This window comes from Paracidovorax valerianellae, assembly GCF_900102625.1.
In the GTDB taxonomy this organism is placed as follows: Bacteria; Pseudomonadota; Gammaproteobacteria; order Burkholderiales; family Burkholderiaceae_C; genus Paracidovorax; species Paracidovorax valerianellae.
Genome location: NZ_FMZC01000009.1, coordinates 56,464 through 113,659, shown reverse-complemented (window position 1 = coordinate 113,659; position 57,196 = coordinate 56,464). Strand labels below are relative to the sequence as shown.

Genomic DNA, 57,196 nt, shown 5'->3' with positions numbered 1-57,196 from the left:
GGAACATCGCCATGGCGTAGCCGCCCAGGCCGAAGAACACGCCCTGCCCCAGGCTCAGCACACCGCCGTAGCCCCACACCATGACCAGGCCGATGGCCACGAAGGCGTAGGTGAGGTACTTGCCCACGAGGTTCAGGCGAAAGATGTCGAGCGCCAGCGGCAGCACCACGGCCAACAACACCGTGAGCAGCACCAGGCTGGCAAGCTGGTAGCGCCGTATCCAGGCTTTCAGGGCGTTCATGGAAGGACTCCGATCTTCTGGGCGCAAGCGGGGGCGGGACGTGGGTTGCTGCGGGCGGTCATCGGCGCACCTTGCTGGCGAACAGGCCCTGCGGCCGCACCATCAGGATCAGCACGATCAGCGACAGCGTGATCACCTTGGCCATCGAGCCCGCCAGGAAGAATTCGGTGATCGACTGCGTCTGGGCGATGCCGAAGGCCGACACCACGGTGCCCAGCAGGCTGGCGGCGCCGCCGAAGGTCACGACGAGGAACGCATCCACGATGTAGAGCGACCCCGAGGTCGGCCCTGTGGAGCCGATGGTGGTGAAAGCCGCCCCAGCCACCCCCGCGATGCCGCAGCCGATGGCGAAGGTGAGGCGGTCGGTCTTCTTCGTGTCGATGCCGATGGCGTTGGCCATCACGCGGTTGCTCACCGTGGCGCGCACCCGCAGGCCCCATCGGCTTCGGTGCAGCGCAAGCAGCACACCGGCCGTTACCACCAGCGTGAGGGCCAGCACGAAAAGGCCGTTGATGGGAATGTCCAGCCCCTCGGCGGGTGCCCACGAACCCAGCAGCCAATCGGGCAGGGTCGGGCTCACTTCCTTCGGCCCGATGAAGGTGCGAAAGCACTGCTGCAGCCCCAGGCTGATGCCCCAGGTGGCCAGCAGCGTGTCCAGCGGGCGTTTGTACAGGTGGCGGATCAGTCCCCACTCCACCAGCCACCCCGCGATGAACGCGAAGCCGAAGGCCGCGACGATGGCCAGCGGAAAATAGAACGGCACCCATTGCGGCGCGTGCGTGGAAGCCAGCGTGGAGCCCAGGTAGATGGTGTAGGCGCCAATGGTCATGAACTCGCCATGCGCCATGTTGATCACGCCCATCTGCCCGAAGATGATGGCCAGCCCCAGGCCCATGAGCAGCAGCACGGCGAACAGGCTCAGGCCGGCGAAGCCCTGCATGAGGCCGATGTTGAGCATTTCGGAAAAAGTCATGGTGCAGCTCCTGCGTGCAAGCCCATCAAGGAAAAAATACCGATGCGACAGTGCCATCCTCGCGACAGTCCGCACCAGGCGCGGGACTGACGACCGGCGCGGCCTCATGCCGGGGACGCCGAGGAAGGGCCGCCCCGCACCGAGGGTGTCGTCCCCCTCCCGCGCAGCGAGAGAGGGGGAAGGCGCGAAGCGCCTCAGGGGGTGGTCACTGGTACCCCTTGGGGAAGGGATCGGGCTTGATGAGTTCGGGCGATTCCGCCACCACCTTGAACGTGGCGTCCGGCAGCCCCTGCGCGATGCGCGACTTGCTCCACAGGTGGTGGTTGGCGTCGAGCTTCACGTAGCCCTCGGGCGCGGTTTTCAGTTCGATGCCCGGCGATGCGGCCACCACCTTGTCCACGTCGAAGCTCTTGGCTTTTTCGACTGCGGCCTTCCACAGCCAGGGGCCGAGGTAGCCCGCCTGCGTGACGTCGCCGATCACCGCAGTGGGGCCGTACTTGGCCTTGAACGCGGCCACGAACTTCTTGTTGTTCTCGTTGTCCAGCGACTGGAAGTACTTCATCGACGAATAGAAGCCCGCGAAGTTCTCACCGCCCACGCCGGTCATCTCGTCCTCGGTGACCGACAGGGTCACCAGCAGCTGCTTGTCGCCCGTGATGCCCGCCGCCTTGAGCGCCTTGTAGAACGCCACGTTGGAGCCGCCCACCACGGCGACGAAGAGGCAGTCGGGCTTTTGCACCTTGATCTTGTTCATCAGCGAGCCGAAGTTGGTGCTGCCCAGCGGGTAGTACTCTTCGCCAACGATCTTGCCCTTCTGGAAGTTCTCGACGTGCTTGCGCGCAATCTTCATCGAGGTGCGGGGCCAGATGTAATCCGAGCCGATCAGGAAGAACGTCTTGGCCTTCTTCTCGGTCTTGGCCCACTCCAGGCTGTACAGGATCTGCTGCGTGGCTTCCTGCCCGGTATAGATCACGTTCTTGGACTGCTCCAGGCCCTCGTAGAACGTGGGGTAATACAGCAGGCCGTTCTCTTTCTCGAACACCGGCAGCACGGCCTTGCGCGAGGCGCTGGTCCAGCAGCCGAACACCGCGGCGCAGTGGTCGTTGATGAGCAGCTTCTTCGATTTTTCGGCAAACGTGGGCCAGTCGGAGGCGCCGTCTTCCTTGATGACCTTGATCTTGCGGCCCAGCACGCCGCCCATGGCGTTGATCTGGTCGATGGCGAGCTGCTCGGCCTGGATGGAGCCCGTCTCCGAGATGGCCATGGTGCCGGTGGCCGAGTGCAGTTGGCCCACGGTGACTTCGGTGTCGGTCACGGCCAGCTTGGTGGTGTTGACCTGCGCGGTGGGCTGCGCGAAGGACCATGCCGGCAGTCCGGCCACCGACGCGGCGCCCATGGCCTGCAGCAGGCGGCGGCGGCCCGCGTCCGCGGCGGGAAGGCTGGAGACATTCGGATCGAGGGGGTGCTTCATGGGGAGCGCTCCTTGCAACAGGCAGAAGGGGTAAGGGGGCGACAGGGGTTGTCGGCAGTGCGTCGGTGGTTCCGCGCTGGGGCCAAGATTAGGGACAACCCTGCTGCGCGCCCATACGTCAATTGACGTAGCCCGCCCGTGCGCGCCCTCGCCCGGCACGGACAAGAACGTTTCTTGCATGCAGGCCGGCATGGCCCCGCCCGACACGCCCACCCCGCAGACCGCACCGCAGACGATCTTTCGGTTCCGCCGCGAATACAACGCCTGGGTGGCCGACGAAACGATGGAGGACTACGCGCTGCGCTACACGCCCAAGAGCTTTCGGCGCTGGAGCGAATGGCGCGTGGCCAACACCGCCTTCGGCTCGCTGTCGTTCCTGGCGCTGGAGGCCATCGGCGGCGCCATCGCGCTGAACTACGGCTTCGCCAACGCGATGTGGGCCATCCTGGCGGTGGGCGTGCTGATCTTTCTCACCGGCCTGCCCATCGCCTACTGCGCGGCGCGCTACGGCCTGGACATGGACCTGCTCACCCGCGGTGCGGGCTTCGGCTACCTGGGCTCGACCATCACCTCGCTGATCTACGCGGTGTTCACCTTCATCTTCTTCGCGCTGGAGGCGGCCATCATGGCGCTGGCGCTGCAGATGGTGGTGGACTGGCCGCTGCAGTGGTGCTACATGCTGTCGTCGCTGGTGATATTGCCCATGGCGATGCGCGGCATCACGCTGATCTCGAAGCTGCAGGCGTGGACGCAGCCGCTGTGGCTCTTCCTGCTGCTGTTGCCTTTCGTGTGGATCGCGCTGGCGCAGCCGCAGCTGTACCGCGACTTCGCGGGACTGTCGGGCCTCAAGAGCGGCAGCAGCCAGTTCGATCCGCTGATGTTCGGCGCCGCGGCGGCAGTGATCTTTTCGCTGGTGGTGCAGATCGGCGAGCAGGTGGACTTCCTGCGGTTCCTGCCCGAACGCACGGCCGCCAACCGCTGGCGCTGGTGGGGTGCCGTATTGGTCGCCGGGCCGGGCTGGATCGTGACGGGCATGCTCAAGATGGCAGGCGGCGCGTTCCTCGCCTTCGCGGCGCTGCAGTTCGAAGTGGGCACGCACCGCGCGGCCGAGCCCACGCAGATGTTCCTGGCCGGCTTCACGCAGGTCACCCAATCCCTCGGGCTGCCGGGGCTGGCCGTGGCGCTCACGGTGGTGTTCGTGGTGGTCTCGCAGATCAAGATCAACCTCACCAACGCCTACGCCGGCTCGCTGGCCTGGTCCAACTTCTTCGCCCGCATCACGCGCAGTCACCCGGGCCGCGTGGTGTGGCTGGTGTTCAACGTGGGCATCGCCACGCTGCTGATGGCGCTGGGCGTGTTCGGCGCGCTGGAGAAAGTGCTGGCCGTGTACAGCAACGTGGCCATCGCCTGGGTCGGCGCGCTGGTGGCCGACCTCGTCATCAACAAGCCCCTGGGGCTGTCGCCGCCCGGCATCGAGTTCCGCCGCGCGCATCTGTACGACTTCAACCCCGTGGGACTGGGCGCCATGGTGCTCGCGGCCGCCGTGGCCTGCTGCGCCTACGCCGGCCTGCTGGGCGACCATGCTGCGGCGTTTTCGCCCTTCATCGCGCTGGCCCTGTCGATGGCACTGTCGCCGCTGCTGGCCTGGGCGACCGGCGGGCGCTACTACCTGGCACGCACGCCGGACACCGGCTGGCAGCCTGGCGAGGCCGTGCGCTGCGCGGTGTGCGAGAACCAGTTCGAATCCGAAGACATGGCGCGCTGCCCCGCCTATGGCGCGCCGATCTGCTCGCTGTGCTGCTCGCTCGAATCGCGCTGCCACGACCGCTGCAAGACCGGCTCGCGCGCGGCCGACCAGCTGCGTGCCGTGGCCGCGCTGCTGCTACCCCGCACCTGGGCCGCGCGCGTGAACTTCCGCCTGGGCCAGTACCTGATGGTGCTGGTGTCGCTGTGCGCGGTGATGGCCTTCCTGGTGGGCGTGGTGTACGTGCAGGAAGGGCTGGAGACGCCGGCGCAGTTTCTGCGCACCCCGTTCCTGAAGGTGTTCGCGCTGCTCGCCTTGCTCGCGGCCGTGTGCGCCTGGTGGGTGGTGCTCAGCACCGACAGCCGGCGCATGGCGCAGGACGAGTCCGAGCGGCAGACGCAACTGCTGCTGCAGGAGATCGAGGCCCACAAGCGCACCGATGCCGAGCTGCAGGCCGCCAAGGACCGCGCGGAATCCGCCAGCCTGGCCAAGACCCGCTACGTGGCGGGCATGACGCACGAACTGCGCTCGCCGCTCAACAGCATCCTCGGCTACACGCAGATCCTGCTCAAGAACCCCGACACCGGCGGCTGGATGCGCGAGACGCTCTCCACCATGCAGCACAGCGGCCAGCACATGCACGCGCTGATCGACGGTTCGCTGGAGCTGGCCCGTATCGAAGCGGGCCGGCTGCGGCTGGACCTGGCTCCGCTGCCCCTGGCCGAGCTGATCCGCAACGTCGAAGGCATGCTGCGCCCGCAGGCCGAGGCGCGGGGCCTGGCCTTCGTGGTCGAAACGCTGGGCACCATGCCCGGATGGATACGCGCCGACGCCAAGCGGCTGCGGCAGATCCTGATCAACCTGCTGTCCAACGCCGTGCGTTTCACCCAGCAGGGCGAAGTGCGCCTGCGGCTGGACTTTCGCCCGCACGTCTCGCGCATCGAAGTGATCGACACCGGCATCGGCATCGAACCGCAGGACCTGGAGCGCATCTTCCTGCCGTTCGAGCGCGGCAGCGCCGGCCGGCGCGCGAGCGAGGCCGGCACGGGTTTGGGCCTGACCATCACGCACCTGCTCACCGAACTCATGGGTGGGCAGCTCACCGTGGCCAGCCGGCACGGCCAGGGCAGCACCTTCACCGTGCGGCTGTACCTGCCCGGCATTTCCCCCGACCCGGCATGGCGGCCCACCCATGCCGTCGCCCTGCGGCCCGTGATCGGCTACATCGCGCCGCGCCGCACGCTGCTGGTGGTGGACGACCAGCCCCTGCAGCGCCAGTTGCTGGCCGGGCTGCTGGTGCCGCTGGGGTTCACGGTGCGCGAGGCCGCCAGCGGGCGCGAATGCCTGGAGATCGTGCGCCACGACCCGCCCGACCTCGTGCTGCTGGACATCACCATGGACGACCTCGACGGCTGGCAGACCGCCGCGCTGCTGCGGGGCCTGCGGCCCCCGTCCGGGCTACCGATCGTCTTCGTCTCGGCCAACCAGTTCGACAACGAACCCGCACGGCTGGCCGCGGCCCAGTGCCAGGGATTCGTGGGCAAGCCGGTCATCGAATCGGAACTGCTGCAGGCCCTGCAGGGCGCGCTGCGGCTCGAATGGGTGCACGACAACACGCCGCCCAAGGCCCCTGCCACGCAGGGTTCGCCACCCGCCAGCCCCGCGCCGCCGCCCCACACCCTGCCCGCCGACCTGCGCGAAGACCTGAACCGCCTGGCGCGGCAGGGCCAGGCCGCCGCCGTGCGCGAGCGGCTGCGCGGCGCACGCGACGGCCTGCCCGGCCACGCCGCCGCGCTGGCGCAGCTGCAGGCCTGCGCGGACCGCTTCGACTTCGATGCACTGGCCCACCTTCTGCGAGAACCCGAACATGACGAACTCCCCTGACAGCGTGCAGGCCGCCGCCCCGCGCCGTGTCATCCTGGTGGTGGACGATGCGCTGGACACCCTGCGCATGCTGTGCGATGCGCTGGCATGCGAAGGCTATGCCGTGCTGGCCGCGCGCGATGCCGACGAGGCCATCGAGCGCTTCGAGGTGACCGTGCCCGACGGCGTGCTGCTTGATGCGGTGATGCCCGGCACCGACGGCTTCGCGCTGTGCCGCCGCATCAAGGCCACGCCGCCGTGGGCGCACGTGCCCATCGTCTTCATGACCGGGCTGTCGGAGACCGAGCAGATCCTGCGCGGCTTTGCCAGCGGCGGCGTGGACTATGTGGTCAAGCCCCTGCGCATTCCCGAGGTGATGGCCCGCCTGGCCACGCACGTGGCCAACGCGCAGGCGGCCCGGCTGGCGCGCGAGGCCGTGGACGTGGCGGGCCTGGGCGTGGTCGTGCTCGACGGCCAGGACCGCATCGCCTGGCGTTCGCCGCAGGCCACGCGCTGGCTGGAGGCCGCCTTCGGCGGGCACGGCGACGCTCCCGCGGGCGACCCCTCGCGCTGGCTGGCGCAGGCCCAGCGGCAGGGCGAAGCCGGCACGCCCCTGCCCGGCGGCCTCCAGCTGCAGGCCCGCCACCTGGGCGCGAGCGGCCTGGCCGAGTCGATGCTGCTGCTCAGCCAGGGCCCGGCCGCAGGCACCGCCGCGCCGCGGTTGCCGCCCGTTGCGCTGACCCCTCGCGAGACCGAGGTGCTGTCGTGGCTCGCCAAGGGCAAGACCAACCGCGATATCGCTGATATTTTGGGCATGAGCCCGCGCACGGTGAACAAGCACCTGGAGCACATCTTCGAAAAGCTCGGCGTAGAAACGCGCACCGCCGCGGCGGCGCTGGCGGGGCAGCTGCTGCAGGACTAGGTTCGGGCCCACGGCGCCCTTCGACATCGCGCGCCTCCGCCCCCTGCGTGGCCGAGGCCAGTTCCTTGTTGACCGGTCAGCGCGTCATCGGGACCGTTCTCCGGCCTGATGAGCGCAAGCGTTCTGCCGGCACGAAAGCTATAGTTTGCACGGCGCAACGGAGCCCTGCTTCGCAAAACTTTCTTGCGGTGAATCCGAAACCTGGGTGCCGTCAAAACATGGCTGATCGAACGAGAAACTGAATGAGACTGCGCTTTCCTCGCTGGCGTGACGGCCAAAGACCGATCACCTTGTTTGCAGTTATGACCATGGCGTTCTTCTATGCCATTGTTGTTCTGCGAAGTGAATGGGGACCTGCCACTGCAGGCTGTGGCGTGGTTGTTTTCGCGGTCTCGGCCTTGCTGTCGTGGAGAAGCTGGCTTGTGGCCCAAGAGGAGGTTGAGATCACCACCAACAGAACGCTGGTCATTCACAGGCGGGGTTGGTCTGGAAAATCAACAAAGTCGACGTACGCGCTCGATGACTTTGGCGCAATTCGTTCCTACCTGACAGCGGGTGCTCGCCGCATCAACCGGCTCGAGCTCGTGACGCTTTCAGGCCGTGAAGCCCTTCTGCTTGCCTCGCGCATACCTGCGGCCGAGGCAGGCTTTTGGCGTGTTAACGCGGAAAATTTGGAGAATCCCGAACTACTGAAGCTTCGAACCGAACTGGGAAGCAGATGGGGCTTCGTGGACCATGGATTTCAAGGACCGAAGTGGGTGGGAGCCATCATCAAAGGAAGCGAATAGCGTTCGCTCCACCTGCCCGAAATCACGCGTCGCGTCACGCCTGCTTCATATCTCGCCCAAAAACTGCCTCAGCAAGTCCGTGACGGCATTGGGGCACTCCAGGGACGGCAGATGCGCCACGCCGTGCAACGCGATCCCCTCCGCATTCGGCATCTGTTCTGCGGCCATCTGGGCGCGCTGCTGAACGTGGGGAAAATCCAGGTCACCCCAGACCACCCAGGCAGGCAACCGGATCTCCGAGAGCCGGCCGTACACCGGCACGTTGTTTGTCTCCCCGCCCCGGAGCCTGTTCGCGATGGCGATCGCATTCATCGCCAGGAACAGCTTTCGCGCGTCACCCCCCACCCTGAGTTCGGGCGACAGGGGGCCGTCCAGCCAGAGGCGTGCCTTGATGTGGTTCAGTGCCTCCCAGTCCCGCGCCTGCTCCGCGAGTTGCTGCGCTCGCAGCAGGCTTTCGATCTCGGGGGGATACGCCGGCGCCGGGGCGCCGCTGAGCGAGGGGGCGATCAGAAAGAGGCCCCGCACCCTGGACGGATGCGCCAGCGCCATCTCCAGCGCGATGCGGCCGCCCTGGGAACAGGCCACCACGACAGCCGGTTCCGTCACGCCCAGGCCCTCCAGAACGGCCAGCCCATCCGCCATCGATGACGAATCGGCCGTGCGCAGGGGCGAGTCACCGAATCCGGGGCGGTCATAGGCCATCACCCGGCAGGTGCCGGCCAATGCGCCCATCTGGGCGGCCCACATGCGCCGGTCGCAAACCGCCGCATGGAGGAATACAACGGGCAGGCCTTGTCCCGCGGTCTGCACCGACAGCAGCGACCCTTGGGACGGGACGGTCCTCGTTTCTGTCATCGTGCCCTTCCAGGGGGTCGCATTGCGTTGGATGGACTGACTTGGTTGCCGGGATTGCCGGCAACGGCTGTTCGCATTGTCCCTGGCGCGGGAACGGTCACTGGCGTCAGGGCGGCGATGGCGCTCCTCCCAACCGCTCCGCCAGAAAATCGATGAAGCTGCGCAGCTTGAGCGGCATCTGCCGCCGGCTGGCATAGACGGCATGCAGCGTGCCTTCGAAGTCGGCATTGCCCGGCAGCTTCACCAGCCGGCCACTGGCCAGGTCCTGCTCCACCAGCCATTCGGGCAGAAACGCCGCCCCCATGCCGGCTACCACGGCGTGGTAGCTCAGCGTGGTGTCGCTCGACTTCATCACCGCATCCATGCGCCAGCGCGTGCCCTCGTTCAGGCCGTGCTTGAGCCGCTCCAGCTGCAAATAGTTGGGCACCACCATCGGCACCGGCTGCGACGCGGTGCCTTCCACGGGCACCGGCATCGCGCCGGGCGCCACAACCAAGTGGAAAGCGATAGGGCACAGGGGCCGCGCGATCAGCTGGGGCGCAGGCTCGGCGGTCATGCGCAGCGCGACGTCGAAGCCTTCCGAGACGATGTCGACCATGCGGTTGTCCAGGTGCAGGTCCAGCCGCACTTCGGGAAAAGCCTGCCGGTACTCGGCCAGAAGCCCGGCGAACCGCGGGGTGGCGCACCACACGGGCGCGCTGATGCGCAACTCGCCGCGTGGCCGGCTCTGGCCCTGGCCCACGGAAGCCACCGCCGTGTCGAGCAGCTCCAGCGCCTGCCGGCCCTGCTCGTAGAAGGCGGTGCCCGCCTCGGTCAGGCTCATGCTGCGGCTGGTGCGGTGCAGCAGGCGTGCGCCCAGCGTGCGCTCCAGCCGGGCGATGTGCTTGCTGACCATGGGCGGCGCCATGCCGAGGCGGTCGGCCGCCGCACTGAAGCTGCCGGCTTCGACGATGGCCTGGAACACGCGCAGGCCGGTCAGTTCAAGGCTGGGAAGGATCATGGTTGCCCGATCAGGAAATGATTCGATGACTTTAACGCCATCGATTTCCTGGATGGGAAACTTTAAATTCCATTCAGTCCCGCTCTTTTCCACCCAACCGCCGCAGTTCCTTGCGGCACCTTCGGAGACCCGACATGGCCACCACTCCTTTTCCATCCCTTGCCTCCACCCCGCCTGCGGGCAAACCGCTGCGCGTCGGCCTCTGGGTCGCGCAAATTCTGGTGGCGGTGGTGTTCTGCGGCGCAGGCTTCGTGAAGCTGACCACGCCCATCCCCGAACTGAGCGCGATGATGCCGTGGACCGGGCAGTACCCGGCCGCCTTCGTGCGCGCCATCGGCCTGATCGACATCGCGGGCGGGCTGGGCATCTTGCTGCCGTCGCTGACGCGCATCCTGCCCCGGCTGACGGTGCTGGCCGCACTGTGCTGCGTGGTGCTGCAGGTGCTGGCGATCGCCTTTCACCTGAGCCGGGGCGAGGCCATGGCGTTGCCGCTGAACTTCGTGCTGCTTCCCCTGTGCGCCTTCGTGCTGTGGGGCCGCGCCCGGCGCGCGCCGGTCCGCCCGCGCGGTTCGGCTTGAAACCCCGCATGCCTTAGCCTTGGCAGACCTGCCTGTGCGCCCTCTGCCCGATCCGTGCCACCCTTTTCACAAGGCCAGACCATGAGTTCCTTGCCCACCTATTTCCTGTCCCACGGCGGCGGCCCCTGGCCCTACGTGCCCGAGATGCGCCGCGCGATGCAGGCGCTGGAGCGGTCGCTCGAAGACATTCCGCGCCAGATCGAAACCCGCCCGCAAGCGGTGCTGGTGGTGTCCGGCCACTGGGAGGACGAGGCCTTCGCGGTGATGTCGAACCCCCAGCCGCCCATGGTGTACGACTACTCCGGCTTTCCGCCCCACACCTACGAGGTGCAGTACCGCGCCCCCGGCGCGCCGGCCCTGGCCGAGCGCATCGCCGGGCTCATCGAGGCCGCGGGGCTGCCCAGCCGGCTCGACGCCGAGCGGGGCTTCGACCACGGCACGTTCTCGCCGCTGGAGGTGATGTACCCGGCCGCCGACGTGCCGGTGCTGCAGGTGTCGCTGCAACGCGATCTGGACCCCGCCCAGCATCTGGCGCTCGGCCGTGCGCTGGCGCCGCTGCGCCATGAGAACGTGCTGATCGTCGGCAGCGGGCTGAGCTATCACAACCTGCGCCGCTTCGGCCAGGCCGGGCTGGCCCCGTCGATGGCCTTCGACCGCTGGCTGCAGGACACGCTGGCGTACTCCGACCCGGCCACGCGGGTCGAACGCCTGATCGCGTGGGAAGACGCGCCCTTCGCCCGGACCGCCCACCCGCGCGAAGACCACCTGATTCCGCTGATGGTGGCCGTGGGCGCCGCCGAGACCGAGCCCGCCCTGTGCGTGTACAACGAAGAGGGCGTGTACGGCGGGGTGACGGTATCGAGCTACCGGTTCGGCGCGGCGATGTGAGGCAGCGCAGGGGCGGCGTGGCCACGGCCCACGGCTTTCAGCCGCTTGGGGCATCATGGTTTCTCCTCCACTGCCTACCTGCCCCATGAAGCTGTCTCACCGTCCCGCGTTTCTGCCACCGCGCTCCCAGCGCTCCCCGCTGTCCCGGCTCTCGCTCTTCGTGGCGGCCACGCTGCTGGTGGGCGCCGGCGCCGCCACGGCGCAGGTCCCCGCTTCGCCTTCGCCGACGGTGCGCCTGCGCGGCACGGTCGAAGCGGCCACGGCCACCACGCTCACCGTGAAGGAACGCGGCGGTCAGACGGTGGCGCTGGCCCTGCCGCCCACACTGGTGGTGCAGGAGGTCTACCCGATCGCGTTGAAAGACATCCGGCCCGGCAGCTTCATCGGCACGGCCGCCCTGCCCCAGGCGGACGGCACGCAGCGCGCCATCGCGGTCACGGTGTTTCCCGAATCCGCCCGCGGCACCGGCGAGGGCCACCGCCCGTTCGACCTGCAGCCGCAAAGCACCATGACCAACGCCACGGTGGCCGATGTGGCGGACGTGACCGATGCAGCCGACGCCGGCAAGGGCCGCACGCTGCGGCTCAAGTACCAGGGGGGCGAAAAAACCGTCACCGTGCCGCCCGGCGCCCCGGTGGTGACCTTCCGCGCCGGCGACCGCAGCCTGCTGGTGCCCGGCGCCAGCGTGTCGCTCACCGCGCAGGAGGTGAACGGCCAGCCCACCGCGATGCGCATCAACGCCGGGCGCAACGGGTTCGCGCTGCCCTACTGACGCAACGGGCGAACGTTGCCGACCAACTGCCGACCAACGTTACCGAGCGGTCTGCGCCGCGTCGCCAGCCGCAGCCCCGCCCGCCTGGGCCGAGGCCGGCAGGCCGAAGATGCGGTCGAAGCCCCAGTTGAAGACGAAGGTGTAGCAAAGGAAGAACGCGATCAGCCCCAGGTCCATCACGAAGGCCTGCCACAGGCTCACTTCGAACCACCACGCGAACAGCGGCACCAGCGAGAAAACGAGGCCGCCCTCGAACCCGATGGCGTGGGCGATGCGGCGCCCCGTGCTGCGCCCGCGCACGGGCTGGCGGGCCTCCCAGCGCTCGAAGGCCCAGTTGAACACCAGGTTCCACACCACCGCGATGGCCGAGGCTGCCACGGCCACCACGCTGGAATGCCCCGATCCCTGCCCGGTGAGCCAGGCCAGCGCCACTGTGGCCGCCGCGATGGCGATGAGCTCGTACAGCGCGACGTACAGCACACGGCGCGCCACGCCTTGCAGCCCCGTGGGGCGGTGGGCGGAAGGAGCGGAGGCGGAAGAAGAACCGGCGATGGAAGCGTTGGGCAATGACATGGCCGCGACTTTATGTGCGCTGGGCTGATACATAAAGTCAGCTTGTTTCAGTTTTATTGATAGATACTGGGCCCCATGGCCTTTTCTTCCGACAGCGTGCAGGTCTTTCTGGCCGTGCTGGACCAGGGTTCCTTCTCGGCCGCGGCGCGGGCGCTGTCGCGCGTGCCATCGGCGGTGAGCATGACCATCGCCCATCTCGAAGCCGAGCTGGCCGTGTCGCTTTTCGACCGCACCGGGCGCGAGCCCCGGCCCACCGCCGCCGCCCGCGCGCTAGAGCCGCAGGCGCGGCTGCTGGCGGCGCAGCTCAAGCAGTTGAACGCGCAGGCGCTGGCCCTCACGCAGGGGTTGGAAGAGCGCCTCACCCTGGCCATTGCCCCCGAACTGCTGGCGGGCCACTGGCGCAGCCCGCTGGCCGCGCTGGCCGAAGAGCACCCGCTGCTGCAGGTCGAGGTGCTGGCCGCGCCGCAGGCCGATGCGCTGGCGCTGCTGCATGCCGGCCGCGCGCAGCTGGCGCTGGTGTTCGAGCGGCCCAGCATCGACGGGCGCGAGGGCTTTCAGGAAGTGGGCAACGAGACCCTGGTGGCGGTCATGGCGCCCGGCCACCCCGTGCTGGCGGCCGCGCAGGCGGCGGCCACGGCCCGCGGCGAACCCGCCGCCAGCGCCCTGCTGCGCGAGGAGCACCTGACCACCACGCGCCAGATCGTCGTCGCCAGCCGCGACCTGGCGCAGACCGATCCGCGCTTCGTGTTCGCGCGCCACCACTGGCGCACCGACAACCACCTGGCTGCGCTCGGGCTCATCGAAGCCGGCCTGGGCTGGGGCTGGCAGCCGCGTGCGCTGGTGCAGCCGCGCATCGCGGCGGGCTCGCTGGTGGAGATGCCGTTCGAAAACCTGAGCAACGGCGTCGCGCTGTGGGTGGATGTGGTGTGGTCCAAGGAGCGGCCGCTGGGCCTGGGCGCCCGCCGTTTCGTGGAACTGATCGCGCGGCAGGCAGTACGGACTTCAGGTCAAAACAGGCTCTAGCGCATATTCCACTAGGGTGGATAGCTATGTTTTTCATAGCATCCATCCCTTTCCCCTGAAAGCCTGCCGCACAGCAGGGACGCGACGGCGCCCGGCTACAGCTGCACGCTCGCGTTGCCGATGCCCTCGAACGCCACCTCCACCGCATCGCCCAGCCGGGCGTGCTGCAGCCCCGCCCAGGTGCCGGTGGTGACCACGGTGCCGGCCGGCAGCGTGCCGAAATGCTGCGTGGCATGGCGCAGCCACGCCGCCAGCAGCCAGGCGGGATCGCCCAGCGAATGGGTGCCCTGCCGCGCCACCGCGTCCTGCCCCGTGATGCGCACCGTGCAGCGCTGTTGCGCCCAGTCGGGCGGCGCGCTGGCGTCGAACGGAACCCAGTCGCCCAGCACCAGCGCGCCGTGCGACTGCTGGTCGGCCAGCTTGAGCAGCGCGGCCGGCTTGCTGCCCGGGGCCCAGCGGGTTTCCACGATTTCGATGGAAACGGCCATGGCGTCGATCAGGTGCGCGCCTTCGCCGTCGGCCAGTTGCGCGGCGGTGGCCGCGTCCACGGCCTGGCCCAGCCGCAGGGCGATCTCGGCCTCGATGCCGCGCAGCGACAGCGGCCAGGCGCCCGCGTGGGCGGGGTGCGTCCATACGCCGGCCTCGGGCAGCGGCGCATGGGTGAGCACAGCGCTGCGGTCCGGGCCGCCGGATTTCCAGTAGCGGGGCGCCCCGGTGGACCACCAGCCCAGCGCATGCGCCACGGCGTTCTGCACGGCATAGGCGGCGTCGGCATCGGGCAGGGCCGAGGCCAGCGGTTCGGGGTCGGCCGGGACGGCGCTGGCGCGGGCCTGCAGCAGGGCCTGGGCGACCGAATCCACGGCGGCGTCGGTGGCGCCGGCCTGGGCAGCCAGGTCGGCAGGGTCGGGGGTCTCGGCGGAAATCACGGCGCGGTCATCGGGCATGTCGGGGGCTTTCTCGGTGATGGCAAAGGCACGGGCGACGATTGTGCGGCGCGGATTCGCCGCACGGTCCGGGCCGGCCCGCGCGACACTAGGGCCTTCCCCACCCGACCAGGACACGTCCATGGCAATCCGCGCTCCCGCTCCCCTCACGCCCAACGAGATCGCCCAGCGCCTGGCGCAGTGGCAGCCGCCGGCGGCCGCCCCGGGCAAAGGCAAAGCTGCCAAGGAAGGCGCGAAGGCCGATGCAAAGTCCGATGCAAAGGCAGGCGCGAAGGCCGAAAAGGCCGGGAGCCAGGGCGATGGCCCGGCCGCGGTGGACCTGGCCCGGTTCGACCCTTCGGCCAAGCCGTTCTCGCAGGGGGACAAGGCGAGCGACAAGGCCCGGGTCGAGGCACTCGCGGTCGAGCTCGACACGCTGCAAGACCTGCTGTATGCCGACCGGCGCTACAAGCTGCTGGTCATCCTGCAGGGCACCGACACCTCGGGCAAGGACGGCACCGTGCGCGGCGTTTTTGGCCGCATGAGCGCGCTGGGCGTGCACGCCGTGGGCTGGAAAGCGCCTACCGACACCGAGCGCGCCCACGACTACCTCTGGCGCATCCACCAGCAGGTGCCCGGCGCGGGCGAACTGACGGTGTTCAACCGCAGCCACTACGAAGACGTGCTGGTGCCGGTGGTGAACAGCTGGATCACGCCCGAGCAGCACCGCCAGCGCCTAGCGCACATCAACGACTTCGAACGCCTTCTCACCGAAACGGGCACCGTGGTGGTGAAGTTCATGCTGCACATCAGCCGCGAGGAGCAGCGCCAGCGCCTGCAGGAGCGCCTGGACGACCCGGCCAAGCACTGGAAGTTCGACATGGGCGACATCGCCGCGCGCCAGCAGTGGGATGACTACCAGCGCGCCTACGGCACCCTGCTGGGCGCCACGCACACGCCCTGGGCGCCCTGGACCATCGTGCCGGCCGACTCCAAGACCCACCGCAACCTGATGATCGCCACCGTGCTGCGCGAAGTGCTGGGGCGCCTGGACCTGCGCTACCCCGAGGGCGACCCGGCGCTGTCGGGTTTCAAGGTGGAGTGACGCGGGAGACCTTTCATGCGGGCGCGTGCTCGAGCATCAGCGACGCGAAGGCCGAGAGAACGCTGACGATGCCTGCCATTAAAAATACCAACTGGTAGCCCGCAAGTTCGGCCACCTGGGGCAGTTGCCCGGTGGCCAATTGCGTCGCCATGACGGAATGGGCGACGGCCCCCAGCACTGCGATGCCCACGGCTCCACCCAGTTGGCGTGCCGTGTTCTGTAGTCCTGCTGCCAGACCCGAGTCTTTCCGCGGAACTCCTGCAAGCACTGCTTGCGTGGCACTCATCATCACCAACCCGTTGCCAGCGCCGACCAGCAATGTGGGCAGCAGAAATTCGCTGGCTTGCGATGGATGAACGGGCAACCAATGGAGCCAGATCAGTCCTGCGGCCGACACGAGGCTGCCGATAAAGGGCAACTTGCCAAAGCCAGCGTCCCGCAAATACCGAGATGCGATCGATGCGACGGCCAATGCCAAAGCCATTGGCAGCAAAGCCAGTCCGGTGTCGAGCGGACTGCGCCCGTCGATCCGCTGCAGAGCCTGCGACAGAAAGAACATCGACACAGTGAGAACTGCGCCGAGGCTCAACACCATCGCCATCCCGATCGTTACGTTTCGCAGGCGAAATATTTCAAAGTTGATCAGGGGCCGAGCCGAACGGCGTTCAGCGGCGATGAAGGCCACGAACATGGTCAGCGCGGTGGCCAGCGCACCGAGCACGGTACCGGACATCCAACCCGCATGCACCGATTCTGAGATCGCATAGAGAAACGAGGCCAGCGCCAGCGTGACCGTGGACGCGCCCAGAACATCCAGCTTCGCCCGGGCGTCGTCTGTGTGCTGAGGGCGCAGACAGCCGGCAACCACCGCGGCCAGGACGATTCCGACAGGTATGTTGATGAACATCACCCAGCGCCAGGTGGCCAGGCTCGTCAGCAAGCCGCCAATGACCACCCCGAAGGCAGAGCCCATCGCGGCGCAGGCCGCCCACAGGCCGATCGCTCGTTCCTGACCCGGGCCCTTGGAATGGGCCGCGACGATGACGGCCAGCGGTGAGGTCGCCAGCACCGACGCGCCCAAACCCTGCACTGCGCGCGAGGCCAGCAGCATGGTCCCGGACGTCGCAAAACCGCCGACCAGGCTGGCGCCAGTGAACAGCGCCAACCCCCACAGCAGAAGGCGCCGACGCCCATAGATGTCGCTGGCGCGGGCGGCGAGCAACATGAACCCTCCCAGCAACAGCAGGTAGATGTCGACGACCCACTGCAATTGGACGGGTGACAGACCGAGTTCATCGCGCATCGCGGGCAACGCTACGTTCACGATGGCACCGTCCACCACGACCATGAAGGCACAGACGCAGGCGACGAAGGTAGCAACCCAGGTCGACACGCCGCTGCGCAGGAGTGGCGGCGGCATCGCGGGTACGGAAGATAAAGACATTTTTGACCTCTCAGCACGATGGCGGCGGCGATTGCCGCCTAAAACTGTCGGCAGGCGTTGAGTGTGCTGAGCAGCCTGAAAAGTCATATAACGGCAAATGGACTCAAAATGGTGATAAATGGCCAACTTGAAACCTGCGCATGACCCACCGGACAACGACTTCAGCGAATGGGCCGAGGGTCCCCGTCTGATCGCGTTGTTGGGGAATGACGAGCAGGGCAGCGAATACCGCCTCGGAACACGCGAGTACGGTTGGCATCACCACCATCGGGGGCAGGTTTTCTGCGTAGAGGCCGGGCTGATTCATGTGCGAACAGCCCAAGGCTCCTGGCTGCTACCGCCGAACCGGGCCGGCTGGATACCGCCAGAGGTACCGCATCAAGTACGTGTCAGCGGTGCCCTTGCGGGCTGGAGCGTGTTCATCACCCCTCCATCGAGTGAGTGCTTGCCGAACAAGCCTTGCGTGATCGGCATCACGGAGGTGTTGCGCGCATTGGTGCGCCGAGCCGCAGAGTGGGACAAATCCGCTCCACTGGCGCCAGATCAAGAGCACATCGTCACCGTGATCCTCGACGAAATCCGTCGTGCGCCGCATGAGTCCTTGCACTTGCCCATGCCGAAAAATATTCGGCTGGAGCGCATCGCCCGGGCGATCCTGGAGGATCCAGGTTCGATTCGAACGCTGGAAGCCTGGGCAGACTGGGGCGCGATGTCGGCTCGAACGCTGCGCCGTCAGATGCTGGCTGAAACCGGCGTGAGCTTTGCCCAATGGCGCCAGCAGGCACAACTCACGCACGCCCTGGAAATGCTTGCGCGAGGGGAGCCGGTGACGCATGTGGCCGACACGCTGGGCTATGCCTCACCAAGCAACTTCATCGCCATGTTTCGCCGCTCCTTCGGCGACTCTCCGGCACGCTACTTCGCGGCGCGTGCTGTGGGTGGCGGTTGAAACATCCAGCGGCTGCTTCCATTCATCTGGATCGGGCAGGCACGCGGTCGGATGATGTGGCAGACGCCAAGGTGTCGCGCAACACGACCGGCTGCGCCTGGGGTTGCGCGGTACCGACTGCTGAGTCGGCATCGGGCTGGGGCGCAGTCCAGCGAAGTTCGGCGCTGGCGTCATGGCGAAATGAAAAACGGCGCTGATACCCGTTTCCCGAGTTATGCATTTGGCGCATAAACCTGTAACACTCCGGCCTTGGACAGCGGCCGGGGGCAGGCATAAGCTCCGTCGTCTGAACTGATCTCCTTCAAGGAAACACCTCATGTCGAACACCAACGACACCCGCATCCAGCACCAGCTGCCCTCCTACCTCCAGGCCGACGACCTCGGCCCGTGGGGCAACTACCTGCAGCAGGTGGATCGCGTCACCCCTTACCTGGGCAACCTGGCGCGCTGGGTGGAAACGCTCAAGCGCCCCAAGCGCATCCTGGTGGTGGATGTGCCGATCGAAATGGACAACGGCACCATCGCCCACTTCGAGGGCTATCGCGTTCAGCACAACCTGAGCCGCGGCCCCGGCAAGGGCGGCGTGCGGTTCCACCAAGACGTTACGCTGTCCGAAGTGATGGCCCTGTCGGCCTGGATGTCGGTCAAGAACGCGGCCGTGAACGTGCCCTACGGCGGTGCCAAGGGCGGCATCCGCGTCGATCCCAAGAAGCTGTCGCGCGGTGAACTGGAGCGCCTGACCCGCCGCTACACCAGCGAAATCGGCCTGCTCATCGGCCCTTCCAAGGACATTCCCGCTCCTGACGTGAACACCAACGGCCAGATCATGGCCTGGATGATGGACACGTACTCGATGAACACCGGCGCCACCTCCACCGGTGTCGTCACCGGCAAGCCCGTGGACCTGGGCGGCTCGCTCGGCCGCGTCGAGGCCACCGGCCGCGGCGTGTACACCGTGGGCGTGGAAGCCGCCAAGCTGACCGGCCTGCCGCTGGAAGGCGCACGCGTCGCCGTGCAGGGCTTCGGCAATGTGGGCGGCATCGCGGGCAAGCTGTTCGCCGAAGCCGGCGCCAAGGTCGTGGCCGTGCAGGACCACACCGGCACCATCTACCACCAGGGCGGCGTGGACGTGCCGGCCCTGCTGGAGCACGTCAAGAAGACAGGCGGCGTGGGCGGTTTCGCCGGTGCCGAGGCCATGGCCAAGGAAGACTTCTGGGGCGTGGACTGCGAGATCCTCATCCCCGCCGCGCTGGAAGGGCAGATCACCAAGCACAACGCCGGCCAGATCAAGGCCAAGCTCGTGATCGAGGGCGCCAACGGCCCCACGACCACCGAGGCCGACGACATCCTGCACGACAAGGGCGTGCTGGTGCTGCCCGACGTGATCGCCAACGCCGGCGGCGTGACGGTGAGCTACTTCGAATGGGTGCAGGATTTCTCCAGCTTCTTCTGGAGCGAAGACGAGATCAACGCCCGCCTGGTGCGCATCATGCAAGAGGCCTTCACCGGCATCTGGCACGTGGCCCAGGAACACAAGGTGAGCTTGCGCACCGCCACCTTCATCGTGGCCTGCCAGCGCATCCTGCACGCCCGCGAAATGCGCGGCCTGTACCCCTGATCGACAGGGCCCGGCCTGCAGTTCATCGGCATAGCGCCACTGGATTGCAGGCCCGGACCGGGTAGAACCGAAAAAACCGCCAGCGCCCGCCCGGGCCCTGGCGGTTTTTTTCATTCAGGCCGCGCTGGAGGAACCGCCGGGCGCATCGCCCACCGGCCGCACCGGGCCGGCCTCGAACACGCGCAGTGCCACGCAAAAAGGCTGCACGCACGGCGCGCGGCCGGCGTAAGGGCAACCGGTCGTGTCGCACGGCTCGCCGCGCCCGCTGTGCGTGGCCTCGTCGTCCTCGGGCCGCCAGCCGCTCGCCTGCAGCGCGGCCATCTGTAGCCAGGGATCGGATCGCTGCAGGGCCATCATGTCCCGCCCATACACCACGGAGGCCGCTTGGGCCAGCGGTGCGAGGTCCAGCGCCAGGAAGGCACTGGTGCGGCTGGCCGCAGCGCCCTCGCCCGACTGCAGCACCAGCGCGAACAGCCCCGACTGCAGCGCCTGCGGGCGGCCCGCGAACACCAGCGGCGGAGAGGCATCGCCGGGCAGGGCCGGCCCCGCTCCCGCGGATGCCGGCAACGGGCTGGCCGGGGCCGAGGCGGCGGCTGAGGGCGACAGGGGTTGCTGCTGCAGCCACGCGGCCGGCACCCGCAGCGTGAGGGCATAGCCCCGCGGGCCGTCGGCCGTCTCCACCGTGCCCTGGCGCGCCAGCCAGGTCTGCAGGGGCGGCAGATCGTCCGCCGCGCCCTGCGCCAGCGCGGCAGGCCAGGGCTGCGCCGCAACGACGTGCTGCGGCCGACCGGTCGGCGCCGTGAGTTGTTGCAGCAAGGCGCCGATCATCTGGCGCAGCGGCGCGCCGACCCCGCCCGTGGGCCAGGGCAGGCCCTGCACGCCATTCGCTCCCGGCGACGGGCCCAGTGCTGGCGCCCCTGTGAGCCCCGCTGCGGGCGCCAGTGCCGGCACAGCGCCCGGCGCCGCAACGGATCCGCGCCCAGTAGCCGCCGCGCCAGCAGGCCCGGGGGCCGCACCGTCCAGGCTCTGACGCGCCTGCGGCGAAAGGCTCACGCGGTCGGCCGGGGCGGGAACGGGCAGAGGCGGACGCTGCGCGGCCAGCGGAATCTGCCCCGGCAGCGCGCCGGGCGCCGTGGAGCCTCCGTCCGGTCCCGCCGCGCCCGGCGCGCCTGAGGCATCGACACCGAGCAGCGTGTTCTGCCGCTGCAGCGCCGCTTCGGCCAGCACCCGCGCCACCGGGGCCAGCGGAATGCGGGGCGGATCGATGGAAGCGGACATGGTTTGAAGAAGGTGAGGGATGCGAATGCGACGGTGCTTCGCGGACTTTGCACGCATTTGTCCCGTTCGCCAACCCGTGCCTGCGCGCCGCGCAGATCGCCAGACCGGCTCCCCGGCCGGCAGCGCTTTCAAAAGCAGCGCGTTGGTATAAGGCAGGCTACGAACCGATCACGGCAGTCCGCCTCTTTGATGCCTCACCCATCCCACATGCCCGGCCCCGCCCCTTTGCAGCTTCGCCCGCTGACGCCCGAAGACGCCGCACCCTTCGCCGCCCTGCGGCTGCGGGGCCTGCGCGAATGCCCCGAGGCTTTCTCGTCCAGCTACGACGAGGAAGCCGCCACCCCGCTGTCGGACTTCGAGCGCCGGCTCCAGCCCCAAGCCGGCCGGGCCGTGCTGGGTGCGCTGCAAGGCGGCACGCTCATCGGCACGGTGGGCATCAAGCGCGAGGACATGCGCCAGCTCTCGCACAAGGCGTTTCTCTGGGGTGTGTACGTCGCGCCCGAGGCGCGGCAGCAGGGTGTGGGCCGCGCCCTGCTGCGCTACGCCCTGCAATACGCCGCCGACCCGCTGGGCGTGCGACAGGTCAACCTGGGCGTGACCGCATCGAACACCGCGGCGGTGGAGCTGTACCGCGCGCTCGGCTTCGTCACCTACGGCGTCGAGCGCGACTATTTATGCGTGGACGGGCGGTACCACGACGAATACCAGATGGCGTGCCGGGTGCGCGCGGCCTGAGGCCCGGGGCGCAGCGGCGTGCCGCAGTGGCCTCCACGCCGACCCGAGCGCCTTTGACTTTCGCTGAACACATGCCGCGGCGCCACGGACAAACATCGACCGATCGATATTAATTCAATAGCAATACTCCTTAGTGGAATATGCGCTAGAGGCCAATTTCATGCAGATCCCTCCACCGTCCACCACGCGGGCAGCAGGCGCTGCACCTCGGCCCGCGCGAACCGGTCGTCGATGAGGTGCACCACGCCCTCGTCGCTGGGCGAGCGGATCACGCGGCCGGCGGCCTGCACGACCTTCTGCAGGCCGGGATAGAGGTAGGTGTAGTCGTAGCCTTCGCCGAAGAGGGCGTGCATGCGCTGGCGGATCTGCTCGTTCACCGGGTTCATCTGCGGCAGCCCCAGGGTGGACAGGAATGCGCCGATCAACCGCCGCCCCGGCAGGTCGATGCCCTCGGAGAACGCGCCGCCCAGCACCGCGAAGCCGATGCCTTGCCCGCCTTCGGTGAACCGCGCGAGGAATTCGCGCTGTTCGGCTTCCTGCATGCGGCGCGACTGGCACCAGTGCGGCACTTCGGGGTGGCGCAGCGCGAACGCCTCGGCCACCTGCTGCAGGTATTCGTAGCTGCTGAAGAAAGCCAGGTAGTTGCCCGGCCGCTCGGCGAACTGCCGCGCCATCAGTTCGGCGATGGGCTGCAGCGATGCGGCCCGGTGCGGGTAGCGCGTGGAGATGTGCCGGGCCACGGACACGCGCAGCTGCGCGGCCTGGAAGGGCGAGGCCACGTCCACGCCCGCATGGCTGGCCGGCAGGCCGAGCAGGTCGGCGTAGTAGCGCGCCGGCTGCAGCGTTGCGGAAAACAGCGTGCTGGTGTGCGCCGCCGCAAAGCGCGGCGCGAGGAACGGGGCCGGCACCACGTTGCGCAGGCAGACCACCGAACTGCCGGGCGCGCCGCCAGGGCTGCGGGCCACGTCCACCATCGAATGCGTGTCCAGGCAGTCGGCCAGCCGCTGGGTGTGCAGCAGCTCCAGGTAGAAGGCCTGCAGAGCCGGGTCCATCTGTTCGGGGTGTTCCGCGAAATGATCGGCCAGCGTGCTGCCGCACTGCTGCAAGGCGGCCAGCAGCGCGGCGGGAAAGGCGTCGTGCACGGCATAGGGCGCGGGTTGCGCCTTGTCGAGCGCCACCCAGGCGCGGCGCACCTTGTCGAGGGCTTTCTTCACCGCGGGCACGCGGGCCGCGGTGTCCGAATGACGCGCCTGGTAGAGCGAATCGGGCAGCAGTTCGGCGGTGTACATGCGGCGGCCGCGTTCGACGAGGTTGTGCGCCTCGTCCACCAGCACCGCCACGCGCCACTGGTTGGCCTGCGTGAGGCCGTGCAGCAGCGCGCCCGCGTCGAAGTAGTAGTGGTAGTCGCCCACCACCACATCGGCCCAGCGGGCGAGTTCCTGCCCGAGGTAGTAAGGGCAGATGCCATGGGCCAGCGCGGCATCGCGCACGTGGGACTGGTCCAGCAGTTGCCCGCCTGCACTGTCCGAAGGTGCCGGAGCCAGGGCCGCGGCGCGCGCGGCGGGCAGCCGGTCATAGAAGCCGCGCGCCAGCGGGCACGATTCGCCGTGGCAGGCCTGGCCGGGGTGCTCGCAGGCTTTTTCGCGGGCGATCAGTTCGAGCACGCGCAGCGGCAGGCCGGCAGGGCCGGGCGCGTTGGCTGCGCTCGAAGCGATTGAAACAGGGGCATCGGGCGATGCTGATGCCGGCACCGGCTGCGCCATCGCGATGCGGGCCAGCGCGTCCAGCGCCACCTGCCGGCCCGAGGTCTTGGCGGTGAGGAAGAACACCTTGTCCAGCCGCTCGCCCGGCGCCGCCTTGAGCAGCGGAAACAGCGTACCCACCGTCTTGCCGATGCCGGTGGGCGCCTGCGCGAGCAGGCAACGGCCGGCGGTGGCGCTGCGGTACACGGCCTCGGCCAGGGGCCGCTGGCCGGTGCGGAAACCGCCGAACGGAAACACCGCCGCGCGCAGCGCCGCATCGCGCACGGTGCGGTGAGCAGCCTCCTGCTCGGCCCAGCTCAGAAAGCGCTCGCATTGCGCCTCGAAGTGGGCACGCAGCGCATCGGCCGTGCAGGGCTCGACCAGCACTGTCTCTTGCTGGCTGCCGATGTCGAAGTACACCAGCGCCACGTCGATGCGCGCCAGCTGCCGCGCCTGGCACAGCAACCAGCCATACACCTTGGCCTGCGCCCAGTGCAGGGCGCGGTGGGAGGCGGGCTGGCGGTCCAGCCGGCCCTTGAAGGTCTTGACCTCGTCCAGCCGGCAGGCGGCGGGATCGAAGCCGTCCGCACGGCCCCGCACGCGCAGGTGGCGGTGCTGGCCCTCCAGGGCCACCTCGCTTTCATAGCCCGGCCCGGCACCAGCGCCCCGCCCCGCCATGCGCCGCTGCGCGACGGTGGCATGGCCGGCGATGCCTTCCAGCGCAGTGGGCGCGGGCGTGAAGCGCAGGTCCAGGTCGCCCTGCTTGGCCGTGAACTCGCACAGCTCGCGCACGGCCACGGTGTACATCAGTCAGCGCCTTCGCACGGGCTGGGCGGAATGCCGTCGCCCAGCAGCGCCTGCACGGGCTCGCCCTCGCTGCGCAGCGGTGTGGCCTTGCACAGCGCCATCCAGACCGCGAACGGCAGGCTGCAGCGCGCATGGCGTGCGGGCCGCAGCAGCTCGAAGCGGCCGGTGTCGATCTCGCCGTGCAGCACCCACACGCCGAACTGCTCGGGAATCTCTTCGGGCTCGGCCACGCCGGCGGGAAAGACGTAATAACCCTCTTCGCAGAGCCACTGGTAAGCCTGCCGCTTGGCCGCGTGCCGCAGGTCCGACAGCAGGTCGGCCCGGCTGGCCTTCACCTCGTGCACCATGGGCTGCAGGTAGGCCGGCACGGTGGTGTTGCGCACCGAAAACAGGTCGGGCCGCGCCATGCGCCACACCTGGGCGGCGGCGCGGGCCGGGGCGGTGTCGGCCTCGTCGCCCCAGAGCAGCCCCACCGAGGGACGGGGGCCAGGGGGCGCCGCCAAGGCATCGGCCAAGGTGGGCTCGACGGCTGCGGGGATGGCGGACGGCGCGGGCAGGACGGCCGGCAAAGGCTCGATGGCCGCGCGCAGCGACAGTTCGCGCCACACGATGCGGCCGGCGGCCAGCAGATGCTCGGCGAACCGCTGGGCCAGGCGGTCGTGGGCGCTCAAGGCCCGCAGCCCGCGCTGGCGCGCATCGGCCAGCCACTGGATGCCCGCGTCGGTCAGCCGCAGCACCGTGTGCCCCTGCGGCGCCATGTGCTGCGCGACCATGCCAGCGGCGAGCAGGTCGATCTCCAGCGCGTCCTGGCAGGGCCAGCCGGCGGAGCGCCAGATCTGCATCAGGCGGGTGCGGTGGGAACGGGTGAGCTTGGGCTCGGACATGCGGATGGCTTTTTGGGGAGCGGTGACACCTTGGGAGGCTGGCGAAGCACCGCACAGGGAGGAAAGGCACTGATTATAAAAACAGTGCTTGCGGCACCGCATGCGCCGCTGTCCCACACCCACGCCGCACGGGGTGTTACGCCACGTGGCGGACGTGCGGTGTAACTTGGGCGCTTTCTCGCCCCGCGGCCTGCGCGCCACGGTGACACCGCACTTTCTTTGATTGCCCCATCTGCCACGCATGCAGCCCATTGCCCTCTCGCGCTTTCGCCTTTTCGTTCTGGCCTGGACCACGTTGCTCCTGGCACTGCCCGCCTTGGCCACCCCTGCTGACGTGGTGGCTCCCGCGCCGTTGGTTGGGTCGGTGGGGCCGGCAGGAGGCACCACCACCGGACCGGCGGCACCACCCTGGGCCAAGGCGCTGCAGCGTGAATTGGAGCGAGTGGCCGCGCACAGCACCGCGGCCTTCGGCGTGCAGGTGCGCGATCTCGACACGGGCCAATCGTTTTCCTTCCATGGCGACGAGCGCTGGTATTTGGCTTCGTCCATCAAGGTGCCGGTGGCCATCGCCGTGCTGCGCGGCGTGGAGCGCGGCGACTACACGCTGGACACTGCCCTGACCCTGCGCGCCACCGATTACGTGGACGGCGCAGGCCCCGCCAAGAACCAGCCGGTGGGTGCGGCCTTGAGCGTGCGCTGGCTGCTGGAACAGATGATCGTCTACAGCGACAACACGGCCAGCGACATGCTCATCGACCTGGTGGGCCTGCGCGAGATCAATGCGCTGGTGCAGTCGGCCGTGCCGGGCGGCTTCGAGCGCATCACGCACCTGGCCGATGTGCGGCGCCAGGCCTACAGCCAGTTCACGCCCCAGGCCCTGCACCTGTCGGGCCGCGACTTCATCGCCCTGCAGCAGCAGCGCACCGAAGCCGACGTGAAGGCCACGCTGGCCCGCCTGCTGCGCCTGCCGCCCGACACGCTGCGCCCCGTGTCGCTGAACGAGGCCTACGAAACGTATTACGCCAGCGGGTTGAACTCGGCGCGGCTCGACGCCTATGCCGAACTGCTGGCGCAACTCGTGGAAGGCCGCCTGCTGGAGCCGCGCCAAACGGCCTATCTGCTGGCGGTGATGGAGCGCGTGAAGACCGGCACGCACCGGATCAAGGCCGGACTACCCACCGGTGCGCGCTTCGCCCACAAGACCGGCACGCAGCGCGCCCGAACATGCGACTCGGGCCTCGTCACGGTGCAGCGCCTGCCGAAAGACAAACGCATCATCGTGGTGGCCTGCACGCGCGGCGAACTGTCCACGGCCCGGTCCGACCGCACGCTACGCCAGGTCGGTGTCGCCCTCTGCCAGTCGGGCCTGTTGTCGGATGGAAAACCCCATGAACCTCCCTGCCAAACCGTGCCGAGCCGCGCTGCGCCCCTTGCTGCCGGTACCGCTGGCCCGGCCGGCCACGCTGGCCCTTCTGGCGCTGACGCTGGCGTGGACGACGAGCCCTGACGGCGCGCACGCCGCTCCGGCCTGGGCCGATGCCTTGCGCCAGCAGGTGGACCGCATCGAGCAGGCGACGCCCGGGCAACTGGGGATTTACGTCAAGCGGCTGGACAACGGCGAAACCTTCGAGCACGCCGCCGACCGCCCCTGGTACCTGGCGTCGTCCGTCAAGCTGCCCATCGCGATCAGCGTGCTGCAGGAGGTCGAAGCCGGCCGCCTGCGAATGAACCAGGAGCTCGTGCTGCAGGCCACCGACAAGGTCGATGGCTCGGGCGCCGTGGTGTGGCAGCCCGACGGCACACGGCACAACGTGCAGTCGCTGCTCAAACGAATGCTGATGGAAAGCGACAACACCGCCGCCAACCTGCTGATCCGCGCCGTGGGCGAAGACCCGCTCAACCAACGCGCCCAGGCGCTGCTGGGCGGCCGCGGCGTGGGCCGCATCACCAACTTCACCGAGGTGCGCTATCAGGTCTATGAGGAAGCGCACCCCGATGCGCGCCGGCTTTCCAACATGGACCTGGTGCGCATCGCCGGCGCCCCCGTGGGCCCCAAGCGCCTGCAGGCGCTGGCGCGCAGCCTCGATGTCGCGGCCGGTGCCTTGAACGTGAAAACGCTGGACGAAGCCTACGACCGGTACTACCGCCACCAGGCCAACACCGCCACGCTGGAAGGCTACGGCGCCATGCTGGAAAAACTGGTGCGCGGCCAACTCGTTTCGCCGGCACACCAGCAGTTGCTCTACAAGGACCTGAAGTTCGACACTTACGACGCCTACCGGCTCGAAGCCGGCCTGCCGCGCAGCGTGCGCTTCATCCACAAGACCGGTACCCAATTCCACCGCGCCTGCCACATGGGCGTGATCGATCCCCAGGACAACGGCCGCCGCGCCATCGTGGTGGCGGCCTGCGCGGAGGGCCTGGACGAGATGAAGGAAGCGGGCAAGGCCTTCGAGCAGATCGGCCGCGCGATCACGCAGACGATGCTGCAGGATCGGCTGGCGGCGAAAGGGGGGCGGCCCGTCGCTGCTCCGTGACGAGAGCGGACCACTGCTTGGGCCGCATGAAACGGTTCAAGGCGCTCGCTGATGGGGTTGAAAAGAACGGGGGGAAAGCTGCCCGAGCGGATGGACACGTGCCCGGAGGTCCGGCTGACACTGGCTCAAACGCGCCGCTTCCATCGCAGCCTGCGCCGGCTCAACGGCCAGCGCGACGAGCGCATACCGGTGCCGCACCAAGCCCCTTCCAGGCCACGTGTCCAATACGCCGTACTCAGCACTACACGCTGAAGCAGCCCTGACAGCCCGCGCTTCGCGCAAGGTCGCATATGCGCCCGCCACCACCGCTTGCAGTGCGGCGGCAGCAGGCTTCTCTGCAAATACTTGCCGCCGCGCGTCCCATTCCAGACGCTGAGCCGACACCTTGTCGGCGACATCGTCGGACGAAGAAAAGAACAGGGAAAGATGCACCGGCGCGCCGCGCATCGGAACCACCACCCGGGAAACATAGGGACCCTGAGGCTCGCTGCGGGACCAAGCGGTCTTCAATAGACCCGACGAGGCCACATACAACACGTGGCGGCGCTTGGGGTGGTCGAAACCGGCGGTCTGCGTTATCAACAAAGCCTGTGCATCGTCGGCTTTTCCGGGCTCCAAAGGAATGGTGCGGGCAGAGACGGTGACATTGCCTTCCTCTTCGCCCGTGGACCAGACCCGCGGTGCAGCACCTGGAGCCGGTTGCGCTGGCGCTGCGTTGGCAGGCCAGTCGAGCGCTATCGAGTCCAGCACGGAAGCGGCCTTGCCGTCTTGGGCCCCGCCCAGCTTGGCCTCACCACGGCCAGACAACAAGCGCACTTCGAACGGGCACGATGCGTTTTGGCAAGGGGCGAGCGAAAGCTCATAGATCGGCTGCCCATTGGGCGCCGGCATGGCTTTGACAGGGAAAGATTCCAGCACTTGTCGGGACGAAGCGCCCTCTGCGAAAGCACACGCAGGCATCGCCACGGCCCACAACGTCGTGCACCCCAGAACCACCGCCTTGCGGATCGCGTTGAAACAGCCCCCGAACACAGCACTGTGGCCAGCGACGAACCTTTGCGATCGCATGAGAACCATGGGCATAGGCCGCTGCTTCAACCGGGCGCTCAACCCGCTACTTCACCCTGGCTGCAAACCCGCAGCACCTCGGCCCCATACGCCTCCATCTTCTTCGCGCCCATGCCGCTGATGCCTTGCAGATCATCGAGGGTGGACGGGTTGCGCTCGGCGATGGCGGCCAGCGTGGCGTCGTGGAAGATCACGTAGGCCGGCAGGTTGTGCTCGCGGGCGACCTCGGCGCGCCAGGCCTTGAGGTTGATGAATCGCACCTGCGCGTCCGGGCCGAGGTTGGCTGCGGCGGCCGGTGGCGCGGTGCTGCGGCGTGTGCGTTTGGCGGGCGTGGCGGCGGTGGATTCGCGCAGTTGCACCGGCGTCTGGCCCTTGAGCACGGGGCGCGAGCCGTCGGTGAGGCTCAGAGTGTCGAAGCTGTGGCCGCTCTCCAGCATGACCTTGTGCAGGCCCACCGCGCCAGTGGCCAGCAGTTGGCGCAGCACGCCGCGCAACTGGGCTTCGGAATAGTCCTTGCCCAGGCCGAAGGTGGAGAGCTTGTCGTGGCCAAACTGCTTGACCTTCTCGGTGTCCTTGCCGCGCACGATGTCCATGATGTGGCCTGTGCCGAAGGTCAGGCCGCTGGCTTCGTGCACGCGGTAGATGGTGGACAGCAGCTTGCGGGCGGCGTCCGTGCCGTCCCACACCGCTGGCGGGTTGATGCAGTTGTCGCAGTTGCCGCAGGGCTCGGACGGCTCGCCGAAATAGCCCAGCAGGCGCACGCGGCGGCAGTCGGTGGCCTCGGCCAGGGCCAGCAGTGCGTCCAGCTTGCCGCGCATGACCTGCTTGAATTCCTCCCCGGCCGGGCTCTCGTCGATCATGCGGCGCTGGTTCACCACGTCCTGCAGGCCGTAGGCCATCCAGGCGTCGGCCGGCAGGCCATCGCGGCCGGCGCGGCCGGTTTCCTGGTAGTAGCCCTCGATGTTCTTGGGCATGTCCACGTGGGCGACGAAGCGCACGTCGGGCTTGTCGATGCCCATGCCGAAGGCGATGGTCGCCACCATCACGATGCCTTCTTCGCGCAGGAAGCGGTCCTGGTTCTGCTGGCGCACTTCGGGCGGCAGGCCCGCGTGGTAGGGCAGTGACTTGAGGCCCGCATCGACCAGCGCGGCGGACATTTCCTCGACGCGTTTGCGCGACTGGCAATAGACCACGCCGGCATCTTCGGGGTGCTCGCGCTCAATGAAGCGCAGCAGTTGGGCAAGCGGTTCTTTCTTCTCTTCGATGCGGTAGCGGATGTTCGGCCGGTCGAAGCTGCTGACGAAATGCTGCGCGCCTTCGAGCTGCAGCCGCTCCACGATGTCGGCCCGCGTGAGGGCATCGGCCGTGGCGGTGAGCGCGATGCGCGGCACGCCCGCATAGCGCTCGTGCAGCACGGTGAGCGCGCGGTATTCAGGCCGGAAGTCGTGGCCCCACTGGCTCACGCAATGCGCTTCGTCGATGGCGAACATCGACAGTTGCCCGCGCTGGTGCAGGCCGTCCAGCAGCTCCAGAAAGCGCGGCGTGGTCAGCCGCTCGGGCGCGGCGTACAGCATGGTGATGTCGCCGCGCGCCACGCGCTTTTCCAGTTCCTGGGTCTGCTGCCAGTCGAGCGTGGAGTTGAGGTAGGCCGCATCCACGCCCGCTTCGTGCAGCGCGCCGACCTGGTCGTGCATGAGCGCGATCAGCGGCGACACGACGATGGCCACGCCATGGCCCGCATCGCGCCGCACGATGGCGGGCACCTGGTAGCACAGCGACTTGCCGCCGCCCGTGGGCATGAGCACCAGCGCGTCGCCGCCGGCGATCACGTGCTCGACGATGGCCTGCTGGGGGCCGCGGAACTGGTCGTAGCCAAAAACGTCGTGCAGAACGAAATGCGCGGGAGACAAACTCGAATACTCTCTTTTTGATAGCTGCCAGCGCCTGATGGATAAGCGCTGAAGGCCAATTGAATGCTGGTATTTTCGCCGTGGCAATGCACGAAGCATCGGCGTGCCAGGCTGGGAAAGGCGCTTATTGTGCGCCGGGCCGACGGCTCAGCCGCGGTGCCGCATCTGCCGACGATTCGCAAAACGAATGGATCGCTCCGTTTATTCAATTGGACGCGAATGGCTGCCGCCGACAAGATGCCTTCAGCCCCGGCCACAGGGGCACGGCCTACCGACCCAGGAGACAAAAGACATGAAGCATCTCATTCCAGCCCTGCTGGCAGCCTGCGGCATCGCCGCCGCCATGCCACCCGCCCAGGCCCAGCAGCCCTACCCTAATGCCCCCATCACGATGATCGTGCCGTTCGCTGCCGGCAGCGGCACGGATTCGGTCGCGCGCACCGTGGGGCAAAAACTCGCCGAGCGGCTCAAGCAGCCTGTGCTGGTGGACAACAAGCCCGGTGCCAACGCGCAGGTGGCAGCGCAGATCGCCGCCAAGGCCAAGCCCGACGGCTACACGCTGTTCATGACGACGAACACCTCGCACTCGGCCAACCCGGCGCTGTACAGCCAGCTCAAGTACGACCCGATCAAGGATTTCACGCCCATCGCCCGCGTGGGCGAGTTGCCGTTCGCACTGGCGGTGCACCCGTCGGTGCCGGCCAAGACCCTGGCCGAGCTGATCGACTACGCCCGGGCCAATCCGGGCAAGCTGAGCTATGCCACGCCCAACAGCACCTCGCTGGTGGCGATGGAAAGCATCAAGCACATCGCCCAGGTGGATGTCTTGAGCGTGCCCTACAAGTCCAGCCCGCAGGCCATGACGGACCTGGTGGGCGGGCAGGTGCAGGTGTACGTGGCCGACCTGGGCTCGGGCAAGAGCATGCTCACGAGCGACAAGGTGCGCACGCTGGGAATCACCACGGTGCAGCCCTCGCCGCTGCTGCCGGGCGTGCCGCCCATCGGCCAGACGGTGAAGGGGTTCGACTTGACCTCGTGGAACGGCATCTTCGGCCCCGCCGGACTGCCGCCCGCCGTCGTGAACCGCATCAACACCGAGCTGCAGGCCGTGCTGGCCGAGAAGGACACGCAGGACAAGCTCGCGCAGATCGGTTTTCAGGTGTGGCCCAGCAAGACGCCGCAGGAGTTCTCGACTTACGTGGCCGACCAGTTGGCCCACTGGCGCACGCTGATCCAGCAGGCCCGCATCCAGCCTGAATAGAGCCAATCCCTGAGGCGCTGCGCGGCGCAGCATCCGCTCGCCTGGGCGGTGCCCTGCTGAAACGGTCGCCGGCTCTTTCTCCAGCGCCAAGGAACACGATATGCAAGAGACACCTTCTACCGCTCCAGGCAGCGGCCCGCTGGCAGGCGTGCGCGTGCTGGACCTCACCTCGGTGATCATGGGCCCGTTCGCCACGCAGATCCTGGCGCAGCTGGGTGCCGAAGTCATCAAGGTCGAAACGCCCGACGGCGACAACATGCGCCATGTCGGCCCGATGCACCACGCGGGCATGGGCCACATCTTCCTGCACGCCAACGCGGGCAAGCGCAGCATCGCGCTGGACCTGAAGCACCCCGAAGGCCGCGAGGCCGCGCTGCGCCTGGCCGAGGGCTGCGACGTGCTCATCAGCAACGTGCGGCCGCAGGCGCTGGCCCGGCTGGGGCTGGACCACGCCGCGGTGAGCGCGCGCAACCCGCACATCATCCACGTCAGTTGCTGCGGCTTCGACCAGGACGGGCCCGACGCCGCCCGCCCCGCTTACGACGACCTGATCCAGGGCGCCACCGGCGTTCCATGGCTGATGCAGCAATACGGCGCGCCCGAGCCGGCCTATGCGCCCACCACACTGTCGGACCGGGTCACCGGCCTGCACGCGGTGTACGCGGTGACGGCAGCGCTGTATGCGCGCGAAAAAACCGGCATGGGCCAGGCCATTGTGGTGCCGATGTTCGAGGCCATGGCGCAGTTCATCCTGGGCGACCACATGGCGGGGCTCACCTTCGATCCGCCGCGCGGCGACCCGGGCTACGCGAGGCTGCTGACGGCCCACCGCAAGCCTTACGCCACGGCGGACGGCATGCTGTGCGTGCTGATCTACAACGACAAGCACTGGCGCAGCTTTTTCGCGGCCATTGGCGAATCGCAAGGGCTGGCGCGAGACCCGCGCTTCGCCACGCACAGCGCACGCGCCACGCACATCGACGCGGTGTATGCCGAGGTGGCGCGCATCCTGCGCACGCGCACCACGGCCGACTGGCAAGCCCTTCTGGACGCGGCCGACGTGCCGAACATGCCGATGAATTCACCGGCCGATCTGCTGACCAACGCGCAGCTGCGCGCCACCGGATTTCTGCACGACAGCGTGCACCCCACCGAAGGGCCCATGCACGCCATGGCCCACCCCACGCGCTGGTCGGCCACGCCGCCGGCACGCACGCAGGCCCCGGCGCCGCAGTTGGGCGAGCACACGCGCGCCCTGCTGGCCGAAGCCGGTTACAGCCCCACCCACATCGAAGCCCTGCTGGCGCAAGGCGCCTGCCGTGCCGCCACCGGAGAACCCGCATGACACAGACCGCCACATCAACGCCTACCTTCACGCCCATCTCCACGCCGAACGCACCGCCCTCGCGCTACCTGGTGCGCACCGCGCAGGTGCCCAGCTACCAGCCCGCCAACCACCACCACACCTTCAATCAGCGCCTGATCGGCCCCGAGACCGTGGGCGCGCAGCAGATGGAAGTGCTGCTGGGCACCCTGCACAAGGGCGGGGGCGCCCTGCCCCATGCGCACCCGGGCATCGAGCAGGCCTGCTACCTGCTGGAAGGCACTGCCCGTGCCGAAGTGGCCGGCGAGGCCTTCGACATGCTGCCCGGCGACATGTGCTTCTTTCCGGCCGATCAGATGCACGTGTTCACCGTGACCAGCGACACGCCCGTGAAGCTGCTGGTGATCTACAGCCCGCCCTACGGCGAGTCGCCCGACAAGGTGATCCGCCCTGCCGCCGCCACCACTCCCGTTCCTGCGACCACCAACCCACCTGCTGCTGACGCATGAACTTCGCCCTGTCCCCCGAACACGCGCAGATCAGGGACGCCATCGAACGCGTGTGCGCGCCCTTCGACGCCGACTACTGGCTGCGCCGGGACCGCGAAGGCGGCTTTCCCGATGACTTCCACCGCGCGCTGGCCGATGCGGGCTGGCTGGGCATCGCCATGCCCGAGGCCTACGGCGGCGCGGGCCTGGGCATCAGCGAAGCGGCGCTGATGATGCACACCATCTCGGCCACCGGCGCCGGGCTGTCGGGCGCGTCGGCCGTGCACATGAACATCTTCGGCCTGCACCCGGTGGTGGTGTTCGGCACCGAAGCGCAGAAGGCGCGCTGGCTGCCGCCGCTGATCGCGGGGCAGGACAAAGCCTGCTTCGGCGTGACCGAGCCCAACACCGGCCTGAACACGCTCAAGCTCAAGACGCGCGCCGTGCGCAGCGAGGGCGGGCGCGGCGACCACTACGTGGTGCACGGACAGAAGGTGTGGATCAGCACGGCGCAGGTGGCCAACAAGATCTTGCTGCTGGCACGCACCACGCCGGTGGAGGAATGCACCGGCACCGAAGGCCTGAGCCTGTTCTACACCGACCTGGACCGCAGCACGGTGGAGGTGCGCGAGATCGACAAGCTCGGCCGCAAGTGCGTCGATTCGAACCAGGTGTTCATCGACGGGCTGCGCATTCCGCTGGAGGACCGCGTAGGCGAGGAAGGCAAGGGCTTCAGCTACATCCTGCATGGCCTGAACCCCGAGCGCATCCTGATCGCGAGCGAGGCCGTGGGCCTGGGCCGCGCGGCGCTGGCGCGCGCCGCGGGCTATGCCAACGAACGCGAGGTGTTCGGCCGGCCCATCGGTCAGAACCAGGGCATCCAGCACCCGCTGGCGCTGTCGTGGATGGAACTGGAGGCCGCGCACCTGATGGTGCAAAAAGCTGCCTGGCTGTACGACCAGCACCTGCCCTGCGCGGCCGAGGCCAACGCCGCCAAGTACCTGGCGGCCGAGGCCTGTTATCACGCCTGCGAGCGGGCCATCTTCACCCACGGCGGCATGGGCTACGCGAAGGAATACCACGTGGAGCGCTACCTGCGCGAGTCGTGGATACCGCGCCTGGCGCCGGTCAGCCCGCAGCTCATCCTGTGCTTCATCGCCGAGAAGGTACTGGGACTGCCGAAGTCGTATTGACCGGCCAGGGCGCGGCGCATTCGCGGTGGTGGTGCGATGCAACGCAACGCAACGCAAAGTGCTGGTCAACCGCGAACAGCGCGCTGGCATCATGGCCGCCATGAAACTGCATTTGCTGCGCTACTTCGCCGTGCTGGCCGAAGAACTGCATTTCGGCCGCGCCGCCGAGCGCCTGGCCATCACGCAGCCGCCGCTGAGTTCTGGCATCAAGGCCCTGGAAGACGAGCTGGGCGTCAAACTGTTCGAGCGCACCAGCAAGCAGGTCGCGCTGACGCCTGCGGGCCACGCGTACCTTGCCGAGGTGCGCGTGGTGCTGGACCGCGTGGCGCGCGCTGGCGAAACGGCCCGCGCCGTGGCCGCCGGGCAGCGCGGTCGCCTGGACATCGGGTTCACCGGCTCCATGGTGTACCGCGACATGCCTGCCATCGTGCGGGCCTTCGGCGAACGGGCACCCGGCATCGAGGTGAACCTGCGGGAGATGTCTTCGGGCGAGCAGCTCGAAGCGCTGCTGCACCGCCAGCTGCATGCCGGCTTCATCAACACCAGCGTGGTGCCCGACCGGCTGCGCAGCCTGCCGCTGGCCGAGGACCATTTCGTGTGCTGCCTGCCCGAAGACCACGCCATGGCAACGGCGCCCGCCGTGGACCTGCGCGCGCTGGCGGCCGAAACCTTCGTGATGTTCTCGCGCGACGTGGCACCCGCCAACCACGACAACGTGATCGCCCTCTTCCACCGCGCCGGCATTCACCCCCACACGCGCCACGCCACGCGCCAGTGGCTTACCGTGGTCGCGCTGGTGGCGCTGCGAATGGGGGTGGCGCTGGTGCCCGCCTCCATGGCACAGGCCGCTGTAAAAGGCGTGCGCTTCGTGCCCATCGCGCATCTTCACCACCCTACGGTGGGGGTGCTGGCATGGCATGCGGACGCGGCGGTGCCTGCGCTGCAGGTTTTTCTGGAGGTGGCGGCGACGGCGGCGGTGGCGTCATCCCGCCAGGAAAGCGCGGACAGCTGATTGCCGAAGGCAAGGGGCGGCTCGCAGGCCGCCCCATCTCTCAGCGGCTCTTCAGCAGGAACCGGCGGTGCAGCGGCTGCAGCGGCCGTGCATTGAAGGGATACACGCGCTCGAACGCATCGATCTGCGCCGCAGAGACTTGCAGGGGCGCCTTGAGCACCACCCAATCCACGGTTTCGGTGCACGGCGGCGTCGTGAGCGAGCCCTCGTAGCGGAAGAAGCGGCGGTGCTTCTGGACCGGCAGAAAGACGCTCGCCTTCACCGAGGCGTTGGCAACCGGCTGGGTCTGGCCTTTGCCCTTGGGCATGGCATCCAGCACCCGCTGGAAAGCGGGGTTGGCCTTGCCCGTTTCGAAGAAGATCGCCAGCACGCCCAGTGTGCCGTCCGGGCCCTGGTGAACGATGTGGGCTTCCATGGGGAACCGGCGGCCATTGAGCAGGTGCTCGCTGGGGTGGTGGAAATGGATCTGCAGCGCGGCGTAGTCGCGGCCTCCGGTGCGCATCGTTCCCCCGTTCGGGAGGTCCAGCTGGATGGAATGCCCGGTATTGCGCACCGCCATCGGCACCGCCCGGTAGTCGAGCAGCAAGGGGCCCAGATCGGCCGAAACCGCATGCTGCAGATCGACCGGGCTGTTTTGCTGCCCGCTGCCGCACAGCGCGTTTTCCTTGGCCAGGTCTGCCCAGTGCTCGGCCCCCTCCGGTCCGGTGTAGCCCCACTCATGCCCATCGTGCTGCGTGGTTTCGTGCGATTCGACCGGTGCTGCGGCAGGCAGCTCTGGCGTCTGCGCGCCGCTGGCCCCTGCCCAGATGGCTGCCACGCAAAGGCACAGGGGTCGAATCCGGCGCATGAAAGAAGGCTGGGCGTAGTGAAGGGGCATGGGGAACTCCGAAGAGCAAGAAGGCATGAATGAAGAAAGCCAGGTGAAGCGGGTCGCTCCACCAGATCGCCATGTTACTCATCCATACATTTATCCAAGCTCTGGCACGTCGCCATGCCCCTGCCGCAGGCCAACCCCGCCGCGGTTCTTACAATTCGGCCATGCAGCAGATTACCTACACCCGCGGACAGCAGTTGCCTGAAATACTGGCCCGACGCATCGCCATCCTCGACGGTGCCATGGGCACCATGATCCAGCGCTTCAAGCTGGGCGAGGCCCAATACCGCGGCGAGGGCTATGCCGGCCCGGACGGCACGGGTGACCGGTTCAAGGACTTCCCACGCGACGTGAAGGGCAACAACGAGCTGCTGAGCCTCACGCGGCCCGACGTGATCCGCGACATCCATGAGCGCTATCTGGCGGCCGGCGCCGACCTGATCGAGACCAACACCTTCGGCGCGACCACCATCGCGCAGGAGGACTACAAGATGGCCGACCTGGCGCGCGAGATGAACCTCAAGTCCGCCCAGCTGGCCCGCGCCGCGTGCGACAAATATTCGACGCCGGACAAGCCCCGCTTCGTGGCCGGCGCCCTGGGCCCGACCCCAAAGACCGCCAGCATCAGCCCCGACGTGAACGACCCGGGCGCGCGCAACGTCGATTTCGAGCAACTTCGCGCGGCCTACTACGAGCAGACCGAGGCGCTGGTCGAGGGCGGTTCGGACGTGCTGCTGGTCGAGACCATCTTCGACACGCTGAACGCCAAGGCGGCGCTCTTTGCGATCGATGAGTATTTCGAAGCGAGTGGCGAGCGCCTGCCGCTCATCATCAGCGGCACCGTGACCGACGCGTCCGGCCGCATCCTGTCGGGCCAGACGGTGACGGCGTTCTGGCACAGCGTGCGCCATGCCCGCCCGCTGGCCGTCGGCCTGAACTGCGCGCTGGGCGCCACGCTGATGCGCCCCTACATTCAGGAGTTGAACCGCGTGGCGGGCGACACGTTCATCAGCTGCTACCCCAACGCCGGCCTGCCCAACCCGATGAGCGACACGGGCTTCGATGAGACACCCGAGGTGACGAGCCGTCTGGTGCACGAATTCGCGGCCGAAGGGCTGGTCAACATCGTGGGTGGCTGCTGCGGCACCACGCCGGACCACATCGCGGCCATCGGCCGGGCCGTGGCGCCCGTGCCGACGCGCAAGCTGTTCTACCCCGAAGCGGCCTGAGATAAGCACATTCGCGGCGCTTTTTCGCGTCGCGCAAGGTGGCGCTGTGAGGGCCACGTAGCGGTCACGCCGCTTTCCTACCGGGCCGGCGGCGGTTCGCCCTTACGATCCGCCGTCCCCACTCCGATGGCCTGCCGTGCGGTCCTTGCGCATCCAATTGCTTCTTTTCTGGGCCTTTCTGCTCGCCGCCTGCGCCTTGGTCGCCGCGATCATCGTGGTGCTTTACCAGACCGGCTCCGGGGCCCAGGTGGCCGCGAGCAGAACACGGGCCCTGCAGGCCTGCGAGGACATCGCTACACGCTACGCCAAGTCGGTGCCCACGGCGGCGCCCGAGGCGCCCCAGGCCGATCTGCTGCGCGTGCTGCTGCATGTGGTGCTGCTGGAGGTGCCGCAGGTGGAGGGCGGCGTGTGGAGTGCCGGCAGCGGCATGCTCGCCTATGCCTATCCCACCTACGAAGGCAGCGGCGTCAAGGCCGATGTGCCGGCCGCCGAGGCACCGCTGATCGTCGAGCTGGCTAAGCAAGCCGGTAATGCGGGCCAATCCGTGGTGAACCTGGTGCGCGGCAGCCGCGAAGTGCTGATCGTCGCGGCCTGCCCGCTGTCCGCGCACCCCGGCACCGCCGTGTGGACGATGACGCGGGCCCATGCCGGCGCGATCGCCGCGCAGGAAACCCTGCGCATCGGCATCGCCGTGCTGGCACTGCTGGTGGTGGCGTCGGGTGCGTGGCTGGGCTGGATGCTGCTGCGCGGCCTGCGCCAGGTGCGCCGCCTGGAAGGCGCGCTGGCGGACGCACCGGCCGATGCGGTGCCTCGGCTGGAGCGCACAGGCATTCGCGAGCTGGACCGCGTCGTCGATGGCGTCAACGCCTTCGGCACCCGCCTGGAAGAGGCCCGCGCCCGGCTGAAGGAGGCACTCGCCCAGCGCCACCGCGACCTGCGCCTGACGGCCCTGGGCCGAATGACGGCGTCGGTGGCGCATGAAATCCGCAACCCCATCGCCGCCATGCGCCTGAAGGCCGAAAACGCCCTGGCTGCGCCGCCCGCCCGCCATGCCGATGCATTGGCCGCCATCGTGACGCAGATCGACCGGCTGGAGGGCCTGGTGCAAAGCCTGCTCTCGCTGGTGCAGCCTTTGAATCTCAGCCCCGTCACCGTGCCCCTGGGCCCGTGGCTGCAGGAGCGGCTGGACACGGCCCGGCCCGCAGCGCAAGCCCGCGGTGTGCGGCTGGCACTGCAGGGCGATGCTGCGGCCGAAGCGCGGTTCGACCCCGTGCATGCCGCCCGCGCCATCGACAACCTGCTGGACAACGCGGTGCGCCACGCACCGGCCGGTGGCCAGGCTGTGCTGTCGGTGCAGGTGGACGCCGCCCGCGCCCTTTGCACGTTGGAAGTCGAAGACGACGGCCCGGGGGTTCCCGAAGACTTGCAGGCGCAGCTTTTCGAACCCTTTGCCACCGGCCGCGCCGATGGCAACGGGCTGGGGCTGGCCCTGGCCCGCGAAGTGGCGCTGGCCCACGGCGGAGACCTGCATTACGCGCCGCGCGAAGGCGGTGGCGCTCGTTTCATTCTGGAGTTGCCATGGCACGCCTCTTAGTCGTCGATGACGACGCTGCCTTCCGCGAATCGCTGGTCGAAACCCTGCAAAGCCTGGGCCACGAGGTGCATGCGGCCGATGGCGGCGAACAGGCTTTGCGCCGGGTGGAAAGCCACCGCTACGGCGCCATCTTCCTGGACCAGCGCATGCCCGGCATGGACGGCCTGCAGACGCTGGCGGCCCTGGCCGCGCGCACGGTGCGGCTGCCGCCCGTGCTGGTGCTCACGGCCTATGCCAGCGGCTCCGGCACCATCGAGGCGATGCGCCTGGGGGCGTTCGACCATCTGACCAAGCCGGTGAGCCGCGCGGCGGTGGCCGAGGTGCTGGAGCGCGCCTTGCGCTCCGAGGCCGACGCCAGCACCACGGCGGCCGCGCCAGCAGCGCTGCCCGACGCGCAGGAGGACGGCGAGCTCATCGGCATCAGCGAGTCCATGCGCGAAGTGCACAAACGCATCGGCATGGCGGGCGCCAGCGACGCGCCCGTGCTGATCGAAGGCGAAACCGGTACCGGCAAAGAGCTGGTGGCGCGCGCCCTGCACCGGCACTCCGCGCGCGCGGCCGGTCCGTTCGTGGCGGTGAACTGCGCCGCGATCCCGAAAGAGCTGCTGGAAAGCGAACTGTTCGGCCACGTGAAAGGCGCCTTCACCGGCGCGGCAGCCGAGCGGCCGGGGTGCTTTCGTGCGGCCGATGGCGGCGTGCTGCTGCTCGACGAGATCGGTGACATGGCGCCGGAAGTACAGGCCAAGCTGCTGCGTGCGCTGCAGGAGGGCGAGGTGACGCCGCTGGGCAGCCACCGGCCCGTGAAGGTGAACGTGCGCGTGCTGGCCGCCACGCACCGCGACCTGGCCGCCGCAGTGCAGGAAGGGCGCTTTCGCGAGGACCTGCGCTACCGGCTGGACGTGCTGCACATCGTGCTGCCACCGCTGCGCGAGCGCCTGGCCGACATCGTGCCGCTGGCCGAGCACTTCCTGCGGGGCGCCGCGGCGCCGCAGCCCGCCAAGCGCCTGTCGGCAGACGCCGCACGCGCGCTGCTGGACCACGCCTGGCCCGGCAACGTGCGCGAATTGCGCAACGCCATGGAGCGCTGCAACGCGTTGCAGCGCGGTCCGGTCATCGGGGCCGCCGACCTGGGGCTGAAGGCATCGCCGGGCAAGGCGGATGGCCGCGACAGCAGCGCTGCCGATGGCCTCTTGCCCGCTGCCTGGCTGGAAGGGTCGCTGCCCGAGGCGGTCGAACGGCTGGAACGCTGCATGCTGGAACACGCGCTGCAGCAGGCACAGGGCAACCGGTCGCTGGCGGCACGCCGCCTGGGCATTCACCGCCAACTGCTTTACAGCAAGCTGTCGCAATACGGCATCGAATGATGGCGGGGGTGTCTTCAAAGCGGACAAGCTGTCGCCCATCCACCCACACGGAACGCCCCACACAACACGCAAGCCTTTGATTCATAAGGGTTCTTGCGTTGGCACGCGTCTTGAGAGAGTGAAGGCATCACCACTCGAAAGGATGACTTTCATGACGCTCCACTCCCTGCTTCGCACCGGTCTGATCGCCGCCGCACTGGCCGCTGCCAATGCCCACGCACAACTGCCGCCCCCCGCCCCGCCAGGAGGTCCCGGCCCCCTGGCACAGGCCCCCGTGGCCGAGCAGTCGGCGACCGCAAGCGGCCGGCTGCAACGCTGGCTGCCCAACCCGAACGGCGAAGCCGATGGCCTGCTGCTGCAGGACGGCACGCAGATCGCGTTTCCACCCCACCTGTCGGACACGCTCACCGCGTGGCTGCACCCCGGCGACCCGGTGGAAGTGACGGGCTCGCACCGCCCCGACGCACCGGTGCTGCGCGCCGAAACCTTCCAGTCGCAAGGCCGCACGGTGCAGGACACGCCGCCCACCCCCGGCCAGCGCCCCCTGCCGCCCCAGCGCGAAGCCCTGGCGCCGCTGCAGGCCAACGCCCGCGTCGCCCAGGTGCTGTTCAACAGCCGCGGCGATGCACATGGCCTGCTGCTGGAAGACGGCGTGGTCGTTCGCTTTCCTCCGCACATGGGCGCGTCGGTCGCAGCCCTGCTGAAGCCCGGCGCCACCGTGGCAGTGCGGGGCTGGGGCACCCGCAATGCACTGGGCACCGGCATGGAGGCGGCTCAGATGGGCGCCACGCCGGACACCCTGCAGGACATGCTGGGCGGCCCGATCGGTGCCCCCGCCCTGCGCCCATGACGCGCCCCTGGCCGGCGCTGCATCGCGCTTGCCTTCCTTCCATGTTCAGCATTCAAAGAAAGCACCTAACACCATGAGCAAGCCCTACGAAACCATCGAGGTCTGGACCCTTGAAGGCCCATTCCAGCACGCGCTGTACAGCCCGCGCGGCGACATCGAAGGCGTGATGATCGACGTAGACGGCGTCCCTGCGCAGTTCGTCTTCGGCAAGCACGACGACCGCGCCGTGCGTGCCGTCGAAGCCCTGCGCGCCGGCCAGCGGCTGGTCGTTGACGGCACGGTGGCGGCGCCCCCGCCCCACGGAGAGGCGGCGCACGAGGTGTACGCCTTCGAGCGGCTGGCTTCCATCGACGGAAAGCCGTTCTCGCCGGACGATGCCCCCCGCGAGGTCAAAGGCCGCGTCGCCCGCATCCACCACGCCCGCCATGGCGAACCCAACGGCGTGGTGCTGGACACGGGCGACTTCATCCACACCCGGCCCGACGGCTATGTCCACCTGGCCCTGAAGCCAGGCGACGCGGTGACCGCCAGCGGACCCGCACGGCCGCTGCGCGGAAACGCCGAGGCCCACGTGATCGAGGCGCACACCGTCAACGGCCAGGCCGTGCCGGCCAAGCCCGCGCCCCGGTAACCGCCATGGCCACCGTGCACACCGTCCCGGGCGCCCTCTCTGCGCCCCATGCCGCCACCGCCGGGGTGTCCCTGACCGCCCTCGCCGGGATGGCGTTCTTCATGGCGGACGTGCGCGATGGCCTGGGGCCGTTCCTGGCCACCTACCTGCAGACGCAGCGCATTGACCAGACGATGATCGGCATCGTGCTGTCCGCCGGGGGGCTCGCCGCCATGGCTGCCACGCCGCTGGCAGGCGCCTTGGCAGACCGCACGCGCGCCAAGCGCGCCCTGGTGGCCGTCTGCGCATTGATCGTTCTGGGCGCGAGCGCCGCCGCGTTCCTGACGCGGTCGCCCGGCGTGCTGGTGCTGTCGCAGGTGCTCACCGGCGCGGCCGGGGCGGTTCTGGCGGCAGCCCTGGCGGCGATCACCCTGGGCCTGGCGCGCAGCCAGGGCCTGCGCCACCAGACGGGCCGCAATGAGGCCTACAGCCACGCGGGCAACATCGTCTCCGCACTCGGCGCGGCTGCGCTTGCGCACTGGATGGGCGCACCGTGGATGCTGGTCGTGATGACCGCCATGGCCGTGGGCGCGCTGGCGTGCCTGCGAGCGATCCGGCCCGGCGACATCGACCATGTGGCCGCGCGGGGCGGCGAAGCGGCGAGCACGCCGCCCGTGTCCACCTCCGTTAACGCCAACGCAACCGCCGCCGTGGCGCCGGAGGGTTGGCGTGCCTTTCTGGGCCACCGTGCCCTTTGGTGCTTCGGGCTGGCCTGCGCGCTTTTTCACCTGGGCAACGCCGCCATGCTGCCGCTGCTGAACCAGCGCCTTGCTGCCACGGTGCCCGGATCGTCCCCGCTGTTGTGGACAGGCATCGCCATCGTCGTCGCGCAACTGACCATGGTGCCGGTGGCGCTGTGGGTGTCGCGCAGCCGGCGCTGGGACCTGGAGGTGTTCGTCTATGCCGCCATCCTCGCGCTGCCAATTCGCGGCGTGATCGCCTGGGCCATTCCGGACGCCTGGGCCAACATTCCCGTGCAGGTCCTCGATGGCCTGGCTGCCGGCGCACTGGGCGTGGCCACGCCGCTGATGGTGGAGCGCTACGTGCGGGGCAGCGGCCGCTACAACACCGCGCTGGGGCTGGTGATGACGCTGCAGGGCGTGGGCGCGGCGATCAGCCCGGCCGTCGCCAACAGCATCGTCGGCACACAAGGGCATTTCGGGCTGGCCTTTGCCGTGCTCGCAGGTTGCGCGGTGCTCGCCCTCCCGGTCTTCTGGCTGGCGCAGCGGGCTGCTTCGACGAGGCCCATCCCCGCAGCCGCCGCGCGCCCGGCTGCGGCTTGAGGCGACGCCATCTCGCCGTTTTGCGGGTTGGCTGACGCGGGCGCCCAGCCCTGCCTGCCGTCAGAGGTTCGAGACGCAGGCTTGCCCTGGCGGCGCACGCGCGCCACCATGCGCATTCTTTCGCGGCACGCCGTGCCGCCTCGGAGCCACCTGCCAGAAAGGAAGACTGCTGCCATGGCCCACGCCACGCATGAGGTGTTTAACCAATTCAACGAGATCGCCGACTACGATCTGCTCGCCACCGACGCCGCGCTGCAGGAAGCCCTGTCGCGGGCCGGAGCCGAAAGCCGGTTGCCCGCGCTGGGCGCCTATGCCCGCCAGCTGGGTTCGGCCGAAACCTACGCCCTGGCCGAGCAGGCCAACCGCCACACGCCCGCGCTGCACCGCTTCGACAGCCGGGGCCGGCGCATCGACCGGGTCGAGTTCCACCCCGCCTGGCACGCGCTGATGGCGCTTTACCGCGCGCAGGGCCTGGTATCGATGCCCTTTGAAGACGGTGCGCAGCCCGGCCGCTGGGCCGCCTGGGCAGCGGGGTTCTACCTGCACGGGCAGGTGGAGCAGGGCACGCTGTGCCCGGCCACCATGACGCAGGCCGCCATTCCCCTGCTGCGCCGCGAGCCAGCGCTCTGGACCCTGCTAGGCGAGCGGCTGCACAGCCGTGTCCATGACCCGCGCGACGTGCCCGTGTCCGAAAAATCCAGCGTCTGGCTCGGCATGGGCATGACCGAAAAGCAGGGTGGCTCGGACGTGCGCGCCAACACGACCGTCGCCATGCCCATCGGCGCGGGCGGGCGTGGCGGCGAATATCGGCTCAGCGGGCACAAGTGGTTTTTCTCCACCCCGCAAAGCGATGCCCATCTGGTGGTGGCCCGCACGGGCGAACGCGGCCCGTTCGCCTGCTTCTACGTGCCGCGCTGGCGCCCGGACGGCAATCTGAACGGCGTGCATGTGCAGCGCCTGAAGGACAAGGTGGGCAACCGCAGCAACGCCAGCGGCGAGGTCGAGTTCCAGGACGCCTGGGGACTGCTGGTGGGCGAGGAAGGCCGGGGCATTCCCACGCTGATCGAAATGGCCTCGTACACCCGCCTGAATTGCGTCGCCGGCAGCGCCGCCATCTTGCGGCAGGCCACGGTGCAAGCCCTCGCCTATGCCCGCCGCCGCCACGCCTTCGGGCGCGCACTGGCCGAGCAACCGCTGATGCGCACCGTGCTGACCGATCTGGCGCTGGAGAGCGAAGCCGCCTTGGCGCTGCTGATGCGCCTGGCCGAAGCGTTCGAGCATGAGGATGACAGCCCCTTGCAACGCGCCTGGAAGCGCGTGATGACCCCGGCCGCGAAGTTCTGGGTGTGCAAGCGCGGGGTGGAACTGTCGGGCGAGGCCATGGAGGTCTTCGGCGGCAACGGATATGTGCAGGACGGTGTGATGGCACGCCTCTTTCTTGAGTCGCCCGTGAACTCGATCTGGGAAGGCTCGGGCAACGTGATGTGCCTGGACGTGCTGCGCGCCCTGGCGCGTGAACCCGAAGCCGCTTCGGCACTGCTGCAGGACTTCGCCGACGCCGCGGCTGGCGAGCCGAGAATCCTCGCCGCGCTCCAGCCGCTCGAAGGCCTGCTGGCCCTATCGCCCGAACAGCTGGAGTCCCTGGGCCGCCAGCTCGTGCAGCGCCTGGTGCTGATGGCGCAAGCCTGCCTGCTGCGCCGCCATGCGCCTCAGGCGGTGGCGGATGCCTTCGCGGCCACCCGGCTGGAGGATGGCGGCGCAGGACGCGTCGTGGGCGCCATCGACACACGCGCGGTGAACACCGGCAAGATTCTGGAACGGGCGTTTCCGGTGTGATCCGCCCCGCGGCGCCCTTCGCGCCATGGCGCGCGGCTTCGCGCGGCCGCCCGGCGCGCTGCCAGCGCTGCCGCAGCATGCGGCGGCATCCGCCACGGCCAGCTGTTGGCCTCTGCGCCACCCGTCCGCAAAACGCCCCATGCTCCCCATCCCCACACGCCCCTCTTCCCCCTCAGCGCGACCGGACGTTTCCGGCGAACCTGCAGCACCTGAGGCTCCAGGCCGCGCGCCTTCGCGCTCTCCATCGCCCCGCCTGCGGCACGGCACGCTGTCCTCCCGCCCAGGCACGCCCGCGCCGCCTGGCACGCTGATGGCGCCACGGCTCCCCGGACCTGGCAGGTCCAGCTCCAGTGAACGACTGCAAGCCCTCATGCGCCAGCAGGCCAAAGAGTTCGGCATCGAGATGGATCGGGATTCGGACTCAAACTCGGACTCGGATTCCGACGCAGGCTCCGAGGCAAGCTTCGACGTCATCGTGGACGACGGTGCCCTCCAGGCCGCACGCCAGGCCCGAATCGCCGAACTCACGCAGGCCCTGGCAAAGGCACGCACGACCGAAGCCTTGAACGCCATGGTGGCGCAAGCCGTGCAAACGGCATGGCAAGCGGCGCAAAGCAGCCCGCTGCCCACCGGCGAGGACATCTCCAAGGCCCTCCAACCCAATTACGACAATCGCATCAACGGCTTCATGGGAGCCAAGCAGGTCATCCGGCGCCTGGAGACGGCAGCGAACGCCTGGGAGGCCGCAGTGGAGCACCACCAGGCCGCGCTGTCTGCCCGCGACCTGCTGCTGCCCCATGCGGGCCCTGACGTGCTCGACTACCAGCTATTGCAATTGGAGGCGGTGGCCTACCGGTTGCGCGCGCAGGAAAAAGCCCTGGGCGGTCTTTTGCTGCCGCTGCAATTTCCCTATTCGCGAGCCGTGGGCAAGACCCGCACCCAGAACGAGGCCGCAGGCCGCCTGCGCGAGGCCTGTGCCCTGCGCGAACGCGAGTTCCTGCATGTGCTGCCCTCGAATGTGGCGGACATCGACGCGGCGCTCCGCCAGCAGCTGGCGGGCATCGGTCCGTCGATGAAGGACCTTTTGAACAACGTCAACCCCAGTGGCGAGTTGAAGAGCACCGCCGCCCGTTCAGCGCCGCCGGGCAGCCAGGCCAGCCAGCCCGAGGCCATGGACGAAGACAGCCTGACGCAGTACGTGCAGTCTTGCGTCGCCCTCGAAGCAGCAGCGCAGGGCTTGCTGTCGGCCTGGGCGCAAGCGCCTGGTGGACCGATTGCCGAGGCGGCCCAGATTGCCAGGGCCATGCTCACCCCTCAGGCCCGGGAAACCCGTGCAGCCCTGCGGCGGGAAGCCGCACTGACCAAAGCCATCGATTCCTTGCTGGTCGGGGAGCAAAGGCTGCCAGGCCGAGCCAGCGCAGGGCAGGACACCACGCCACAGGCGCCCTGGCTGCCCATGTTGAAGGCGTTCAACGACCTGAACCGCGCTTTGCAACGGGCGGACAATGCCGAGCGCCTGCTCCAGGACCATACCGCGCAGTGGAGCGCCGCACAATGCGAGGCCTCGCGGAAGGTCATCGATGACCTGCAAACCCGTATCGCCACCGCCCGGGAGGACTCATCGCAACAAGGCAGCGCAGCCCTGCACCAGACGCTCGACCACCTGATTCAACAGGGCATTGGCATGCTGCAGAGGACGCGCGGGGAGGTCGGCGATGGCCAAGCCGAAGCCCGGGCCGCGCTGCCCGGCTTGGCCACGGCAGCGCGGCATGCCCTGGCGGAGTTGCGGCAATCCAAGGTACACCCCCGCATCGCCGCCCCTTCGCTGGAGCAATGCCGTTGGGTATGCACCGCTGTCGCCCAGGCTTGCGACGACATGGCCCAGGTTCCCGAAACTCTGGCCGAGACGCAGCAACACGCAGCACGCCTGCAGGTAGCCGAGCAACGGGCGCGGCAGGCAGCCCAAGGGGCACTGGCTCCCGCGATGCACCAGCTGGCCGACCTCTGCGGCGCTGCCCGCACGGACACGCTGACCGCGGCGGCTGCCATGCAGGCGCAGACCGCCCGCCAACTGGAGGCACGGGCCGCCACGGAGGCGCAGGCTGCTGGCAAGCTCCAGGCGCAGCGTGAAGGCACCCTGCAGGCAGCCATGGCGCCGGTGCTCATGGCGCTGGACCAACGGCCACGGCCTGCCGCCGATGCACAGACCTTGCCCACCCATCCATGGCCGCGTCACGCCGACGTTCTGGATCCGTTGAACCGGGGACTGCGCGCCGCGCGGGACGCACAAGCCACGCTTGACGGTCATATCGCGTCGTGGAGCGACGAGCAGCGCCAGGAGTCGAGCGAGGCCATCGGCGCGCTGCAAGCACGCATCGCCGCTGGTGGCAAGGCCGCGCTCGAGGGCGCGATTTCCGACCTGCACCGGGCTTTCGAGACCATCTGGCGCGCCGGGGCGCAAATGCTTTCGGCGGAGCCAGCGGATGGGCCGGAACCCACCGTGGCGTCCTCCCTGGCTGACCAGGCCCTGGACGCAGCCCAAGGCTTCCACCGCGCGCTCCAAATTCCTCTCGAGGGGAGGCCCCTGCTGGAACACCAGGTGGTCGCGTTCTTCGCCAGGGCCTTCGGCCCCCTGTCCAAGGCCGGGGAAGGGCTGCGCATGCCGCTGGGCACTCCGGCCGAGGCGTTGGCGCGCGCCGCGCTGCTGGAAACCGCCGCCAAGCAGGCACGGGAAGCCGCGCAAACCGGATTGACGGCTCCCCTGCAGCAGTGGGCGCTCTGGTGCGAAGGCCTGCGCACGGATGCCATCGGCGCTGCCGTGCTCCACGACATGAAGGCGATCGATACCCTGTGCGAAGCCAGCGACGACGCCCTTTCCGCTGCGGTGTGGCAGCTCAGCGATCGCCTTCTCGCAACGCATGAGCTGGTTTTCGACCTGCCTTTCCAGGTCACAGCCGAGGGCTCGTTGACTGTGGCGGCTCCCGTGGCGCCGGCTGCCCCTCCGACGCCTGAAGAAGACCTTGACATGGCGAAGAACGCAGCCGCCATCGCGCAGCGTGCCACCGAACTGCGCGCCGGCCTGCCGAAAACGGTGCCGCCCGGTGCGCTGCCGGAGATGGCGCGGGACTACCAGTCCTCGCGCAACCGGCTCAGCGAGATGGCCTACGCGGCCCGGGTGGCCTCCGGCTTGCTGCCGCTCTTTCACGAGGCCTCGCAAGCCATCGCCCAGGCCTCCGTGGCTGAACGGCCCCGCATGGCCAACCAGTTCGCCAAAGCCGCACTGTCCTACCACCAGGATGCGACCGACGCCCTGAGCGATTACCTGGAAGCCAGCCTGCGCCTGCAATCGCGCAGCGAACGCCAGTCGGCCGCCATCGACGGCGCGAACGTGCGCCAGAGCGAACGGCTGGTGACGCTGATGCAGCGGAGCCTGGAAGGTCTGGGCCATCTTCTGGAGTGCCGGAAGATGGCGATCGACATCCATGCCCGGAAGGCCAGCAGGCACCGCGACGTCAGGGATGGCCTGATGACCATCACCAACCGGTATGAACGGGCGACCCAGAAAATCGACGACAGCATGGAGCACATGGCGCAGCGGCTGGACGTGGAAAGCCAGCTCCCGGACTATGCAGACATCGCGAACGCTGAGAAAGCCAATGTCATGGGCGCGTTCGGCATGCTGATATGGCGGGGCAAATTCGAAAGCAGCATCGTTCAGGCCCAGTTGGCGTCCGATTGGCTAGCGAGGTTCCTGGGGCCGGACCAGGCGCTGCGCACGGCCTCGGACCTGACCGGCTGCACCGAGTTGATCGACTTGCTCCACCTCAGCCTGTCCGAGCAGAACACCTTCGCCCTCAAGCAGGTTCGCGACGACAGCAACACGCATCTGGTTCGGCAGATGCTCAAGGTCTCGCTGGATTGCATGCAACGGCTAAAGGCCTTCGAAGCCCGGATCGGCGTTCTTAGACAGGCGCTGGCCGCCACCCCTGTCGCCACGGCGTCTTCCAGCGCCACACCGCAGAAGACACGCCAACGCCGCAGACGCTGACGGGAGACCGGTGGGCAGTCGGGCGGGCGTTGCCTTCGTCACCCATGGATTGCTACAAATTTAATAGCATTACAGGCATGTGATATCCCGGCATACCGCTGTTTTCGCTTGAAACCGGATCAGGCGGACCTTTCACGATGGACGAGGGCGCGCGGGCGGTCGTTCCGGCACCACCGCCAGGGAGAGGCTCACCCCGGCAAGCCGCCCCAGCGCTGCAGCAGCAACGCATCCTCGGCAGCGCGCTGGCGTTGCATGAACTCGGCGGCGGCCTCGTTGTAGGCCACGCGCTCCCCCACGTGGGCGTCGCCATCGCCTGGGAGATCACGGTCATGGAACGGGTCTTCGTCGAAAGCCGCTTCGAGTGCGGCGAACGGCTCGCGATGCAGGTGCCGCATGCCGACGCGCCAGGTTTCGTTGGACAGCAGGTAGGCAGCAAGCTGCCGGCCGTCGCCTTCGGCGTCCATCACCCCCGCAGCCAGGGCCGACAGGTCGCCGGGCGTCAGCACGCTTTGCGCGGCATAGGTGATCTCGGAGGGCACGCTGTCCGGCAGCAACAGCAGGGCCTTCAGGCTGACCTTGGCGTGCAGCATGGTTTCCAGGGGTTCCCTGCGCAGCTGCCGTTCCATGTCCTCGGGAATACCGGGCGTTTCCCGCGCCTGCCAGATGAATTGGTGCACGGCCGTCTCCAGCGCTCCCAGCCGGAACTGCTGCCGCGCCCAGCCGTCCAGTCCCGCCGCGTCGATGCGCCCCTCTTGCACCGCCTCGGCCATCTGGTGGTTGCGCACCGCGAGCACGATGGCGGAAAAGCCTTCGGCCACGTTGTCGCCGCACGATCCGAGCGCGTTCTCGGCCATGGCCAGAACCCGCGCCCGGAGCCGGCCGTCGCGGGCGATGGCCTGGATCACCTGCGCCCCTTCCTTCAAGAGGGTGGCGCCCGGCCCGTGGGGGTTCTGCAGCGCCAGGGTGGACGGCAGCCTTCGCTCCAGCAAAAGGGCGAACGCAGGCGCGTTTTCCTCGCCATCGAAGGCTTCCTGGGCTTCCAGCCAGAGCGAGAAGGGTTCCCGCAGCTCGGATCGAAGTTGGGGTGGCGTGGCTTTGTGCAGGGCCCCGGCACCGATCGCCCGGTAACCCCGCTCCGCGAGGGCCATGACGCCCTCACGGGACAGCCGTTCGGCATGGTCCGGCGTGAGCGTGGCCCCGTTCTCGCGATGGGCCTGCAGGGCACGTTCGGCCGCCTCGCGCAAGGGCTGCGCAAGCGATTCATCACCGATCACCCGCAGAAGTTGGTTGAACGCCGCGCGGTATTCCGGGCCCCGCATGCGGCCATCCCCGTCGCGGGCCGGGGCCACGCAATCCAATGGCGCGCAGGCCAGCAACAGGGACAGGGCCCGCTGACCGGCTTGGGCCAGGCGCCCGGCATCGCGGCGGGCCCGCAGTTGCGCATTCAATACCGACATCCACAGGTTTATCTCCTGGGAGGTCGCCTGCAGGTGGGGATGCTTTCGCCACTGCGCCTCCAGGGTTCGCGCCAGAAGCTGGCGCTGCTCGGGGGCCAGGGCCTTGGCGTGCAGATACTGGGCGGAGGCAGGCGCTTGCAGCCAATCCGCCCATGCCGGCAAGGGTACAGCCGGCGCCTCAGCCGTCGCGCCCGGTGTGGGCGCTCGCGGTGGCTGCACGGGCGTTGCTGGCGCGCCCTGCGCTGCCCCATCGGCAGGCGCGGGCGGGATTCCCAGCAACTCCCCCAGCGTGCGCCGCACGGGGAGCACGGGCATCGGCGCGGTGGCGGTAGCCCCTGGTTCCGAAGGGGGCCGCGTCGCCATGGCCCCCAGGGGCATTCCCAACAGCGATCCGAGCGTGTGCCTCTCCGGCGGGGCGACAGGCGCGGGCGCGTCATCGACCGGCCTCTGCTGTGGCGGCGCAGCAGGCACGGACGGCACACGGGAAGGGCCGGACAGGGGCATGGCGCAACGCGGAGTGAAGAACGCCGAGATGCTGCCCCGGGCCCGGACCCGGGGCCGCCTGCAGCCCGAAGGGGCTGCGCTGGAGGCGAACCGGCCCGCCAGCGCCGCCGGTGATTGGCGTTGGCATGGGCGGCGTGCGGCCCGGCGCACACGCCACAATGGCGGCCATGCTGACCCTCCAAGACATCCAGGACGCCGCCGTTCGCCTGCACGGCCATGTGCTCGACACCCCGTGCGTGGAATCCAAGACGCTCTCGCAGATCGTGGGCGCCCAGGTATTCCTCAAGTTCGAGAACCTGCAGTTCACCGCCTCCTTCAAGGAGCGCGGCGCCTGCAACAAGCTCAGCCAGCTGTCGCCTGAAGAGCAGCGGCGCGGTGTGATCGCGATGAGCGCCGGCAACCATGCCCAGGGCGTGGCCTACCACGCGCAGCGCCTGGGCTTGCGGGCGGTGATCGTCATGCCCCGCTTCACCCCGGGCGTGAAGGTGGAGCGCACCCGCGGCTTCGACGCCGAGGTGGTGCTGCACGGCGACACCCTGGAAGAATCGCGGGCCCATGCGTATGCGTTGGCGGAGGAACGGGGCTTGACCTTCGTTCACCCCTACGACGACGAGGCCGTGGCTGCCGGCCAGGGAACGCTGGGGCTGGAAATGCTGCAGGCCGTGCCCGATCTGGACACGCTCGTCATCGCCGTGGGCGGTGGCGGCCTGATCTCCGGCGTGGCGACGGCGGCGAAGGCGATCCGCCCCGGCATCGAGATCATCGGCGTGCAGACGGCCCGCTTTCCGGCCATGGTCAATGCCATTCAGGGTACGCAGCACCCGCAGGGCACATCGACAATCGCCGAGGGCATCGCGGTGGGCACGCCCGGCACGATCACGCGGGAAATCATCGCCCGGCTGGTGGACGACCTGGTGCTGGTGCAGGAAGGCGATATCGAGCAGGCCGTGCTGATGCTGCTGGAAATCGAAAAGACACTGGTCGAAGGCGCGGGCGCCGCAGGGCTGGCGGCCCTGGTGCGCTACCCCGAGCGCTTTCGCGGCAAGAAGGTCGGTCTGGTGCTGTGCGGGGGCAATATCGACCCGCTGCTGCTGGCGGCCATCATCGAGCGCGGCATGGTGCGCTCGGGCCGCCTGGCACGCATCAAGGTGAGTGCGCGCGATATTCCCGGGGTGTTGGCACGCATCACGGCCACCGTGGCCGAAGCGGGCGCCAACATCGAAGAAGTGCACCACCAGCGGGCTTTCACCATGCTGGCGGCCCAGAATGTGGAGATCGAACTGGTCCTGCAGACGCGCGGCAAGGCGCATGTGCAGCAGGTGCTGGAGCAACTTCGCGCCGCCCACATGGAGGCCGAACTGATTTGATGGCGGCCGTTTGGCATCGGCCCGCAGCAGCCGGTTTTTTGTAGGAGAAAAACGGTTTTTTGCGGAAATTCCCTGCCAAACACAGGACGTTGCATGGGATGGCGCGCGGTTTTCGGCACACTGCGGGCCCATGCAGCAACCAAAACGACGCCACTTCCTGCGCACCCTCGGCCAAGGCGCCGCCCTGGCCTCCGCCGGCACCCTCGGCCTGAACTGGACCCAGGCCTTCGCCACGCTCAAGCCTCTGGGCAAGCCGCAGCCCTTCGACTTCGCAGTCCTCAAGGGCCAGGCACGCGCACTGGCCGCCAAGGCCTACGCCCCATACCAGGGCACCCTGCCCCCGTCGGTCACCTCGCTCGACTGGGACCAGTACCAATCGATGCAGTTTCGGCCCGACCACTCGCTGTGGGCCGACGAGAAACTGCGTTTCCAAGCCAAATTTTTCCACCTGGGCCTGTTCTTCAAGAAGCCCGTGCACATGTACGAACTGGCCAACGGCCAGGCCCAGGAACTGGCCTATGACCCGGCCATGTTCGACTACGGCAAGAGCGGCCTGAAGGCCGGGGACCTGCCTGCCGACCTGGGTTTTGCGGGCTTTCGGCTGAACTTCCACACCGATCCGGTGCGCGATGTCGCGGCTTTCCTGGGCGCCAGCTATTTCCGCGCCGTGGGCGGCGAATGGCAATACGGCCTGTCGGCGCGCGGCTTGGCTATCGACACCGGCATGCAGCGGCCGGAAGAATTTCCTGACTTCACGGCGTTCTACCTGGAGCGGCCCGCCCCGGGCTCCAACACCGTGGTGGTGCTTGCGCTGCTCGACTCGCCCAGTGTGGCCGGCGCCTACCGCTTCGCGATCACGCCGGGCGACACGCAGGTGATGGAGATCGACGCGGCGCTGTACCCGCGCAAGGAAATCGAACGCATCGGCATCGCGCCCTGCACCAGCATGTTCCAGCACGGCGAGAACGACCGGCGCATGGCCAACGACTGGCGCGCCGAGATCCATGATTCCGATGGCCTGTCCATGTGGCGCGGCAACGGCGAGTGGGTCTGGCGTCCGCTGACCAATCCGCCGAATCTGCAGTTCAACGCCTTTGCCGACCAGAACCCGCGCGGCTTCGGCCTGCTGCAGCGCGACCGCAATTTCGACCACTACCAGGACGACGGCGTGTTCTACGAGCGCCGCCCTTCGCTTTGGGTGGAGCCCAAGGCCGACTGGGGCGCGGGCTCGATCCAGCTCGTGGAGATTCCGACGATCGACGAGACCTTCGACAACATCGTGGCGTTCTGGAACCCCGAGCGCAAGCCGCAGCCGGGCGAGGAACTGCTCGTGGGATACCGCCTGTACTGGGGGGCGCACCCACCGGCCAAGCCGGCACTCGCCAGTTGCGTGGCCACGCGCACGGGGCTGGGCGGCGTCGTGGGCCAGCCGCGCAAATACTTCTCGTGGCGCTTTGCCGTGGACTTCGCGGGCGAGAACCTCGCGGCGCTCGGCCGCGATGCCAAGGTCGAGCCGGTCATCACGGTGAGCCGGGGCAAGGTCGAAATCACCTCGGCCCGCCCGCTCGATGCGGTCAACGGCTGGCGCGCGATGTTCGACATCCGGCCCGAGGACGACAGCACCGCGCCCATCACCATCCGCATGTACCTGCGGGTGGGCAAGGAGCCGATCACAGAAACCTGGCTGTACCAGTGGGTACCGCCTGCGCCGGCCGATCGCAAGCTGGTCTGACACCCGTCGAAACCCTGAGGCTGCCGCACAGCGGCTGCCGCTAGAATTGCGTAACTTTTAGGCAGCTACCAGGAGACCCCATGGCCCAGGACACCACCACCACCCCGCACCTCGGCGAACACCACCATGCCCCCGATGGCGTGGAGGCCGTGGTGCCATTGATGCCCATCGTGCTGCCCGTAGTGGGCGGCGTGCTCATGTTCCTGCTGGCCTTCATCGCCATCTACATGGCCTGAGCGCCCCGCAAACCCTTCTCGCAGAGCCCCGCGCCGCGGGGCTTTTTTACGCCCCTTCCTTGAAAGATGAACCCATGAGAGTCGGCCATGCCCTGGTCCTTTTTTCCGGTGGTCAGGACTCCACCACTTGCCTGGCCTGGGCGCTGACTCATTTCAAGCGGGTGGAGACCATCGGCTTCGACTATGGCCAGCGGCACCATGTGGAACTGCAGGCCCGGCAAGACGTGCTGGACGGCTTGCGCGCCGAGTTCCCGCAGTGGGCCGACCGCCTCGGTGAGGACCACATGGTCGATCTCGCGGTGCTGGGCCAGATCAGCGATACCGCACTGACCCGCGACACCGCCATCCAGATGACCGAGGCCGGTTTGCCCAACACGTTCGTGCCGGGCCGCAACCTGCTGTTCTTCCAACTGGCGGCTGCGGTGGGTTACCGGCGTGGTCTGCACACCCTGGTGGGTGGCATGTGCGAAACCGATTTTTCAGGCTATCCCGACTGCCGGGACGACACGCTCAAAGCCCTGCAAGTGGCCGTGTCGCTGGGCATGGGGCAGCGCTTTACGTTCGAGACACCGCTCATGTGGATCGACAAAGCCGCCACCTGGGAGATGGCACGCCAACTGGGCGGCGATGTGCTGGTGGACTTGATCGTCCAGCGGTCGCACACGTGCTACCACGGCGTGCGCGACACCCTGCATGCCTGGGGCTACGGCTGCGGGACCTGCCCCGCCTGCGAGCTGCGCCGCACCGGATACGAGCGGTGGAAGGCGGGCTACCAATAGCGGTTCGCAGGCGGCTGGCCGGGCGGGCGCGTTTAGAATGAGAACAATTCCCATCCACGTGATTTGTTCGTTCGGCGGCCCCATCCATGTCAGCCTCTTTGCACCCTTCAGCCGCTGCCGCCATCGAAACCATTTACCGCTCGCACCACGGCTGGCTGCTGGGCTGGCTCCGACGGCGGCTGGGCAACGCGTCGCAGGCAGCGGACCTGGCACATGACACCTTCCTCAGGCTGATGGCGTCGCGCGATGTCGCGGCGCTGCGCGAGCCGCAGGCTTTCCTTCGCACCCTGGCGCATGGGGTGGTCGTCAACCATTGGCGCAGGCTCGACATCGAGCGCGCATGGGTCGAAGTGCTCGCAGCCCAGCCCGAACCGCAGGCGCCGTCCGCGGAAGAACGGGCACTCGTGATGGAAACCCTGTGCCGCATCGACGCCATGCTCGACCGGTTGAACCCGAAGGCCCGGAGCGCGTTCCTGCTGTCGCAGATCGATGGAATGCCTTATGCGCAGATCGGCCAGCAACTCGGCGTGTCGGAGCGGATGGTGAAGAAATACATGGCGCAGGCCATGCTGCAGTGCCTTCTGCTGGCCAGGGAATGAGCGGCAACGCGACCGAGCAACCCGCGTTCGAGGACCTGCAGCAGGCGGCGGACTGGTTCGCCGTTCTCCAGGATGATCGCGTCACCGATGCGGACCGGCGCCAATGGCAGCGCTGGCTCGAAACAGGGCCACGCCAACGGGCGGCATGGCAGCAGGTCGAAACGGTCGCCAGCGAGTTGTCCGGGATGGCCAGCCCGATGGTGCGCCAGGTGCTGGAGGTCAGGCCGGCCGTGTCCCGCCGCCGGCGCACCGTGCTGCGCACTCTCATGTTGGCCCCAGCGGCGGGCTTGGCGGGATGGGTGGCGGCACGCCATGCGCCCTGGCAGGAATGGACGGCGGCCTACCGCACGGAAACCGGCGAGCAGCGTGCCTGGACCCTGGCGGACGGCAGCCAACTGCTGCTCAATACCGCGACCGCCGTCGATGTGGACTATTCCGTCACGCTGCGCCGCATCGTGCTGCACCGGGGGGAATTGCTCATCACCTCTGGCTACGACGAGTCCCGGCCGCCACGGCCCCTGGTCGTGGACGTCGCCGCCGGGCGATTGACGGCACTCGGCACCCGCTTTGCAGTGCGGCATGAAGAAGACGGTGCCGCCAGGGTGGCGGTTTTCGACGGTGCGGTGCAAGTGAGCCCTGCCGACGAGGCAGAACCCCGCGTTCTGCAGGCCGGGCAGCAGGTGCGCCTTCGCAGCGGCGGAATCGACGCTGCCAGCGATGCGGCCGGCTATGGCTTGGACTGGCAACAAGGCATGCTGGTGGCCGACGGCATGCGGTTGGGCGACTTCATCGCCGAACTGGGGCG

The 57,196-nt window shown here is 68.5% G+C and carries 46 protein-coding genes and 1 pseudogene (2 of these 47 running past the window's edge); 32 read left to right on the top strand and 15 right to left on the bottom strand.

Annotation, left to right across the window (positions count from 1 at the left end):
- The 3 genes from urtC to urtA all read right to left on the bottom strand — a co-directional run.
- Positions 1–241, bottom strand: partial view of an urea ABC transporter permease subunit UrtC gene (urtC, locus tag BLT03_RS14835; protein ID WP_092744532.1) — the start only. 962 nt of this gene lie to the left of the window's left edge; only the first 241 of its 1,203 coding nucleotides appear in the window; it begins with the start codon at positions 239–241; the stop codon falls past the left edge of the window.
- Between the two features lie 58 nt (positions 242–299).
- Entirely contained in the window at positions 300–1,214 is a 915-nt protein-coding gene (urtB, locus tag BLT03_RS14830; protein WP_092744531.1) for an urea ABC transporter permease subunit UrtB, read from the bottom strand.
- A 205-nt stretch (positions 1,215–1,419) separates the two neighbouring features.
- Positions 1,420–2,685, bottom strand: coding sequence for an urea ABC transporter substrate-binding protein (gene urtA, locus BLT03_RS14825; protein WP_092744530.1), 1,266 nt, complete (start codon positions 2,683–2,685; stop codon positions 1,420–1,422).
- Between the two features lie 190 nt (positions 2,686–2,875).
- Here urtA and BLT03_RS14820 point away from each other — a divergent pair, with 190 nt between their 5' ends.
- From BLT03_RS14820 to BLT03_RS23975, 3 genes are all read left to right on the top strand, one after another.
- Positions 2,876–6,313 (top strand): hybrid sensor histidine kinase/response regulator, encoded by a 3,438-nt coding sequence (locus BLT03_RS14820; RefSeq protein WP_175537768.1) that lies wholly within the window; start codon positions 2,876–2,878, stop codon positions 6,311–6,313.
- The gene (locus BLT03_RS14815; RefSeq protein WP_092744528.1) at positions 6,297–7,214 is read left to right on the top strand and encodes a response regulator transcription factor; all 918 of its coding nucleotides are present in this window, start codon (positions 6,297–6,299) and stop codon (positions 7,212–7,214) included. Before BLT03_RS14820 ends, BLT03_RS14815 begins: the two co-directional genes overlap by 17 nt.
- Before the next feature lie 242 nt (positions 7,215–7,456).
- Positions 7,457–8,002, top strand: a complete 546-nt coding sequence (locus tag BLT03_RS23975) for a hypothetical protein (protein WP_139160402.1) — start codon at positions 7,457–7,459, stop codon at positions 8,000–8,002.
- 45 nt (positions 8,003–8,047) lie between these two features.
- Here BLT03_RS23975 and BLT03_RS14810 read toward each other — a convergent pair whose 3' ends face one another.
- Together BLT03_RS14810 and BLT03_RS14805 are read right to left on the bottom strand one after the other, a co-directional pair.
- Positions 8,048–8,857, bottom strand: coding sequence for an alpha/beta fold hydrolase (locus tag BLT03_RS14810; RefSeq protein WP_092744527.1), 810 nt, complete (start codon positions 8,855–8,857; stop codon positions 8,048–8,050).
- Positions 8,858–8,963: 106 nt separating this feature from the next.
- Positions 8,964–9,857 carry a LysR family transcriptional regulator gene (locus BLT03_RS14805; protein WP_092744526.1) on the bottom strand — a complete coding sequence of 298 codons (894 nt, stop codon included), beginning with the start codon at positions 9,855–9,857 and terminating at the stop codon, positions 8,964–8,966.
- Between the two features lie 134 nt (positions 9,858–9,991).
- Between BLT03_RS14805 and BLT03_RS14800 the strand changes: the two genes are divergently transcribed.
- The 3 genes from BLT03_RS14800 to BLT03_RS14790 all read left to right on the top strand — a co-directional run bounded on the left by BLT03_RS14800 (position 9,992) and on the right by BLT03_RS14790 (position 12,095).
- The gene (locus BLT03_RS14800; RefSeq protein WP_092744525.1) at positions 9,992–10,435 is read left to right on the top strand and encodes a DoxX family protein; all 444 of its coding nucleotides are present in this window, start codon (positions 9,992–9,994) and stop codon (positions 10,433–10,435) included.
- A gap of 81 nt (positions 10,436–10,516) precedes the next feature.
- On the top strand, positions 10,517–11,323 hold the full coding sequence (locus tag BLT03_RS14795; RefSeq protein WP_092744524.1) for a DODA-type extradiol aromatic ring-opening family dioxygenase: 807 nt from the start codon (positions 10,517–10,519) through the stop codon (positions 11,321–11,323).
- Positions 11,324–11,408: 85 nt separating this feature from the next.
- Positions 11,409–12,095 (top strand): hypothetical protein, encoded by a 687-nt coding sequence (locus BLT03_RS14790; RefSeq protein ID WP_245711407.1) that lies wholly within the window; start codon positions 11,409–11,411, stop codon positions 12,093–12,095.
- Between the two features lie 39 nt (positions 12,096–12,134).
- Here BLT03_RS14790 and BLT03_RS14785 read toward each other — a convergent pair whose 3' ends face one another.
- Positions 12,135–12,596: a PACE efflux transporter gene (locus BLT03_RS14785; protein ID WP_092744614.1), complete on the bottom strand. Its 462-nt coding sequence runs from the start codon at positions 12,594–12,596 to the stop codon at positions 12,135–12,137.
- A gap of 147 nt (positions 12,597–12,743) precedes the next feature.
- Between BLT03_RS14785 and BLT03_RS14780 the strand changes: the two genes are divergently transcribed.
- Entirely contained in the window at positions 12,744–13,691 is a 948-nt protein-coding gene (locus BLT03_RS14780; RefSeq protein ID WP_092744523.1) for a LysR family transcriptional regulator, read from the top strand.
- Between the two features lie 95 nt (positions 13,692–13,786).
- Here BLT03_RS14780 and BLT03_RS14775 read toward each other — a convergent pair whose 3' ends face one another.
- Positions 13,787–14,635, bottom strand: coding sequence for a fumarylacetoacetate hydrolase family protein (locus BLT03_RS14775; RefSeq protein ID WP_092744522.1), 849 nt, complete (start codon positions 14,633–14,635; stop codon positions 13,787–13,789).
- A 121-nt stretch (positions 14,636–14,756) separates the two neighbouring features.
- Between BLT03_RS14775 and BLT03_RS14770 the strand changes: the two genes are divergently transcribed.
- Positions 14,757–15,719: a PPK2 family polyphosphate kinase gene (locus BLT03_RS14770; protein ID WP_245711406.1), complete on the top strand. Its 963-nt coding sequence runs from the start codon at positions 14,757–14,759 to the stop codon at positions 15,717–15,719.
- A gap of 13 nt (positions 15,720–15,732) precedes the next feature.
- On the opposite strand, the gene BLT03_RS14765 is transcribed toward BLT03_RS14770, so the two are convergent.
- Positions 15,733–17,163: an MFS transporter gene (locus tag BLT03_RS14765; RefSeq protein WP_092744521.1), complete on the bottom strand. Its 1,431-nt coding sequence runs from the start codon at positions 17,161–17,163 to the stop codon at positions 15,733–15,735.
- A 118-nt stretch (positions 17,164–17,281) separates the two neighbouring features.
- Here BLT03_RS14765 and BLT03_RS14760 point away from each other — a divergent pair, with 118 nt between their 5' ends.
- Both BLT03_RS14760 and BLT03_RS14755 read left to right on the top strand, forming a co-directional pair.
- A complete protein-coding gene (locus BLT03_RS14760) occupies positions 17,282–18,112 on the top strand; it encodes an AraC family transcriptional regulator (protein WP_092744520.1) in 831 nt (276 codons plus the stop codon).
- A 316-nt stretch (positions 18,113–18,428) separates the two neighbouring features.
- Complete coding sequence (locus tag BLT03_RS14755; RefSeq protein WP_092744519.1) at positions 18,429–19,730, top strand: Glu/Leu/Phe/Val family dehydrogenase; 1,302 nt, start codon at positions 18,429–18,431, stop codon at positions 19,728–19,730.
- A 114-nt stretch (positions 19,731–19,844) separates the two neighbouring features.
- Here the strand turns inward: BLT03_RS14755 and BLT03_RS14750 are convergent, their stop codons facing one another.
- The gene (locus BLT03_RS14750) at positions 19,845–21,008 is read right to left on the bottom strand and encodes a hypothetical protein (RefSeq protein ID WP_245711405.1); all 1,164 of its coding nucleotides are present in this window, start codon (positions 21,006–21,008) and stop codon (positions 19,845–19,847) included.
- 207 nt (positions 21,009–21,215) lie between these two features.
- On the opposite strand from BLT03_RS14750, the gene BLT03_RS14745 reads away from it, so the two are divergent.
- On the top strand, positions 21,216–21,743 hold the full coding sequence (locus tag BLT03_RS14745; RefSeq protein WP_092744518.1) for a GNAT family N-acetyltransferase: 528 nt from the start codon (positions 21,216–21,218) through the stop codon (positions 21,741–21,743).
- A 158-nt stretch (positions 21,744–21,901) separates the two neighbouring features.
- Here BLT03_RS14745 and BLT03_RS14740 read toward each other — a convergent pair whose 3' ends face one another.
- Together BLT03_RS14740 and BLT03_RS14735 are read right to left on the bottom strand one after the other, a co-directional pair.
- A complete protein-coding gene (locus BLT03_RS14740) occupies positions 21,902–24,292 on the bottom strand; it encodes an ATP-dependent DNA helicase (protein WP_092744517.1) in 2,391 nt (796 codons plus the stop codon).
- Positions 24,292–25,176, bottom strand: a complete 885-nt coding sequence (locus tag BLT03_RS14735) for a hypothetical protein (RefSeq protein WP_092744516.1) — start codon at positions 25,174–25,176, stop codon at positions 24,292–24,294. The genes BLT03_RS14740 and BLT03_RS14735 overlap by 1 nt, the downstream gene beginning before the upstream one ends.
- A gap of 241 nt (positions 25,177–25,417) precedes the next feature.
- Between BLT03_RS14735 and BLT03_RS14730 the strand changes: the two genes are divergently transcribed.
- Positions 25,418–26,683 (top strand): serine hydrolase, encoded by a 1,266-nt coding sequence (locus BLT03_RS14730; protein WP_092744515.1) that lies wholly within the window; start codon positions 25,418–25,420, stop codon positions 26,681–26,683.
- Positions 26,565–27,713, top strand: coding sequence for a serine hydrolase (locus BLT03_RS14725; protein WP_139160401.1), 1,149 nt, complete (start codon positions 26,565–26,567; stop codon positions 27,711–27,713). Before BLT03_RS14730 ends, BLT03_RS14725 begins: the two co-directional genes overlap by 119 nt.
- Before the next feature lie 36 nt (positions 27,714–27,749).
- Here the strand turns inward: BLT03_RS14725 and BLT03_RS14720 are convergent, their stop codons facing one another.
- The gene (locus BLT03_RS14720; protein WP_217640167.1) at positions 27,750–28,796 is read right to left on the bottom strand and encodes a hypothetical protein; all 1,047 of its coding nucleotides are present in this window, start codon (positions 28,794–28,796) and stop codon (positions 27,750–27,752) included.
- 23 nt (positions 28,797–28,819) lie between these two features.
- Complete coding sequence (gene recQ / locus BLT03_RS14715; protein ID WP_092744514.1) at positions 28,820–30,691, bottom strand: DNA helicase RecQ; 1,872 nt, start codon at positions 30,689–30,691, stop codon at positions 28,820–28,822.
- A gap of 292 nt (positions 30,692–30,983) precedes the next feature.
- On the opposite strand from recQ, the gene BLT03_RS14710 reads away from it, so the two are divergent.
- From BLT03_RS14710 to BLT03_RS14690, 5 genes are all read left to right on the top strand, one after another.
- On the top strand, positions 30,984–31,952 hold the full coding sequence (locus BLT03_RS14710; RefSeq protein ID WP_092744513.1) for a Bug family tripartite tricarboxylate transporter substrate binding protein: 969 nt from the start codon (positions 30,984–30,986) through the stop codon (positions 31,950–31,952).
- 100 nt (positions 31,953–32,052) lie between these two features.
- Positions 32,053–33,297: a CaiB/BaiF CoA transferase family protein gene (locus tag BLT03_RS14705; protein ID WP_092744512.1), complete on the top strand. Its 1,245-nt coding sequence runs from the start codon at positions 32,053–32,055 to the stop codon at positions 33,295–33,297.
- Positions 33,294–33,785, top strand: coding sequence for a cupin domain-containing protein (locus tag BLT03_RS14700; RefSeq protein ID WP_175537767.1), 492 nt, complete (start codon positions 33,294–33,296; stop codon positions 33,783–33,785). The genes BLT03_RS14705 and BLT03_RS14700 overlap by 4 nt, the downstream gene beginning before the upstream one ends.
- Positions 33,782–34,957: an acyl-CoA dehydrogenase family protein gene (locus tag BLT03_RS14695; protein ID WP_092744511.1), complete on the top strand. Its 1,176-nt coding sequence runs from the start codon at positions 33,782–33,784 to the stop codon at positions 34,955–34,957. The genes BLT03_RS14700 and BLT03_RS14695 overlap by 4 nt, the downstream gene beginning before the upstream one ends.
- Positions 34,958–35,057: 100 nt before the next feature.
- On the top strand, positions 35,058–35,969 hold the full coding sequence (locus BLT03_RS14690; RefSeq protein WP_092744609.1) for a LysR family transcriptional regulator: 912 nt from the start codon (positions 35,058–35,060) through the stop codon (positions 35,967–35,969).
- A 40-nt stretch (positions 35,970–36,009) separates the two neighbouring features.
- Here the strand turns inward: BLT03_RS14690 and BLT03_RS14685 are convergent, their stop codons facing one another.
- Positions 36,010–36,846, bottom strand: a complete 837-nt coding sequence (locus BLT03_RS14685) for a carbonic anhydrase (protein WP_092744510.1) — start codon at positions 36,844–36,846, stop codon at positions 36,010–36,012.
- A 161-nt stretch (positions 36,847–37,007) separates the two neighbouring features.
- On the opposite strand from BLT03_RS14685, the gene BLT03_RS14680 reads away from it, so the two are divergent.
- The 8 genes from BLT03_RS14680 (at position 37,008) to BLT03_RS14645 (ending at position 49,717) form a co-directional block, all read left to right on the top strand.
- The gene (locus BLT03_RS14680) at positions 37,008–38,072 is read left to right on the top strand and encodes a homocysteine S-methyltransferase family protein (protein WP_092744509.1); all 1,065 of its coding nucleotides are present in this window, start codon (positions 37,008–37,010) and stop codon (positions 38,070–38,072) included.
- Between the two features lie 136 nt (positions 38,073–38,208).
- Positions 38,209–39,666 carry a sensor histidine kinase gene (locus BLT03_RS14675; RefSeq protein ID WP_092744508.1) on the top strand — a complete coding sequence of 486 codons (1,458 nt, stop codon included), beginning with the start codon at positions 38,209–38,211 and terminating at the stop codon, positions 39,664–39,666.
- A complete protein-coding gene (locus BLT03_RS14670) occupies positions 39,651–41,030 on the top strand; it encodes a sigma-54-dependent transcriptional regulator (protein ID WP_092744507.1) in 1,380 nt (459 codons plus the stop codon). The genes BLT03_RS14675 and BLT03_RS14670 overlap by 16 nt, the downstream gene beginning before the upstream one ends.
- 151 nt (positions 41,031–41,181) lie before the next feature.
- Positions 41,182–41,880: a hypothetical protein gene (locus BLT03_RS14665; protein ID WP_092744506.1), complete on the top strand. Its 699-nt coding sequence runs from the start codon at positions 41,182–41,184 to the stop codon at positions 41,878–41,880.
- A 73-nt stretch (positions 41,881–41,953) separates the two neighbouring features.
- Positions 41,954–42,511 carry a hypothetical protein gene (locus BLT03_RS14660; protein WP_092744505.1) on the top strand — a complete coding sequence of 186 codons (558 nt, stop codon included), beginning with the start codon at positions 41,954–41,956 and terminating at the stop codon, positions 42,509–42,511.
- A gap of 5 nt (positions 42,512–42,516) precedes the next feature.
- Positions 42,517–43,833: an MFS transporter gene (locus tag BLT03_RS14655; protein WP_245711404.1), complete on the top strand. Its 1,317-nt coding sequence runs from the start codon at positions 42,517–42,519 to the stop codon at positions 43,831–43,833.
- Between the two features lie 174 nt (positions 43,834–44,007).
- Positions 44,008–45,669 carry an acyl-CoA dehydrogenase family protein gene (locus BLT03_RS14650; protein WP_092744504.1) on the top strand — a complete coding sequence of 554 codons (1,662 nt, stop codon included), beginning with the start codon at positions 44,008–44,010 and terminating at the stop codon, positions 45,667–45,669.
- A gap of 370 nt (positions 45,670–46,039) precedes the next feature.
- The gene (locus BLT03_RS14645) at positions 46,040–49,717 is read left to right on the top strand and encodes a hypothetical protein (protein ID WP_245711403.1); all 3,678 of its coding nucleotides are present in this window, start codon (positions 46,040–46,042) and stop codon (positions 49,715–49,717) included.
- A gap of 188 nt (positions 49,718–49,905) precedes the next feature.
- On the opposite strand, the gene BLT03_RS14640 is transcribed toward BLT03_RS14645, so the two are convergent.
- On the bottom strand, positions 49,906–51,489 hold the full coding sequence (locus BLT03_RS14640; RefSeq protein WP_175537766.1) for an NEL-type E3 ubiquitin ligase domain-containing protein: 1,584 nt from the start codon (positions 51,487–51,489) through the stop codon (positions 49,906–49,908).
- Positions 51,490–51,836: 347 nt separating this feature from the next.
- On the opposite strand from BLT03_RS14640, the gene BLT03_RS14635 reads away from it, so the two are divergent.
- The 6 genes and pseudogenes from BLT03_RS14635 to BLT03_RS14615 form a co-directional block, all read left to right on the top strand.
- Positions 51,837–53,045 carry a threonine ammonia-lyase gene (locus tag BLT03_RS14635; protein ID WP_281243302.1) on the top strand — a complete coding sequence of 403 codons (1,209 nt, stop codon included), beginning with the start codon at positions 51,837–51,839 and terminating at the stop codon, positions 53,043–53,045.
- A 130-nt stretch (positions 53,046–53,175) separates the two neighbouring features.
- The gene (locus BLT03_RS14630) at positions 53,176–54,777 is read left to right on the top strand and encodes an OpgD/OpgG family glucan biosynthesis protein (RefSeq protein WP_092744502.1); all 1,602 of its coding nucleotides are present in this window, start codon (positions 53,176–53,178) and stop codon (positions 54,775–54,777) included.
- An 80-nt stretch (positions 54,778–54,857) separates the two neighbouring features.
- The gene (locus BLT03_RS24500) at positions 54,858–55,013 is read left to right on the top strand and encodes a hypothetical protein (protein WP_175537765.1); all 156 of its coding nucleotides are present in this window, start codon (positions 54,858–54,860) and stop codon (positions 55,011–55,013) included.
- A gap of 74 nt (positions 55,014–55,087) precedes the next feature.
- The gene (gene queC, locus BLT03_RS14625) at positions 55,088–55,792 is read left to right on the top strand and encodes a 7-cyano-7-deazaguanine synthase QueC (RefSeq protein ID WP_092744501.1); all 705 of its coding nucleotides are present in this window, start codon (positions 55,088–55,090) and stop codon (positions 55,790–55,792) included.
- Positions 55,793–55,878: 86 nt separating this feature from the next.
- Positions 55,879–56,391, top strand: a complete 513-nt coding sequence (locus BLT03_RS14620; protein ID WP_092744500.1) for a sigma-70 family RNA polymerase sigma factor — start codon at positions 55,879–55,881, stop codon at positions 56,389–56,391.
- Positions 56,392–56,489: 98 nt separating this feature from the next.
- Positions 56,490–57,196 (top strand): annotated as a pseudogene (locus BLT03_RS14615) (FecR family protein); its annotated part runs 178 nt beyond the window's last position; the annotation flags it as partial.

Excerpts from the sequence above, each read along its gene's own strand:
- BLT03_RS14750 (WP_245711405.1), bottom strand. The coding sequence starts at position 21,008 with ATGTCCGCTTCCATCGATCCGCCCCGCATTCCGCTGGCCCCGGTGGCG.
- BLT03_RS14670 (WP_092744507.1), top strand. The coding sequence starts at position 39,651 with ATGGCACGCCTCTTAGTCGTCGATGACGACGCTGCCTTCCGCGAATCG.
- BLT03_RS14810 (WP_092744527.1), bottom strand. The coding sequence starts at position 8,857 with ATGACAGAAACGAGGACCGTCCCGTCCCAAGGGTCGCTGCTGTCGGTG.
- BLT03_RS14795 (WP_092744524.1), top strand. The coding sequence starts at position 10,517 with ATGAGTTCCTTGCCCACCTATTTCCTGTCCCACGGCGGCGGCCCCTGG.
- BLT03_RS14690 (WP_092744609.1), top strand. The coding sequence starts at position 35,058 with ATGAAACTGCATTTGCTGCGCTACTTCGCCGTGCTGGCCGAAGAACTG.
- BLT03_RS23975 (WP_139160402.1), top strand. The coding sequence starts at position 7,457 with ATGAGACTGCGCTTTCCTCGCTGGCGTGACGGCCAAAGACCGATCACC.
- BLT03_RS14725 (WP_139160401.1), top strand. The coding sequence starts at position 26,565 with ATGAACCTCCCTGCCAAACCGTGCCGAGCCGCGCTGCGCCCCTTGCTG.
- BLT03_RS14745 (WP_092744518.1), top strand. The coding sequence starts at position 21,216 with ATGCCCGGCCCCGCCCCTTTGCAGCTTCGCCCGCTGACGCCCGAAGAC.
- BLT03_RS14800 (WP_092744525.1), top strand. The coding sequence starts at position 9,992 with ATGGCCACCACTCCTTTTCCATCCCTTGCCTCCACCCCGCCTGCGGGC.
- BLT03_RS14765 (WP_092744521.1), bottom strand. The coding sequence starts at position 17,163 with ATGTCTTTATCTTCCGTACCCGCGATGCCGCCGCCACTCCTGCGCAGC.
- BLT03_RS14770 (WP_245711406.1), top strand. The coding sequence starts at position 14,757 with ATGGCAATCCGCGCTCCCGCTCCCCTCACGCCCAACGAGATCGCCCAG.
- BLT03_RS14755 (WP_092744519.1), top strand. The coding sequence starts at position 18,429 with ATGTCGAACACCAACGACACCCGCATCCAGCACCAGCTGCCCTCCTAC.
- BLT03_RS14645 (WP_245711403.1), top strand. The coding sequence starts at position 46,040 with ATGCGCCAGCAGGCCAAAGAGTTCGGCATCGAGATGGATCGGGATTCG.
- BLT03_RS14805 (WP_092744526.1), bottom strand. The coding sequence starts at position 9,857 with ATGATCCTTCCCAGCCTTGAACTGACCGGCCTGCGCGTGTTCCAGGCC.
- BLT03_RS14640 (WP_175537766.1), bottom strand. The coding sequence starts at position 51,489 with ATGCCCGTGCTCCCCGTGCGGCGCACGCTGGGGGAGTTGCTGGGAATC.
- urtB (WP_092744531.1), bottom strand. The coding sequence starts at position 1,214 with ATGACTTTTTCCGAAATGCTCAACATCGGCCTCATGCAGGGCTTCGCC.
- BLT03_RS14780 (WP_092744523.1), top strand. The coding sequence starts at position 12,744 with ATGGCCTTTTCTTCCGACAGCGTGCAGGTCTTTCTGGCCGTGCTGGAC.
- BLT03_RS14815 (WP_092744528.1), top strand. The coding sequence starts at position 6,297 with ATGACGAACTCCCCTGACAGCGTGCAGGCCGCCGCCCCGCGCCGTGTC.
- BLT03_RS14650 (WP_092744504.1), top strand. The coding sequence starts at position 44,008 with ATGGCCCACGCCACGCATGAGGTGTTTAACCAATTCAACGAGATCGCC.
- BLT03_RS14680 (WP_092744509.1), top strand. The coding sequence starts at position 37,008 with ATGCAGCAGATTACCTACACCCGCGGACAGCAGTTGCCTGAAATACTG.
- BLT03_RS14660 (WP_092744505.1), top strand. The coding sequence starts at position 41,954 with ATGAGCAAGCCCTACGAAACCATCGAGGTCTGGACCCTTGAAGGCCCA.
- BLT03_RS14790 (WP_245711407.1), top strand. The coding sequence starts at position 11,409 with ATGAAGCTGTCTCACCGTCCCGCGTTTCTGCCACCGCGCTCCCAGCGC.
- BLT03_RS14695 (WP_092744511.1), top strand. The coding sequence starts at position 33,782 with ATGAACTTCGCCCTGTCCCCCGAACACGCGCAGATCAGGGACGCCATC.
- BLT03_RS14665 (WP_092744506.1), top strand. The coding sequence starts at position 41,182 with ATGACGCTCCACTCCCTGCTTCGCACCGGTCTGATCGCCGCCGCACTG.
- BLT03_RS14820 (WP_175537768.1), top strand. The coding sequence starts at position 2,876 with ATGGCCCCGCCCGACACGCCCACCCCGCAGACCGCACCGCAGACGATC.
- BLT03_RS24500 (WP_175537765.1), top strand. The coding sequence starts at position 54,858 with ATGGCCCAGGACACCACCACCACCCCGCACCTCGGCGAACACCACCAT.
- BLT03_RS14630 (WP_092744502.1), top strand. The coding sequence starts at position 53,176 with ATGCAGCAACCAAAACGACGCCACTTCCTGCGCACCCTCGGCCAAGGC.
- BLT03_RS14705 (WP_092744512.1), top strand. The coding sequence starts at position 32,053 with ATGCAAGAGACACCTTCTACCGCTCCAGGCAGCGGCCCGCTGGCAGGC.
- BLT03_RS14635 (WP_281243302.1), top strand. The coding sequence starts at position 51,837 with ATGGCGGCCATGCTGACCCTCCAAGACATCCAGGACGCCGCCGTTCGC.
- BLT03_RS14740 (WP_092744517.1), bottom strand. The coding sequence starts at position 24,292 with ATGTACACCGTGGCCGTGCGCGAGCTGTGCGAGTTCACGGCCAAGCAG.
- BLT03_RS14735 (WP_092744516.1), bottom strand. The coding sequence starts at position 25,176 with ATGTCCGAGCCCAAGCTCACCCGTTCCCACCGCACCCGCCTGATGCAG.
- BLT03_RS14730 (WP_092744515.1), top strand. The coding sequence starts at position 25,418 with ATGCAGCCCATTGCCCTCTCGCGCTTTCGCCTTTTCGTTCTGGCCTGG.
- BLT03_RS14685 (WP_092744510.1), bottom strand. The coding sequence starts at position 36,846 with ATGCCCCTTCACTACGCCCAGCCTTCTTTCATGCGCCGGATTCGACCC.
- urtA (WP_092744530.1), bottom strand. The coding sequence starts at position 2,685 with ATGAAGCACCCCCTCGATCCGAATGTCTCCAGCCTTCCCGCCGCGGAC.
- BLT03_RS14655 (WP_245711404.1), top strand. The coding sequence starts at position 42,517 with ATGGCCACCGTGCACACCGTCCCGGGCGCCCTCTCTGCGCCCCATGCC.
- BLT03_RS14760 (WP_092744520.1), top strand. The coding sequence starts at position 17,282 with ATGGCCAACTTGAAACCTGCGCATGACCCACCGGACAACGACTTCAGC.
- queC (WP_092744501.1), top strand. The coding sequence starts at position 55,088 with ATGAGAGTCGGCCATGCCCTGGTCCTTTTTTCCGGTGGTCAGGACTCC.
- BLT03_RS14620 (WP_092744500.1), top strand. The coding sequence starts at position 55,879 with ATGTCAGCCTCTTTGCACCCTTCAGCCGCTGCCGCCATCGAAACCATT.
- BLT03_RS14720 (WP_217640167.1), bottom strand. The coding sequence starts at position 28,796 with ATGCCCATGGTTCTCATGCGATCGCAAAGGTTCGTCGCTGGCCACAGT.
- BLT03_RS14710 (WP_092744513.1), top strand. The coding sequence starts at position 30,984 with ATGAAGCATCTCATTCCAGCCCTGCTGGCAGCCTGCGGCATCGCCGCC.
- BLT03_RS14775 (WP_092744522.1), bottom strand. The coding sequence starts at position 14,635 with ATGCCCGATGACCGCGCCGTGATTTCCGCCGAGACCCCCGACCCTGCC.
- BLT03_RS14700 (WP_175537767.1), top strand. The coding sequence starts at position 33,294 with ATGACACAGACCGCCACATCAACGCCTACCTTCACGCCCATCTCCACG.